Origin of the sequence: Halochromatium salexigens (assembly GCF_016653295.1) — a bacterium.
In the GTDB taxonomy this organism is placed as follows: domain Bacteria; phylum Pseudomonadota; class Gammaproteobacteria; order Chromatiales; family Chromatiaceae; genus Lamprobacter; species Lamprobacter salexigens.
In genome coordinates this window covers 1-57,671 of sequence record NZ_NHSF01000068.1, presented here as the reverse complement: position 1 = coordinate 57,671, position 57,671 = coordinate 1, and the positions used below count along the sequence as shown (strand labels likewise).

Annotated in this window: 53 protein-coding genes; 37 read left to right on the top strand and 16 right to left on the bottom strand. The window is 61.4% G+C overall.

Translation table 11 applies throughout. The annotated features are described in order from the left end of the window. The first annotated feature begins 219 nt into the window (after window positions 1-219). From CCR82_RS14605 to CCR82_RS14565, 9 genes are all read left to right on the top strand, one after another. Window positions 220-576, top strand: coding sequence for a high-potential iron-sulfur protein (locus CCR82_RS14605; RefSeq protein ID WP_201246539.1), 357 nt, complete (start codon window positions 220-222; stop codon window positions 574-576). A 307-nt stretch (window positions 577-883) separates the two neighbouring features. Further along, on the top strand, window positions 884-1,660 hold the full coding sequence (locus CCR82_RS14600; protein WP_201246538.1) for a hypothetical protein: 777 nt from the start codon (window positions 884-886) through the stop codon (window positions 1,658-1,660). A 46-nt stretch (window positions 1,661-1,706) separates the two neighbouring features. Beyond that, window positions 1,707-2,330: a 23S rRNA (uridine(2552)-2'-O)-methyltransferase RlmE gene (gene rlmE / locus CCR82_RS14595; protein WP_201246537.1), complete on the top strand. Its 624-nt coding sequence runs from the start codon at window positions 1,707-1,709 to the stop codon at window positions 2,328-2,330. Window positions 2,331-2,421: 91 nt separating this feature from the next. After that, window positions 2,422-4,344 carry an ATP-dependent zinc metalloprotease FtsH gene (ftsH, locus tag CCR82_RS14590; RefSeq protein ID WP_201246536.1) on the top strand — a complete coding sequence of 641 codons (1,923 nt, stop codon included), beginning with the start codon at window positions 2,422-2,424 and terminating at the stop codon, window positions 4,342-4,344. Window positions 4,345-4,379: 35 nt separating this feature from the next. After that, a complete protein-coding gene (folP, locus tag CCR82_RS14585) occupies window positions 4,380-5,213 on the top strand; it encodes a dihydropteroate synthase (protein ID WP_201246535.1) in 834 nt (277 codons plus the stop codon). Between the two features lie 36 nt (window positions 5,214-5,249). Then, the gene (gene glmM, locus CCR82_RS14580; RefSeq protein WP_201246534.1) at window positions 5,250-6,590 is read left to right on the top strand and encodes a phosphoglucosamine mutase; all 1,341 of its coding nucleotides are present in this window, start codon (window positions 5,250-5,252) and stop codon (window positions 6,588-6,590) included. 4 nt (window positions 6,591-6,594) lie between these two features. Further along, window positions 6,595-7,962: a sodium-dependent transporter gene (locus CCR82_RS14575; protein ID WP_201246533.1), complete on the top strand. Its 1,368-nt coding sequence runs from the start codon at window positions 6,595-6,597 to the stop codon at window positions 7,960-7,962. Window position 7,963: 1 nt separating this feature from the next. Continuing rightward, a complete protein-coding gene (locus CCR82_RS14570; protein ID WP_201246532.1) occupies window positions 7,964-8,398 on the top strand; it encodes an SRPBCC family protein in 435 nt (144 codons plus the stop codon). Then, window positions 8,388-8,720 (top strand): RnfH family protein, encoded by a 333-nt coding sequence (locus tag CCR82_RS14565; protein WP_201246531.1) that lies wholly within the window; start codon window positions 8,388-8,390, stop codon window positions 8,718-8,720. Before CCR82_RS14570 ends, CCR82_RS14565 begins: the two co-directional genes overlap by 11 nt. A gap of 13 nt (window positions 8,721-8,733) precedes the next feature. Here CCR82_RS14565 and CCR82_RS14560 read toward each other — a convergent pair whose 3' ends face one another. Continuing rightward, on the bottom strand, window positions 8,734-9,210 hold the full coding sequence (locus CCR82_RS14560) for an outer membrane protein assembly factor BamE (protein ID WP_242513509.1): 477 nt from the start codon (window positions 9,208-9,210) through the stop codon (window positions 8,734-8,736). A 138-nt stretch (window positions 9,211-9,348) separates the two neighbouring features. On the opposite strand from CCR82_RS14560, the gene fur reads away from it, so the two are divergent. From fur to CCR82_RS14525, 7 genes are all read left to right on the top strand, one after another. Further along, window positions 9,349-9,795, top strand: coding sequence for a ferric iron uptake transcriptional regulator (gene fur / locus CCR82_RS14555; RefSeq protein WP_201246529.1), 447 nt, complete (start codon window positions 9,349-9,351; stop codon window positions 9,793-9,795). A gap of 25 nt (window positions 9,796-9,820) precedes the next feature. Then, window positions 9,821-10,318 carry a L,D-transpeptidase family protein gene (locus CCR82_RS14550; protein ID WP_420827338.1) on the top strand — a complete coding sequence of 166 codons (498 nt, stop codon included), beginning with the start codon at window positions 9,821-9,823 and terminating at the stop codon, window positions 10,316-10,318. A gap of 75 nt (window positions 10,319-10,393) precedes the next feature. Next, the gene (nagZ, locus tag CCR82_RS14545; protein WP_201246553.1) at window positions 10,394-11,446 is read left to right on the top strand and encodes a beta-N-acetylhexosaminidase; all 1,053 of its coding nucleotides are present in this window, start codon (window positions 10,394-10,396) and stop codon (window positions 11,444-11,446) included. A gap of 86 nt (window positions 11,447-11,532) precedes the next feature. After that, window positions 11,533-12,093 (top strand): hypoxanthine-guanine phosphoribosyltransferase, encoded by a 561-nt coding sequence (locus CCR82_RS14540; RefSeq protein WP_201246527.1) that lies wholly within the window; start codon window positions 11,533-11,535, stop codon window positions 12,091-12,093. Window positions 12,094-12,334: 241 nt separating this feature from the next. Continuing rightward, window positions 12,335-12,796 (top strand): hemerythrin domain-containing protein, encoded by a 462-nt coding sequence (locus CCR82_RS14535; protein WP_201246526.1) that lies wholly within the window; start codon window positions 12,335-12,337, stop codon window positions 12,794-12,796. 93 nt (window positions 12,797-12,889) lie between these two features. Next, window positions 12,890-13,639: an S-methyl-5'-thioinosine phosphorylase gene (locus tag CCR82_RS14530; RefSeq protein ID WP_201246525.1), complete on the top strand. Its 750-nt coding sequence runs from the start codon at window positions 12,890-12,892 to the stop codon at window positions 13,637-13,639. Between the two features lie 40 nt (window positions 13,640-13,679). Continuing rightward, a complete protein-coding gene (locus CCR82_RS14525) occupies window positions 13,680-14,531 on the top strand; it encodes a hypothetical protein (RefSeq protein WP_201246524.1) in 852 nt (283 codons plus the stop codon). 50 nt (window positions 14,532-14,581) lie between these two features. Here CCR82_RS14525 and CCR82_RS14520 read toward each other — a convergent pair whose 3' ends face one another. The 3 genes from CCR82_RS14520 to CCR82_RS14510 form a co-directional block, all read right to left on the bottom strand. After that, window positions 14,582-15,640 (bottom strand): ABC transporter permease, encoded by a 1,059-nt coding sequence (locus CCR82_RS14520; RefSeq protein ID WP_201246523.1) that lies wholly within the window; start codon window positions 15,638-15,640, stop codon window positions 14,582-14,584. 21 nt (window positions 15,641-15,661) lie between these two features. Next, the gene (locus tag CCR82_RS14515) at window positions 15,662-16,552 is read right to left on the bottom strand and encodes an ABC transporter ATP-binding protein (protein ID WP_201246522.1); all 891 of its coding nucleotides are present in this window, start codon (window positions 16,550-16,552) and stop codon (window positions 15,662-15,664) included. 64 nt (window positions 16,553-16,616) lie between these two features. Continuing rightward, window positions 16,617-16,817 carry a YgaP family membrane protein gene (locus CCR82_RS14510; RefSeq protein ID WP_201246521.1) on the bottom strand — a complete coding sequence of 67 codons (201 nt, stop codon included), beginning with the start codon at window positions 16,815-16,817 and terminating at the stop codon, window positions 16,617-16,619. Between the two features lie 334 nt (window positions 16,818-17,151). Here CCR82_RS14510 and CCR82_RS14505 point away from each other — a divergent pair, with 334 nt between their 5' ends. Then, entirely contained in the window at window positions 17,152-18,279 is a 1,128-nt protein-coding gene (locus tag CCR82_RS14505; protein WP_201246520.1) for a S1C family serine protease, read from the top strand. 42 nt (window positions 18,280-18,321) lie between these two features. On the opposite strand, the gene CCR82_RS14500 is transcribed toward CCR82_RS14505, so the two are convergent. Together CCR82_RS14500 and cysG are read right to left on the bottom strand one after the other, a co-directional pair. Then, entirely contained in the window at window positions 18,322-18,585 is a 264-nt protein-coding gene (locus CCR82_RS14500) for an FmdB family zinc ribbon protein (RefSeq protein WP_201246519.1), read from the bottom strand. A 65-nt stretch (window positions 18,586-18,650) separates the two neighbouring features. Then, entirely contained in the window at window positions 18,651-20,078 is a 1,428-nt protein-coding gene (gene cysG, locus CCR82_RS14495; RefSeq protein ID WP_201246518.1) for a siroheme synthase CysG, read from the bottom strand. Window positions 20,079-20,324: 246 nt separating this feature from the next. Between cysG and CCR82_RS14490 the strand changes: the two genes are divergently transcribed. From CCR82_RS14490 to dsrE2, 3 genes are all read left to right on the top strand, one after another. Then, window positions 20,325-20,651 (top strand): rhodanese-like domain-containing protein, encoded by a 327-nt coding sequence (locus tag CCR82_RS14490; protein WP_201246517.1) that lies wholly within the window; start codon window positions 20,325-20,327, stop codon window positions 20,649-20,651. Window positions 20,652-20,816: 165 nt separating this feature from the next. After that, the gene (locus CCR82_RS14485) at window positions 20,817-21,047 is read left to right on the top strand and encodes a sulfurtransferase TusA family protein (RefSeq protein WP_201246516.1); all 231 of its coding nucleotides are present in this window, start codon (window positions 20,817-20,819) and stop codon (window positions 21,045-21,047) included. A 63-nt stretch (window positions 21,048-21,110) separates the two neighbouring features. After that, window positions 21,111-21,590 carry a sulfur carrier protein DsrE2 gene (gene dsrE2, locus CCR82_RS14480; RefSeq protein ID WP_201246515.1) on the top strand — a complete coding sequence of 160 codons (480 nt, stop codon included), beginning with the start codon at window positions 21,111-21,113 and terminating at the stop codon, window positions 21,588-21,590. 94 nt (window positions 21,591-21,684) lie between these two features. On the opposite strand, the gene CCR82_RS14475 is transcribed toward dsrE2, so the two are convergent. After that, window positions 21,685-23,001 (bottom strand): OmpP1/FadL family transporter, encoded by a 1,317-nt coding sequence (locus CCR82_RS14475; protein WP_201246514.1) that lies wholly within the window; start codon window positions 22,999-23,001, stop codon window positions 21,685-21,687. Window positions 23,002-23,211: 210 nt separating this feature from the next. Between CCR82_RS14475 and CCR82_RS14470 the strand changes: the two genes are divergently transcribed. The 3 genes from CCR82_RS14470 (at window position 23,212) to CCR82_RS14460 (ending at window position 25,705) form a co-directional block, all read left to right on the top strand. Beyond that, the gene (locus tag CCR82_RS14470) at window positions 23,212-24,117 is read left to right on the top strand and encodes a LysR family transcriptional regulator (RefSeq protein ID WP_201246552.1); all 906 of its coding nucleotides are present in this window, start codon (window positions 23,212-23,214) and stop codon (window positions 24,115-24,117) included. Window positions 24,118-24,189: 72 nt separating this feature from the next. Then, the gene (locus CCR82_RS14465) at window positions 24,190-24,588 is read left to right on the top strand and encodes a hypothetical protein (RefSeq protein ID WP_242513508.1); all 399 of its coding nucleotides are present in this window, start codon (window positions 24,190-24,192) and stop codon (window positions 24,586-24,588) included. Window positions 24,589-24,610: 22 nt separating this feature from the next. After that, a complete protein-coding gene (locus CCR82_RS14460; RefSeq protein WP_420827339.1) occupies window positions 24,611-25,705 on the top strand; it encodes an AI-2E family transporter in 1,095 nt (364 codons plus the stop codon). Window positions 25,706-25,760: 55 nt separating this feature from the next. On the opposite strand, the gene CCR82_RS14455 is transcribed toward CCR82_RS14460, so the two are convergent. From CCR82_RS14455 to trxA, 4 genes are all read right to left on the bottom strand, one after another. Beyond that, window positions 25,761-27,212 (bottom strand): glutamate-cysteine ligase family protein, encoded by a 1,452-nt coding sequence (locus tag CCR82_RS14455; RefSeq protein ID WP_201246511.1) that lies wholly within the window; start codon window positions 27,210-27,212, stop codon window positions 25,761-25,763. A 34-nt stretch (window positions 27,213-27,246) separates the two neighbouring features. Further along, window positions 27,247-27,933 carry an N-acetylmuramate alpha-1-phosphate uridylyltransferase MurU gene (murU, locus tag CCR82_RS14450; RefSeq protein ID WP_201246510.1) on the bottom strand — a complete coding sequence of 229 codons (687 nt, stop codon included), beginning with the start codon at window positions 27,931-27,933 and terminating at the stop codon, window positions 27,247-27,249. 34 nt (window positions 27,934-27,967) lie between these two features. After that, a complete protein-coding gene (gene rho / locus CCR82_RS14445; RefSeq protein WP_201246509.1) occupies window positions 27,968-29,224 on the bottom strand; it encodes a transcription termination factor Rho in 1,257 nt (418 codons plus the stop codon). A gap of 191 nt (window positions 29,225-29,415) precedes the next feature. After that, complete coding sequence (gene trxA, locus CCR82_RS14440) at window positions 29,416-29,742, bottom strand: thioredoxin TrxA (protein WP_201246508.1); 327 nt, start codon at window positions 29,740-29,742, stop codon at window positions 29,416-29,418. A 439-nt stretch (window positions 29,743-30,181) separates the two neighbouring features. Between trxA and CCR82_RS14435 the strand changes: the two genes are divergently transcribed. The 7 genes from CCR82_RS14435 to CCR82_RS14405 all read left to right on the top strand — a co-directional run bounded on the left by CCR82_RS14435 (window position 30,182) and on the right by CCR82_RS14405 (window position 39,311). Continuing rightward, window positions 30,182-31,786, top strand: a complete 1,605-nt coding sequence (locus CCR82_RS14435) for a DEAD/DEAH box helicase (RefSeq protein ID WP_201246507.1) — start codon at window positions 30,182-30,184, stop codon at window positions 31,784-31,786. A 130-nt stretch (window positions 31,787-31,916) separates the two neighbouring features. Further along, a complete protein-coding gene (locus CCR82_RS14430; protein WP_338073181.1) occupies window positions 31,917-32,921 on the top strand; it encodes a thioredoxin family protein in 1,005 nt (334 codons plus the stop codon). A 135-nt stretch (window positions 32,922-33,056) separates the two neighbouring features. Further along, complete coding sequence (pta, locus tag CCR82_RS14425; RefSeq protein ID WP_201246505.1) at window positions 33,057-35,153, top strand: phosphate acetyltransferase; 2,097 nt, start codon at window positions 33,057-33,059, stop codon at window positions 35,151-35,153. Further along, on the top strand, window positions 35,150-36,349 hold the full coding sequence (locus CCR82_RS14420) for an acetate/propionate family kinase (RefSeq protein WP_201246504.1): 1,200 nt from the start codon (window positions 35,150-35,152) through the stop codon (window positions 36,347-36,349). The genes pta and CCR82_RS14420 overlap by 4 nt, the downstream gene beginning before the upstream one ends. A gap of 100 nt (window positions 36,350-36,449) precedes the next feature. Then, on the top strand, window positions 36,450-38,213 hold the full coding sequence (gene ilvB, locus CCR82_RS14415) for a biosynthetic-type acetolactate synthase large subunit (protein ID WP_201246503.1): 1,764 nt from the start codon (window positions 36,450-36,452) through the stop codon (window positions 38,211-38,213). Window positions 38,214-38,375: 162 nt separating this feature from the next. Beyond that, complete coding sequence (locus CCR82_RS14410; protein ID WP_201246502.1) at window positions 38,376-38,822, top strand: hypothetical protein; 447 nt, start codon at window positions 38,376-38,378, stop codon at window positions 38,820-38,822. A gap of 168 nt (window positions 38,823-38,990) precedes the next feature. After that, window positions 38,991-39,311: a 4a-hydroxytetrahydrobiopterin dehydratase gene (locus CCR82_RS14405; protein WP_201246501.1), complete on the top strand. Its 321-nt coding sequence runs from the start codon at window positions 38,991-38,993 to the stop codon at window positions 39,309-39,311. 363 nt (window positions 39,312-39,674) lie between these two features. Here the strand turns inward: CCR82_RS14405 and sodB are convergent, their stop codons facing one another. Then, window positions 39,675-40,256: a superoxide dismutase [Fe] gene (gene sodB / locus CCR82_RS14400; protein WP_201246500.1), complete on the bottom strand. Its 582-nt coding sequence runs from the start codon at window positions 40,254-40,256 to the stop codon at window positions 39,675-39,677. Between the two features lie 126 nt (window positions 40,257-40,382). Here sodB and CCR82_RS14395 point away from each other — a divergent pair, with 126 nt between their 5' ends. Together CCR82_RS14395 and CCR82_RS14390 are read left to right on the top strand one after the other, a co-directional pair. Further along, window positions 40,383-42,176: an N-acetylglutaminylglutamine amidotransferase gene (locus CCR82_RS14395; protein ID WP_201246499.1), complete on the top strand. Its 1,794-nt coding sequence runs from the start codon at window positions 40,383-40,385 to the stop codon at window positions 42,174-42,176. A gap of 152 nt (window positions 42,177-42,328) precedes the next feature. Next, entirely contained in the window at window positions 42,329-42,871 is a 543-nt protein-coding gene (locus tag CCR82_RS14390) for a YMGG-like glycine zipper-containing protein (protein WP_201246498.1), read from the top strand. A 37-nt stretch (window positions 42,872-42,908) separates the two neighbouring features. Here the strand turns inward: CCR82_RS14390 and CCR82_RS14385 are convergent, their stop codons facing one another. The 4 genes from CCR82_RS14385 to CCR82_RS14370 form a co-directional block, all read right to left on the bottom strand. Beyond that, the gene (locus CCR82_RS14385; RefSeq protein WP_201246497.1) at window positions 42,909-44,345 is read right to left on the bottom strand and encodes a hypothetical protein; all 1,437 of its coding nucleotides are present in this window, start codon (window positions 44,343-44,345) and stop codon (window positions 42,909-42,911) included. 96 nt (window positions 44,346-44,441) lie between these two features. After that, window positions 44,442-45,311, bottom strand: coding sequence for a hypothetical protein (locus CCR82_RS14380; RefSeq protein ID WP_201246496.1), 870 nt, complete (start codon window positions 45,309-45,311; stop codon window positions 44,442-44,444). 602 nt (window positions 45,312-45,913) lie between these two features. Next, a complete protein-coding gene (locus CCR82_RS14375; RefSeq protein ID WP_201246495.1) occupies window positions 45,914-46,570 on the bottom strand; it encodes a tetratricopeptide repeat protein in 657 nt (218 codons plus the stop codon). A 25-nt stretch (window positions 46,571-46,595) separates the two neighbouring features. After that, window positions 46,596-49,922 carry a caspase family protein gene (locus CCR82_RS14370; protein ID WP_201246494.1) on the bottom strand — a complete coding sequence of 1,109 codons (3,327 nt, stop codon included), beginning with the start codon at window positions 49,920-49,922 and terminating at the stop codon, window positions 46,596-46,598. 408 nt (window positions 49,923-50,330) lie between these two features. Here CCR82_RS14370 and CCR82_RS14365 point away from each other — a divergent pair, with 408 nt between their 5' ends. The 5 genes from CCR82_RS14365 (at window position 50,331) to CCR82_RS14345 (ending at window position 57,439) form a co-directional block, all read left to right on the top strand. Beyond that, on the top strand, window positions 50,331-51,254 hold the full coding sequence (locus tag CCR82_RS14365) for an OmpA family protein (RefSeq protein WP_201246493.1): 924 nt from the start codon (window positions 50,331-50,333) through the stop codon (window positions 51,252-51,254). Next, window positions 51,254-52,834, top strand: a complete 1,581-nt coding sequence (locus CCR82_RS14360; protein WP_201246492.1) for a caspase family protein — start codon at window positions 51,254-51,256, stop codon at window positions 52,832-52,834. The genes CCR82_RS14365 and CCR82_RS14360 overlap by 1 nt, the downstream gene beginning before the upstream one ends. Window positions 52,835-52,932: 98 nt before the next feature. Next, window positions 52,933-54,087 (top strand): DUF4384 domain-containing protein, encoded by a 1,155-nt coding sequence (locus CCR82_RS14355; protein WP_201246491.1) that lies wholly within the window; start codon window positions 52,933-52,935, stop codon window positions 54,085-54,087. A gap of 81 nt (window positions 54,088-54,168) precedes the next feature. Then, window positions 54,169-54,873 (top strand): DUF928 domain-containing protein, encoded by a 705-nt coding sequence (locus tag CCR82_RS14350; protein ID WP_201246490.1) that lies wholly within the window; start codon window positions 54,169-54,171, stop codon window positions 54,871-54,873. Between the two features lie 109 nt (window positions 54,874-54,982). Beyond that, complete coding sequence (locus CCR82_RS14345) at window positions 54,983-57,439, top strand: EAL domain-containing protein (RefSeq protein ID WP_201246489.1); 2,457 nt, start codon at window positions 54,983-54,985, stop codon at window positions 57,437-57,439. Window positions 57,440-57,671 lie beyond the last annotated feature (232 nt).

Genomic DNA, 57,671 nt, shown 5'->3' with positions numbered 1-57,671 from the left:
AACACGAGAGCGCTGCTCGCAGGCGCCTCATCGGGCAGGGCAGGAACGTAACCGGGAGTCCACTGTCTACGAGTGGTGAAAACGGTGCTGTGGCCTCCAGTTCAAGGCTGCACTCGCGTTTTTAGGGCCATTGATGCACAATGGCCGGCGGTCCGGCCTTGCGTGGTGACACCGGGCCGTTCGAGCAATCTCAGTCCACGCTCTGAAGGAGACGTCAGAATGTCCGATAAGCCAATGAACAAGAGCCGTCGTGACGCCGTCAAGATGATGCTTGGTGGTCTCGCCTCGGTGCCGCTGGTTAACCTGGTTGGCATTGCCGCCGCCCAGGCTCAGGATCTACCGCATGTTGATCCGGCAACCGATCCGACCGCGCAAGCGCTCAAGTACTCCGAAGACGCGGCCAACGCTGATCGCGCTGCCGCGGCTCGTCCAGGCAAGCCACCCGAAGAGCAGTTCTGCCACAATTGCCAGTTCGTGCTGGCCGACTCGGGTGAGTGGCGCCCCTGCAGCCTGTTCCCCGGCAAGGCCGTGCATGAAACGGGCTGGTGCGCATCCTGGACGCTGAAGGCCGGCTAAGACCGCGTCTCCGTCCGCGGCTTCTAGCCGCTTAGCGGGGCATGTTTGCCCCGCTCATCACGCTTCCTTATCCCTACCCTTATCCGTTGTGTGCCCTGTCGATATCCACGCTCGATTTCGGCGCGCCATTGCTTGCTGACCAGGCGCCAGTTAAGCGTGCAGTGCTGCGATGGCCAAGGCGCATGCCACGGTCGCTGCTGTTGATCCCCTTGCCTCGAATCCCTAATCTGGCCCTTACGGATCGGTGCTGTACGCGCGCGTGCGACTCCGATTGCTCCCTGTTGTTCGGTTGTGTTGGATTTGAGTCATGAGTCTCGCGCTACTGCCGGTCACCCGGCAACTGCTGATCCGGGCACTGCTCTGGGCGCTCATTGGCGCCATTTATGCACCCTTATTCGTGATCCTCGAGGCGCTATTCGCTCCTATGCTCGGGGTATTCGCGCTTGCCGCTGCCGCCGCTTGTGCTGGCGCGATCGGCGCCGCTTACTACAGCGCGCGGCAGGCGGCGTTGGCCGCGAGTCTGATCGGCGTGCTCGCGACCCTGTTCGTGCTCATTGTGTTCTCCGACCACGCCGCCTTTTGGCATGCCGCGTTGCTTTGCGGTGTGCTCGGGCTGTCGACGGGCCTGCTGATCGACTTTCCCAGCCGTTGTACGGCCAATGTGCCGGCGAAAGCATTAGTCGGCGCCGTGACGGGGGCTGCGTCTGGGGCGGCGCTCTCGGCGTTGGCCTCTTTCGGTCTTGGGTTATCGTCAGTGGTAGCAGTCGCGTTCCTGGTGTCGGTTAATGGTGTGATCTACGTTGCATCCGTGCGTTGGGTCGTGAGCGCCACCGGTGGCTTGCCGCGGCGTTGGTGTCCATTCGCTGAAGGCGCGATCATCGGCCTGGTGGCGGTGATTGTTGGCGGCAGCATTTGGGCCTTTGCGAGCGCCCTGTCCGGGTATGATCGGCCAGGGCTGTTCCTGCAGGTCGTCGAGAGTACCTCCTCGGGTTTACCGTTTGCGGTCGCGGCTGGGTTGGCTGCTGGTAGTGTGACCGGGATCTTGCTGGAATTGTTCGATTTTGCTTGGGTTGACGATCTGTGAACACTCGTAGAAGGGCGCATCCAGTATCAGGCAATGGGGTCTGTTGATGGCGGCGCGCAAGGGTGATCGTCGCTGGATACAGCGGCATCTCAAGGATCCGTATGTGCAGCGGGCACAGCGCGAAGGTTACCGCTCGCGGGCGGCGTACAAACTGATCGAACTCGATCAGCGCGATCGCTTTCTGCGGCCCGGCCAGTGCGTGGTCGATCTTGGTGCGGCACCAGGCGGTTGGTCTCAAGTTGTGGCCAAGCGCAACGGGCCCAAGGGACAGGTGTTTGCCATCGATTTACTGGAGATGGAACCGATCGCCGGGGTCGATGCCGTGCGCGGTGATTTCCGCGAGGCCGAGGATCTATCGCCACTGAGCGCGCGGATCGGTGATGCGGGGGTCGATCTTGTGCTTTCGGATATGGCCCCAAACGTGTCGGGAATGCCGGCCGTGGACCAGCCACGCATGATGTACCTGGTTGAGCTGGCCATCGATTTCGCGGCGCAGTACGCGAAACCCGGTAGTTCACTGGTGGTCAAAGCGTTTCAGGGCGAGGGGTTCGACCAAACGCTCAAGGATCTGCGACAAGTGTACAAGCAGGTCCATATTCGCAAACCAGCGGCATCCCGGTCCGCAAGCCGCGAGGTTTACCTGGTAGCGAAAGTGCGTCAAGTCCGGTAACGTCTAGCTTAACGATACTCCATTTTCGCGGTCCTCCGAGCCAGCCGGCTCGAGCACCGCCGTTCTTCAAGAGGCCGATGCCGTGAGCGACATGGCGAAAAATTTGATCCTTTGGGTGGTCATCGCGATCGTGCTGATGTCCGTGTTCAATAACTTCACGGCCACGCAGTCGAGCCCGCAAACCCTGGCCTATTCCGATTTCATCAGGCAGGTCCAGCAGGGCCAGGTGAAAGAGGTGACGGTGCAAGGGCGCACGATCGATGGCGTCAACCAGAACGGGCAGCATTTCACGACCTACAGCCCCGACGATGATGGGCTGGTGGGCGATCTGCTCAACAACAATGTCGAGATCAAGGCCGCGCCTCCCGAGAAACCCTCGGTGCTGATGCAGATCCTGATCAACTGGTTCCCGCTGTTCATCCTGATCGGCCTGTGGATCTTCTTCATGCGCCAGATGCAGGGCGGCGGCGGTGGCCGTGGCGCCATGTCCTTCGGCAAGAGCAAGGCACGCATGCTCAGCGAGGATCAGGTCAAGGTCACCTTCGCCGACATGGCGGGTGCCGATGAGGCCAAGGACGAGGTGGTCGAGGTGGTCGACTTCCTCAAGGACCCTTCCAAGTTCCAGAAGCTCGGCGGCAAGATCCCCAAGGGCGTGCTCATGGTCGGCCCGCCCGGCACCGGTAAGACGCTGCTCGCCCGCGCCATCGCCGGTGAGGCCAAGGTGCCGTTCTTCACCATCTCCGGATCGGACTTCGTCGAGATGTTCGTCGGCGTCGGCGCCTCGCGGGTGCGCGATATGTTCGAGCAGGCGAAGAAGCACGCGCCCTGCATCATCTTCATCGATGAGATCGACGCGGTTGGCCGTCATCGCGGCGCGGGCCTCGGCGGGGGGCACGACGAGCGCGAGCAAACCCTGAACCAGTTGCTGGTCGAGATGGATGGCTTCGAGGGCAATGAGGGCGTGATCGTGATCGCCGCCACCAACCGCCCCGACGTGCTCGATCCGGCCTTGCTGCGTCCAGGTCGTTTCGATCGCCAGGTGGTGGTGCCGCTGCCCGATGTACGGGGTCGCGAGCAGGTGCTGAAGGTGCACATGCGCAAGATCCCGACCGCCGAGGATGTCACCCCATCGCTGATCGCGCGCGGCACGCCGGGCTTCTCCGGCGCCGATCTGGCCAATCTGGTCAATGAGGCGGCCTTGTTCGCAGCACGCGCTAATAAGCGTCTGGTCGACATGGAGGATCTCGAGAAGGCCAAGGACAAGATCATGATGGGCGCCGAGCGCCGGTCGATGGTTATGTCGGAGGACGAGAAGAAGTTGACGGCCTATCACGAGTCTGGCCACGCGATCGTCGGCCGACTGGTGCCGCAGCATGATCCCGTGCACAAGGTGAGCATCATCCCGCGCGGTCGGGCATTAGGCGTCACCTTGTTCCTGCCCGAAGACGATCGGTTCAGCTACAGCAAACAACGCCTGGAGAGCCAGCTCTCTAGCTTGTTCGGCGGGCGGTTAGCGGAAGAGCTGATCTTTGGCGCGGAGATGGTCACCACCGGTGCCTCGAATGACATTCAACGCGCGACCGATATTGCGCACAACATGGTCACTAAGTGGGGCCTCTCCGACAAGCTAGGTCCATTGACCTACAGCGAGGATGAGCAAGAGGTGTTCCTAGGCCATTCGGTGACCCAGCACAAGTCGGTGTCGGACGAGACCACGCATCTGATCGACAAGGAGGTCCGCAGCTTCATCGATCGCAATTATGAGCGGGCCAAGAATATCTTGATCGAGCATATGGAACAGCTCCACGCCATGGCTGCTGCCTTGATGAAGTACGAAACCATCGATGCCGATCAGATCAAAGACATTATGGAAGGGCGCACGCCACGTCCGCCGAAGGATTGGGGCGATGACGAGCCGAAGCGTCCAGGCGGTGGTGCGGATGCGCCGGTCACCCCATCCACCGATGGCCGACCCACCTCGGGTCCGATCGGTGGGCCTGCTGGCGAGCATTAGATGCGCGCGGGCAGCGACCGCTGTAGCGCAGACGGATGACGGCACTGCAATGCGGGGACCGGTCACTGGATCTGACCGTTCCCCGCGTCATGGGCATCCTCAACGTCACCCCCGATTCCTTCTCGGACGGGGGTGATTTTGTGTGTGTCGCGCGGGCGCTCGCGCACGCCGAGCAGCTCGTGGCCGAGGGCGCGGCGATCATCGATGTCGGCGGCGAGTCGACGCGTCCCGGTGCCGAGCCGGTGCCGGAAGCGCAGGAGATCGACCGCGTGGTGCCGGTGATCGAAGCGCTCAGTCGGCGCCTCGAGGTGCCGATCTCGATCGATACCTCCAAGCCCGAGGTCATGCGTACCGCCGCACGAGCGGGCGCCGGAATGATCAACGATGTCTTTGCCTTGCAGGCGCCCGGTGCCTTGCGCGTGGCGGCCGAGACCGGTTTGCCCGTGTGCCTGATGCATATGCAAGGGCTGCCGCGTACCATGCAGCATGAGCCGCGTTACGCGGATGTGGTGGCCGAGGTCATCGACTTCCTGCGCGCGCGAATTCATGCCTGTGAGCAGGCTGGTATTGCGCGGCATCGGCTGGTGCTCGATCCGGGCTTTGGCTTTGGCAAGCGCCTCGCGCATAATCTGACGCTGCTCGCGCGACTGGATCGGCTCGCGGAGCTTGGGTGTCCGCTGTTGGTGGGTCTGTCGCGCAAGTCCATGCTCGGCGCATTGACGGGACGGGATGTGCGTGGCAGGACTCCGGCCGGGGTTGCCGCTGCGGTGCTGGCGCTGGCGCGCGGTGCGGCGATCATCCGCACCCATGACGTCGCGGCGACGCAGGATGCGATCCGCGTGTTCGCTGCGGTTGGCGCTGCCGCTTGAGGGCCGATGGTCGCTCGATGAGACAAAGGTGAAACGTTGAAACGCAAGTATTTCGGCACCGATGGGATTCGTGGGCGCGTCGGCGATCCGAGCGTCAGCCCGGACTTCGTCCTCAAGCTCGGCTGGGCCGCCGGCCGGGTGCTCGGTCGCGGTGATGGCAGCACGGTCCTGATCGGCAAGGACACCCGCATCTCGGGATATATGTTCGAGTCCGCGCTCGAAGCCGGGCTAGTCGCTGCTGGCGTCGATATCCGTCTGCTGGGGCCGATGCCCACACCTGGAGTTGCCTATCTGACCCGCACCTTTCGCGCCGCCGCCGGAATCGTGATCACGGCGTCCCATAATCCGTATGACGATAACGGCATCAAATTCTTCTCGGGCGATGGCGATAAGCTGCCCGATGCGATCGAGCAGGAGATCGAAGAGGCCATCGATCAGCCGCTGCGCACCGTGCCCTCGGCCGACCTCGGCAAGGTGCGGCGGGTCGAGGATGCCGCGGGACGCTACATTGAGTTCTGTAAGAGCAGCATACCTGCGTCGACCTCATTCAAGGGCCTCAAATTGGTCCTAGACTGCGCCAATGGCGCTACCTACAACGTTGCCCCCTATGTCTTCGAGGAACTCGGCGCCGAAGTCGTGACCATTGGCGCGCGTCCCGATGGCTTCAATATCAATCGCGAAGTCGGCTCGACCAAACCGGGTGCGCTAGCCGAGGCGGTTGTCGCCGAGGGCGCCGAACTTGGCATCGCATTCGATGGTGATGGTGATCGGTTGATGATGGTGGATGCCGAGGGGCAGATCGTCGATGGCGATGCGCTCATTTACATCATCGCGAAATCGCGATTGGTCAACGATGCGCTGTGCGGCGCCGTCGTGGGTACCCTGATGAGCAACCTCGGTTTCGAGCTTGCGCTGCGGCGATTGGGGATCGACTTCGTCCGCACCCAGGTGGGCGATCGTTACATCATGGAACGGCTCAAGCTGGACGGCGGCCTACTGGGCGGTGAGCCCTCGGGACACATCATCTGCCGCGATCGGACGACCACTGGCGATGGCATCATCGCTGCGCTGCAGGTCCTGCAGGCGCTGATCGAGGCGGATGTCAAGCTCGCCGAGGCGGTGCGGCCCGTCGAGTCCTACCCACAGGTGCTGATCAATGTGCGCCTCGAGCAGCGCATCGACGTGATGTCACGGCCGCGCATTCAGGACGCAGTGCGTGAGGCCGAGGCGCATCTCGGCGAGCAGGGGCGCATCCTGCTGCGTCTGTCCGGGACCGAGCCACTGGTGCGCGTAATGGTCGAGGGCCCCGATCCCGGCGGGGTGCAGACGCTTGCCGAGCAACTTGCGGCCCTAGTGCGCGACGAGTTGGGAGCCTGAGCCGATGTCAACGACCTCGATGCATGGCATGTGGTCATCGCGCCTCGCCTTCATCTTTGCGGCGACGGGCTCTGCGGTTGGCCTCGGCAATATCTGGCGTTTCCCCTATACGGCGGGGGAGTATGGCGGTGGCGCCTTCGTCCTCATCTATCTGCTCTGCGTGGCCGCGATCGGCATTCCGATCATGGTCGCCGAGGTCATGCTCGGGCGGCGCGGCCGGCAGAGTCCGATCAATACCATGCGGGCGCTCGCGGCGCGCCAGGGCGCACATCCGGCCTGGCAACTGCTCGGCTGGATCGGCATCCTGGCTGGATTCTTGATCCTGTCGTTCTATAGCGTCATCGCCGGTTGGACGCTGGCCTATGTCTTGCGCGCCGGCAGCGGGCAGTTCCTCGGCATCGATGGACCGGGTTCCGAGGCCATCTTCGCGGCACTGAAGGCGGCCCCCGGGCAACTGTTCGCCTGGCATACCCTCTTCATGGTGCTGGTGGTGCTGATCGTCGCCCGCGGTGTGGCCAGTGGCTTGGAACGTGCCGTGCGCATCCTGATGCCGGCGTTGTTCGTCTTGCTGGTCATCATGGTGCTCTATGCCGCCCAGGCGGGAGACTTCGGGGCTGGATTCGCATACCTGTTCACGCCAGATTTTTCCGCGCTCAGCGCCAATCCCGGGGAGGCGATCCTGAACGCGATGGGGCAGGCCTTCTTCAGCCTGAGCCTGGGCATGGGCGCGATCATGATCTATGGCTCTTATCTCAGCAGCCAGGCCTCGATCGGTACCAATGTGGCGATCATCGCCGGCATGGACACCTTGGTCGCGGTCCTAGCGGGGTTGGCGATCTTCCCGATCGTCTTTGCCAACGGCCTCGCGCCGAGCAAAGGCCCCGGTCTGATCTTCGTGACCCTGCCCGTGGCCTTCGGACAGATGCCATTTGGTGCCTTGTTCGGGGCGGCGTTCTTCCTGTTGCTCGCGTTTGCCGCCTGGACCTCGGCGATCTCGCTGCTCGAACCGATGGTCGCCTACCTGGTCGAGAACAAGGGCTTCGGTCGCGTGCGCGCCTCGCTGTTGGCCGGCGGCGCGGTCTGGCTGCTCGGCATCGCCTGTCTGCTGTCGTTGAACGCCTGGTCTGGTTTCACGCTGTTCGGTAAGGGCATCCTGGATCTCTTCGATTATCTGACCGCGAACGTGCTGCTCCCGCTTGGTGGGTTGCTGATCGCGATCTTTGCCGGCTGGATCCTCGACGAGCAGGTTTCACGCAGCGAACTCGGCGCCAGCCACGGCGCCTGGCTGTATCGGCTGTGGCGCGTGCTGATCCGTTGGGTCGCGCCGCTCTGTGTCATCCTTGTGTTTTTGAATAAGAGTGGACTGATTTGACGTGCCACAGGTAAAGAAAAGCGCGCTGGTGCGGCATTCGACGCAACAGATGTTCGACCTGGTGGCGGACGTGGAGGGCTATCCGCGATTTCTGCCCTGGTGTCAATCGGCGACCTTGCTGTCGCACAACGACGATGAACTGTGCGGTCGCATCGAGGTCGCCCGCCTTGGGGTGCGGCAGGTGTTCGCGACCTGCAACAAGCTCGAACCCCCAGAGCGTATGTACTTGGCCCTCAAAGAGGGGCCCTTCCGAAAACTCCACGGCGTCTGGACCTTCACCGCGCTGCGTGAGGATGCCTGCAAGGTGGAACTGGAACTGGAGTTCGAGTTTTCCGGGCGTCTCATCGACAAGGCCTTCGGCAGTGTCTTCGGGCAGATCGCAAATTCACTGGTGGACGCCTTTTGCAAACGAGCGGATGAGATCTATGGAGACTGAGAAGACCGTCGACGTTGAAGTAGCCTACGCGCGCGAGCAGGCGCAGGCGCTCATACCGGTGAAGGGGGAATCGGGGATGACCCTGGCCGATGCCATCAAGCGTTCCGGCATCCTGGCGCGGTTCCCCGAGATCGATCTCGAGGTCAACAAGGTGGGTATTTTCGGCAAGGTGGCCAAGCTCGATCAGGTGCTGGCAAGCGGTGATCGGGTCGAGATTTATCCACCACTGATCGCCGACCCAAAACAGGCTCGCAAGCAGCGAGCAACTGGTTCCAACGCCGAGGGCGCCGAGAAAAACAGGGCCTCGGCCGCAAACGTCTGAGCGATATCGCGGTTTAGTCGGCGGTCTCGAGGCCGACTGCATTCAGCGTGCGGTTGATGATTCCGCGATCGTCTTGCCAGTCCGGTACTTCGACAATCACGGTCTCATCCTCGAGCGCGGCGAGCGCTTCGGTCGGGTTCGGCCGCGCAAACCCTTCGACGCTCACGAGCTGGTCGTCTTCAAACCAGAGCGTGAGCCGCTTGGTCTCCATCGGCGCATGACCGCGACGAATGGTGTAGATGTAATCCCAACGGTCGGTGTGGAACATATCGCTGAGCAATGGCGTACCGAGGACAAAACGCACTTGTTCACGATTCATGCCGAGCTGGATCTGGTTGACCATGCGCTCGGTAATGACATTGCCTTGCTGCACGGTCATCTTGTAGACGAAGGGCAGATTCGACAGCATCGAGCCGCTTGGTGGCGCATTGGGTTTCTTGCCACGCGCGCAGCCGGTGCTCGCTAACGCGGCCGCAAGGATTAGGGTCAAGCTAAGAATGACAAGCCTTCGCATCAATCTGCTATAAAGAGGGTATGGAACAAACACTGATGGTACCGCACATGAGCGAACGGCATCACTTTCTCAAACAGGCACCGCGTATTGTCTGGGCCGATGAATAAGCAGCCGATGGAGAATCAGCACCAGATCAAGCAGGCGGGACTCAAGGTGACTGTCCCGCGACTGAAGATCCTCCATATCCTGGAGACCAGCGAACAGCGACACTTGAGCGCCGAAGAGGTCTATAAGGAGCTCTTGGCCGCCGATGAGGAGATCGGCCTGGCGACCGTCTACCGGGTGTTGACCCAGTTCGAGAGCGCCGGCTTGGTCATCCGTCACCATTTTGAAGGCGGGCAATCGGTGTTCGAGCTGAACCGAGGCGGGCACCATGACCACCTCGTTTGCGTCAAATGCGGCGCCGTGGTCGAGTTTTTTGACGAGGTGATCGAGGAGCGACAGCGCGCCGTCGCCGAACAGAAGGGGTTTAAGATCGTTGAACATGCGCTGGTTATCTATGGCGACTGCCTCCAGGGGGAGGATTGTCCACGGCGCGCGGCGATCAAACGGGGTTCGTGATTCGCGCTCCGTCGCGGGTTCGACATTGCCGCCGGGGTCGCCTAGCCTGCTCCGCATCGAGATCGATCTGGAGCTGCAGCGGCTTTCGCTCTATCGCGGAGAAACTCTAGTAGAGGCGGTTTCCGTGTCGACGGCGGCGCGTGGTCCTGGCGAGTTGAACGGCAGCGGCTGTACACCGCGCGGTCTGCATCGCATTCGCCTCAAGGTGGGGCAGGGCTGTCCGAGCGGTGCCGTGTTTCGCGCGCGCCGCTGGACCGGTGAGATTTATTCCGACGCGCTGGCGGCCGCAACACCGCAGCGCGATTGGATACTGAGCCGCATCCTCTGGCTCACCGGCTGCGAGCCCGGGCGCAATCGGGGTGGCGCGGTGGATACGCTGCGTCGCTTCGTCTACATCCACGGCTGCCCGGAGACCGAGCCGATGGGGGTGCCGCGTTCGCGGGGCTGCATTCGCATGCGCAATGCCGATGTGATCCGGCTCTGCGACCTGGTGCCGGTCGGTTGTCCGGTGCTGATCGGTTGATCCGCCGCCGAGATACCGACTCTTACGAACCGCCGATCAGGACACAGGGTTGCCGAGATGGCCAGCAGCTTCATGATGAGGGCACACGCCGATCGACGCCCCGGCCAGCGGCCGCTGGGACCGGTGATGCTGGATCTCGGCGGGACCGAACTCGACGCCGAGGAGCGCGAACTCTTGCGTCATCCGGCGGTGAGTGGTGTCATCCTGTTCCAACGCAATTTCACCGCGCCCGCTCAACTCACCGCGCTGACCCAGTCCATCCGCGCCCTCGATGAGCGGCGCCTGTTGATCGCGGTCGACCAGGAGGGTGGGCGCGTCCAGCGCTTCCGCGAGGGCCTCACGCGGTTGCCGGCGGCGGCGCGCTGCGGCAAGCTCTACGAGCACGATGCACGCGCGGGCCTCGATGCCGCCCGCGCCGTCGGTTGGCTGATGGCGATTGAGCTGCGTCAGCTCGGGGTCGATTTCAGCTTCGCGCCCGTGCTCGATGTCGAGCAAGGACTGAGTCGCGTCATCGGTGACCGTGCCTTTGCCACCACGCCGGAGGCGGTGGCCACGCTGGCGACGGCCTGGCTGGACGGGGTGCATGCCGCAGGCATGGCCGGCTGTGGCAAGCACTTTCCCGGCCATGGCGGTGTGGTCGCCGATTCGCATCTGGAATTGCCCGAGGATCAGCGCCCGCTCAGTGCGCTGGAGCCCTGCGATCTGCTGCCGTTCCGCCGCTTGATGGCACAGGGGCTGGAGGCGGTGATGCCGGCGCATGTGCGCTATCCTGCCATCGCCCCCGAGCCGGCTGGTTTTTCAACCTTTTGGTTGCGTGAGCTGCTGCGAGACCGCTTGCGCTTCGAGGGCGCCATCATCAGCGATGATCTCAACATGGCCGCCGCTGATGCCGCCGGCTCACCGGCCGCGCGAGCGCTGGCCGCCCTGCAGGCCGGTTGTGACCTGGTGCTGATCTGCAACAATCGCGAGGCAGCGGTCGCGGTGCTGGATGCCGTGGCGGATTGGCGCCTGCCGGCGTCAGCGGCCCGCTTGGAACGACTGCGCGGGCGCTCGCTGATCGATCCGACGCGTCATGATCGCCGGCAAGCCGCTTTGGAGGCGATCGCTCGCTTGCAAGCCCTCGACTGAGGCGCGGCAAGCGCGGCGACCGCCGTCTCCCATCATCAAGGGCCGTGGCGATCCGGCCGCGTCCAGGAGCAAAAACAGAAACAGCCATGAACAAGATGAATCAGGAGCAATACCAGGCCATCGCCGCGCGCACCGAGTGTCTGGTATCCAACGCCGAGGTCGAGGCCGCACTGGAGCGGATGCGCGAGGCGATCCGTGCGCGACTCGGCGTTCACGACCCGGTCGTGCTCTGTGTGATGACCGGGGGCATCGTCGCCACGGGGCTGTTGTTGCCACGTCTCGATTTTGCCTTGCGGCTCGACTATGTGCATGCCACGCGCTATCGCGGCGAGACCCGCGGCGGCGAGATCGAGTGGCGCCATCGGCCCTCGGCGGCGGTGCGCGGCGAGCATGTGCTGGTGATCGACGATATCTTTGACGAAGGGTTGACGATGGAGGCCATCGTCAAGGCCTGCCACGAGGATGGTGCGGCCTCCGTGGTCAGCGCGGTGCTGGTCGAGAAGGAGCGCGAGCGCCCATGCGACTATCGCCCGGACATCGTTGGGCTGCAGGTGCCGGACCGTTATGTGATGGGCTATGGGCTCGACTATAAGAGCTATTTCCGCAACGCCGATCGCATCCTCGCGGCCAGTGAGGCGGACATTTGATCGTGGCCAGGGTCGACCTCGGTGAATTCTGTAAAAAGCTAATATAATGAATGGCTTTTTGACAATCTGGTGGTGATGGGCTACACCATATAAGGAGCAGAGTTAGGTCATATTCGACGGACGCTATGCCGGAACGGGCTTCTTCATGCAGTGTGCTCGTCATGCTCGCTATCAACAACGATGCGTAAAGACATCGGCGAACCGGTTGCTAGCGTTCCTACCAATTACGAGGAGGATGGTGATGCAGACACTCGAGAACTACCGCAATAGTCATGCTGAGTTGCGCCAGATGATCGGCGATCTGAGGTCGCTCATGGCGCCCGAGCAGCTTAAAATCAGACCCAATGCCAAGACCGCCTATCAGTTGCTTTGCGACCTTGCGAAGAAGGTTAAGCTTCATCTTTCGGAGGAGGACAAGCAGCTCTATCCGAATCTGCTGATTCACGAAGATCCGAAGGTCAAATCGATCGCTTGGGGATTTATCAGTGGGGAGAAGCCGCTCCGTCGGTCCTTCGATGAGTATTATAAGCGCTGGCTGAAGAACTGTGATTTCAACTTTACCGATGAGTTCATGGAGGAGACGCACGAGATCTTCGATATGCTCTCGTACCGGATCGACCGCGAAGAGCAGGTGCTCTTTCCGAAACTCCTTGAAATCGGGATCTTTGCCGAGCAGCGAGAGCAACCAGAGCAGCGCGTTTGACGTCGGGTCGCTGAGCCAAACTGCACTCATGTAAGTTTCAAGGGACGCTCGGGTCCAGTACAATGTCACGCCTACGGTCTAGGAGTGACATACATGTCTGCGTTGGCGATCATTGGCGGTTCCGGTTTTGGCTCGTTCCCAGGCCTTGAGGCCCAGGAACGCAAGCAGGTTGACACTCGGTACGGCACAACCTCGGCACCACTGGTGTACGGTCTCCTGAATGGGCGGCCGCTCTGGTTCCTGGCCCGCCATGGACCAGAACACCAACTCCCCCCTCATCGGATCAACTACCGGGCTAATATCCAGGCGCTGGCTGACGCTGGTTGTACGGCCATCGTCGCCCTCGGTGCCGTTGGCGGTATCCATCCTAGCTGCGCACCCGGAGTGCTTTGCGTTCCCGATCAGCTCATCGACTATACCTACGAGCGGGCCCATAGCGTCTTCGATGACGAGGGCGCGGGTGTTGAGCATGTTGAATTCACCCAGCCCTACGACGATGCCCTGCGACGGGCGCTTCTCGCGGCGGCAGCTGATGCTGGCATTGCGTTGCGGGATGGTGGAACCTATGGCGTGAGCCAAGGGCCGCGTCTTGAAACAGCCGCAGAGATCCGCCGCATGGCCCAGGATGGCTGTGATCTCGTCGGCATGACAGCGATGCCGGAGGCCGCTTTGGCGCGCGAGCTCGGTCTCGGCTACGCCACGCTTGCGTTTGTTGTCAACTGGGGCGCCGGCCTCAGTGACGAGGCGATTACCATGGCAGCGATTAACGCCCAGATCGAGCGCTGCGCGGATGAAATCGGGCGCCTGCTGGCGGTACTTGTCGAACGGCGTCCAGGGACCTAACCCCAAACCCCAACCAAAAACGACTTGCGGAGAAACGATCATGGCTGACGACCAGGAGAACACCCCAGAGCAGGGCGCGGAGCAAACCGCGGCGGATGATGCGAAGCGGCCGAAGCAACGCATGGGATTCTTGCCGAAGCTTGTCCTCTGGAGCCTTGTGCTGTTGTTCGGATTCCTCTATCTAGGTTCGCTGGAACGCCAACCGGGAGAGCCCTTCGTGCCCTTCACCAAGGGAGACAGCGAGCGCCAAGCGCCGGAAGTTGCGGCGCCACAGGTCAGTGAGGCAAAGACGGCGCCTCAATCCGAGCCTCAATCCAGCCAGAAACAGTCCCAGCAGCCAGCAGCTGAATCGGCGTCAATGTCGGCACCGGAGTCGGTTGCCAAGTCGAAGGCTCCAGCGAGCACGCCGGCTACCGAGACACCAGCAGCGGCTAAATCCGATGTCAGCAAGCAGGAGGCCGAGGCTTTCGCTCAGGCGCTCATGAGCAAAAAGTCTGAGTCTGAGCCAGCCAGTCCGACCACGGCCAAGGCGGGCGAGCAAACCGCATCAACCGAGTCAGGTGCGGACGAGCGCTCTAGCCCGGACAAGCCGGCTTCTGTGGATGCCAAGCAGAGTCAGGCAACGAATAACGCCGAGACGGCGTCGAATGCACCAGCGGCAAGGGGTGATTGGGCCGCGCAGCGTCGTGCCCAAATCGAAGCCTACTATGCCGAGCAAAGGCGTCAGGCCGAGGCCTTCGCGCGTCAGCGTTGGGAAGCGATGCAGCGTATGCAGCCCGCGGGACGGCCAGGGATGCCGCCAGCAGGACCTTATGGCCCCTATGGTCGTTGGCCAGCACCCGCCGCGCCTGGCTATTATCCCAACGCGCCTACGGCTCCTCAGTCAAACTGATCCAGGCCATTGCCGAGATGCGAGCGGGTCCGCGTGGCCTGCTCGCGCGTTCACTCCCAGCGAAAAAGACGTGTGGCAACAGCGATCAGGAGGGTCGCCATCGCCAGCAACAAGGCAAGCTGTAGCGCAACGTCCAGCAGCCCCGCACCGTCGATCATGATGGCGCGCGCGCCCTCGACGAGGTACCTCAGCGGCATCAGCGTCGAGAGGGCCTGAGCCGCAGGACTGGTCCCCTCCATCGAAAACCAGACTCCCGAGAGCAGCAGCATCGGCCAGGACAGCAGGTTGAGCAGTCCGTCGGCCAATTCCTCGGTGCGCAGCCGCGCGGCCACGATCAGGCCCAGGCTGATCATGCACAGGGCGCCGGCGATATAGATCAGGATCAGCGCCAGATACGAGCCGCGCATCGGCGCGTCGAGCAACAGCAGCGCGCCGCCATAGACCACCAGACTCGAGACGAGCACGACCAGCAGCCGCGAGAGGATCTGTGCCAGCAGGAATTCGAGCGGTGTCAGCGGTGTGGCCTTGAGCCGCCGCAGGACGCCGTTCTTGCGATAGCGCACGACGACCCAGCCAACGCCCCAGAGACTCGAGAACATCAGGTTCATCGCGAGCACGCCGGGGAGCGCCCAGTCGGCATAGCTCAGGGCCTCGCCCGTGGCGGTCTCGCGCTGCGGGGTTGGTGTGTTCTCGGCTTGATCGGCGCTCGCGCCCAAGAGCAGGCGCTCGACGATGGCACCGTTCGGGGACTCGGGGTTGATCCAATACCGGGACGGAGTGTTGGGGGCGAGCAGCAGATCCAGTTGGTGTCTGGCAACCTTGGCGATGCCCGCCGCTTGGTCCGTGACGGGAATGAATTGAATCGCATCGATGGCGAGGAAGGCGTCGAGTTCGCCGGTGATCGTCGGCGCGTTGGGGGCGGCGGCGTCGTCGCTGAGCAGGCCAACCTTGAACAGGATCTGGCTGCCAGCGCCGAAGATGAACGCGAAGGCAACGATCATCAGCACCGGCATCAGCATATTCCACACCAGCCCAGCGGTGTCGCGATAGAACTCGCGGTTGCGGGCGATGAAGATGGCCAGGATGCGTTTCCAACTCGCTCTAGCCATGGCCGCAGATCTCATCATGGGTCAGGCTCTGAGGCTGTGGCCGGTCAATTTGAGGAAGAGATCCTCGAGGCTCGGGCGGTCGATGCGCAGGTCGATCAGTGAGGCGCCATGCCGCTCCAGTTGCTCGAGGGCTGCGGGCACCTCGTCGACGTAGAGTTCGATACGGGTGTCGCGCCGCTCGGCGTTCGCCGGCAGGGACTCATCGGCGGGCCAGGCGCTGCTCGGCAGCCGCAGGATGGCGGCGGGGAAATGCGCATCAATGAGCGCGCTCGGTCGGCCTTGGATCAGGATGCGTCCGTGATCGACGATCGCGATCTCGTCGCAGAGGCGCTCGGCCTCTTCCATGTAATGGGTCGTGATCAGCAGGGTGGTGCCGCGTGCGCGCACGCGATCGATCAGCGCCCAGAAGTTGCGTCGCGCTTGGGGGTCGAGGCCGGTGGTGGGCTCGTCGAGGAAGACCAGCGCCGGGTCGTTCACCAGCGCGATGGCGAGCAGCAGGCGTTGGCGCTGGCCGCCGGAGAGTTTGCGGGTGTCGCGCTCGAGGATCTCGCCGAGATGGCAGAGCTGGATCAGTTCGTCGAGGTCGGCATGGTGCTGATAGAGGGCCGCGAACATGGCCAGGGATTCGCGCACACGCTGGAAGTCCTGCAACGCGGTGGCTTGGAATTGGATGCCAATCCGCTCGCGGAAATCACGATCGAGGGGTCGGCCTTGGAACAGCACACGCCCGGCGGTCGGGGTCTGGATGCCCTCGAGCATCTCGAGCGTGGTCGTCTTACCAGCACCGTTCGGCCCGAGCAGGCCGAAGCACTGACCGGCGCGGACCCCCAGGCTGATACCATCAACGGCGCGGACGCCCGGGTAGTGTTTTTCCAGGCCTTCCGCCGCGATGAGGAAGGCGGAGTTGGTCATCGGTGCGCATGGATAAAGGTGAGGTGGCACTTCCTTGTGCCGAGACGAGCGATTGCCGCTCAGATCATTGCTCGTCGTTCTTTTTGGTACTGATGCCGAGCGGGATGTAAGCGCCGCAGGTGCCGAGATAAGCGGTTGCGAGCACGATCAAGCCGAGCACGCTCAACAGCCATGAGGCGCTGATGACGCCGAGGAGAACCAGGACGCCGGCGACGGCGTAACGGATGTTGCGATCGGTTTGTCCGACATTCTTAACGAGGTTCATAGGAGAACTCCTGAGGGTCGATGGATGATGGGTTCATCGCGCTGGCCGCTGCGACTGTTTGGAGAATCAAGACGCGGCTGCCGAGGCATGTTTGGGAAGATGGGGGCGATGGTTTGGGATTTCCCGCATCTGGACCGATGCCGAGGACCATGCCCATGAGTGCGCAGCGGAATCGCGTGTGGATCCGCTACGTGATACCCGATTATACGGCCAAACAGCCCACATGAGCGTTGCGATTGAACAATCCATGCGGCGAATTTACGGTGCTTATCCCGCAGAGTCGCTATTCTGGGCAGCCAAGTCCTCTGCTCCCGCTTGTTGAAGCCCCAGTACCATGCACGGATTCCAGTTGTCCCGCACCCTGTTTTGGGCCGTTATCGCCTTTCTTGCTCTGTTAGCGTTCCGGCCCTGGATCGAGATGTGGCTGATCGAGCGCGCGGCGGAACCAAGAGCCGTGACGGCGCGCGGAGAGCTAGCGGCTGATGAGCGTTCGACAATCGCGATCTTTGAATCCGTCAGTCCCTCCGTGGTGTATATCACCACCACGAATCAGTTGGTCAGCCCTTGGACGCGGGAGCCCGGCGAGGTTCGGCGCGGCACCGGCTCGGGCTTCGTGTGGGACGACCAGCGTCATATCGTGACGAACTGGCATGTGGTCGCCGAGGCCAGCGCGGCCTGGGTGCGACTAGCCGATCAGCGCAGTTTCCGCGCCGAGCTGGTCGGTAAAAGTCCGGCCCATGATCTGGCCGTGCTCAGGATCAGCGGTGCATGGCAGGCGCCGACGCCTGTGCCGATCGGCCGTAGTGCCGATCTCAGGGTGGGGCAGAAGGTGTTTGCGATCGGCAATCCGTTTGGTTTTGACTACAGCCTCACCACCGGCGTGGTATCGGCCTTGGAACGCACTGTCTATAACGAGCGCTCCGGCGAGATCCGTAGCCTGATCCAGACCGACGCGGCGATCAATCCAGGTCACTCAGGCGGCCCCTTGATCGACAGCGCGGGGCGGCTGATCGGTATCAATACGGCCATCTTCAGCACCTCGGGCACTTTTACCGGGATCGGCTTTGCGGTGCCGGTGGATACCATCAATCGCGTGGTGCCGCAGCTGATTGCGCGTGGCCGTTACATGCGACCGCATATCGGCATTGTGGGTGACGACGGCATGAGCCAACCGATCCTGAAACAACTTGGGGTCGAAGGGGTGTTGGTGCTCGGCGTCGGTTCGGGCTCTCCAGCTGAGAACGCTGGGCTGATCGAGACGCGGGTGAGCCCGACAGGGGAAGTCCTGCCGGGCGACATCATTCAGCGAGTAGACGGACATCCGGTCAGCGAGATGGAGGAGCTGATCCAGGTCCTGGAGCAGTATCAGGTCGGTGACCGGGTGACGCTTGCGATTCTCAGGGAGGGCCGCCGTGTCGATGTGCCCATCGACCTCGGTGGCCAAGCGCTGGATCGGGACTGAGCGTCCTCTCTTTAAGACTGTGCGGGCCGGCGTCCTCGCGTCTCAGTCGAGTCCGCACACACCGGTAGGGCAGCAGCCGCCGGCGCCACAGGCGGGCGCTGGCGCGGCACCGCTGCCGAGCGCACTGCTCGAGATCAGGTTGCCGCCAGTGGCCATGCGGCTGACCGGGGTCGAGGCCGGGGTGTCGCCACAGGGGATCTCGGCGCGTTCGCAGAGCTCGCCCCAGGTGTTGATCGTTTCGCTCATGCGATGATTGACCTCGACCACTTGGCCGTTGTTCTCACAGCGATAATCGTAGGTTGGCATGGATGGATCTCCGTGTATCCGTTGTCACTGATCACGCGCGATTATAGCAATCGGGGACGAGAAACTCAGTCGCCGGGCAGGATCGGCGTGGTCGCGCCCTGTTCGGGGTCGGGCTCGGTGCTGAACCAGGCCAGCTTGTCGCGCAATCGCACCACCTCGCCGACGATGACCAGGGTGGGCGGTTGCGGAGGATCGGCCTCGATCTCGGCCAGGATGGTCGCCAAGGTGCCGACATAGACCTTCTGCATGTGGGTGGTGCCTTGCTGCACCAGCGCCACCGGCATCTGCGGTGAGACCCCATGCTCGACCAATTTGTCGATGATCTGCGGCAGCCCCACCAGGCCCATGTAGAATACCACCGTCTGATTGGGCTGCGCCAACTGGGGCCAGTTCAGATCGATGCTGTGGTCCTTGAGGTGGCCGGTGACGAAGGTCACCGATTGCGCATAGTCGCGATGCGTCAGCGGGATGCCGCCATAGCAGGCGCAGCCGTTGGCGGCGGTGATACCGGGCACCACCTGGAAAGGCACGCCCTCGGCGGCCAGGGTGTCGATCTCCTCGCCGCCGCGGCCAAAGATGAAGGGATCACCGCCCTTGAGTCGCAGCACGCGGTGGCCGTCCTTGGCGAGGCGGGCGAGCAGTTGGTTGATCTCTTCTTGGCGCATGGTGTGCTGATTGCGCTGCTTGCCGACGTAGATATGCTCGGCATCGCGGCGCACCATGTCGATGATCGGCTTGGCGATGAGACGGTCGTAGACCACCACATCGGCCTGCTGCATCAGGCGCAGGGCGCGGAAGGTGAGCAGGTCCGGGTCGCCCGGGCCGGCGCCGACCAGATAGACCTCGCCCGTGCTGGCCTGGGTGCCGGCAGCGAGTTCTTTTTCCATTGCCACCTGGGCCTCGGCCAAGTGGCCGGAGAAAATGCGCTCGGCGACCCCGCCCTGCAGCACCCGATCCCAGAAGCGGCGGCGATCGCGCTGCTGCTCGAAGCGCGCCTTCACCTTGTCGCGATAGTCGGCGCAGAGTTCGGCGAGGCGCCCGTAACCGGCCGGCACCAGGGACTCCAGCCGCGCCCGGATCATGCGCGCGAGCACCGGCGAGGCGCTGCCGGTGGAGACGGCGACTACCACCGGCGAGCGGTCGATGATCGAGGGCATGATGAAGGTGCAGTCCTCGGGTTGATCGGCGACGTTGACCGGAATGCCGCGCGCGTTGGCGAGAGCGGAAATCTGTCGATTGACGTCACGATCATCGGTGGCTGCGATGACCAACCGCATGCCTTCGATGTCGCCCTCTTGGAAGCAACGGGCGTGATAGCGGATCTCGGTCTCATCGACGCGCGCACGGAATTCGGACGTCAAGGTCGGTGCCACGACGTGGATCTGGGCGCCGGCGCGCTTCAGGTTCTCAAGCTTGCGCAGCGCGATCGGGCCTCCGCCGACGACCAGGCAGGGCTTCGCTTTGATATCCAGGAAGATGGGGAGGTGTTCCATCGTTGAGCATGCCTCTCGGGGCGAAACTGTAAGAGTCGGAACCGCTCGCTTGCGCTGCTGGTGCAGGCCGCAGCACGCTCGGGCCGGGCTTGCGAGCTGGTGATGGGCTGGAATCAGGCGCCCATCAGACCAATGATCATACGCCGTACTCCGGCTGTCTGGGGCGGATCATCGGGGCAAGAACCGGCGACGCCTGCTTTCAGACATGTTAATATACTGAAATACTTGGTGATTGGGTAGCCTAAGGTGGTCACAGAGATTGATTCCGAAACCCTCAAGTCGCGGCTGAGCCAAGGCGACGATATCCTGCTCGTCGATGTTCGGACGCCCTCGGAGGTCGCACAAGGTGCCTTGCCGAATGCCATCCACATCCCGATGGCGGTCATCCCCGTTCGCGCGGCGGAGCTGCCTCGCGACCGAGACATGGTGGTCTACTGCCGAAGCGGTGCACGCTCGTATCACTGCTGTCAATTTCTTGCCCAGCAGGGGTTCGACAATGCCCTGAATCTACGCGGTGGCATCATTGCTTGGGCCCGCCACGGCTACGCATTCGGGCCGCTCGGCGGCGCTTAAACGTTTGGGCACCGGGCTCGATGGCATGTTCCCGATGTTGCCTTTTCGCTTGGTTTGAGCTAAAAATCAGCAGCTTCGTTTGTGCTGAAATACTAACGCACAAACGTGGGTCTTAGACTAGAAACGGGTCTCCCGTTTTCCAACACAGAGTGTGAGGTTTATTCGATGGCGGACTTCGATCAAGAACTAGACGCAAGCGGTCTCAACTGCCCCCTGCCGATCCTACGTGCGAAGAAAACCCTCAATGGTATGGAAGCGGATCAGGTGTTGCACGTGATCGCGACCGATCCCGGCTCGGTCAAGGACTTTGATGCCTTTTCAAAGCAGACCGGAAATGAGCTGGTGGAATCGAAGGAAGACGGTGGCAAGTTTCACTTCATGATCAAGAAGATCTGACCTCCGGCTTACCCCTTGAAACACAACAGGGGCTCGGCCACCGGGCTCCACTGGGAGGAAACGATGGACGATAAAAAACTGGCCATCATCGCCACCAAGGGCTCGCTCGATTGGGCCTACCCCCCCTTCATCCTGGCGTCGACTGCGGCTGCGCTCGGTTACGAGACACAGATCTTCTTTACCTTCTACGGGCTGCAATTGCTGAAGAAAAAGCTCGAGCTGCAGGTGACGCCGCTCGGCAATCCCGGTATGCCCATGCCGATGGGCATGGATAAGTGGTTCCCGATTCTCGGCATGACACTGCCCGGTATGCAGGGCATGATGACCGGGATGATGAAGAAGAAGATGAAGGATAAGGGCGTCGCTAGTGTCGATGAACTGCGCGAGCTCTGCCAAGAGGCGGACGTGAAGCTGATCGCCTGTCAAATGACGGTCGACTTGTTCGATATGGATTCTTCGGAATTTATCGACGGCATCGAGTATGCCGGCGCTGCAGCCTTCTTCGAGTTCGCGGGCGAGAGCGATATCTGTCTGTATATCTAGGCACTGGCGCAAAAGAAAGGCCGTTCTGATCGGAGCGGCCTTTAAAAAGCGCGGCGAGGTGTATGCGCTTAGGAGGCTGGCAATGGCGCTTATATTAGAAGGCGTCGAATGACCTGCTGACGGCGAGTCCGATGAGATGTGCGTTGGCTTCGTAATCGCCGTCGATGGCATCGGTACCATTGATCTCGGCATCCCCCAGATAGAGGGTGGCACTGCGGTACTTGCGTTCCTCGAACTTCACATACATGTAGCCAGCCTCGATCTGCCAGCCATCGCCTAAGCGGTGGCCGACGCCGATACCGAACAAGTGGCGGTCGTTATCTGGAACCCGGGCACTGAAGTATGCATCGCCCTGTGGTGTTTCGTCATAAGCATAGCCAAAACGCAGCTGGGTTTGTTCTTGGAGCTGATAGGTGACTCCGAGTCGATAGGCATTAGCGTCTTCCCAATCGTTTCGATCCTCGAAGAGGATGGCGCCATTGAGATCACCCGTCACCTGGATCGCTTCAAAGGTATTCCAGCCATTACGGGTCCAATCAACCTCGACCGCAAGCGCCGGGGTGAACGCGTAACGGACGCCGAGCTGAAGCCGCCACGGCAAATCCAGATCCAGTTCCGCCGTTTGACTCGGTTGCAGCGCGCCGATGAGCAGCAACGTCGGGTTCAGGACGCTGTAACTGCCCTCGACATTGATGGTGGTGCTCGAGTGGAAGTTGATCCCCGCGCTGAAAGGCCCTTTTGCGTAGAGCGCGCTGAGGTTGAATCCCAGCCCGGTGCCGTCACCCTCGAGCTGGGTGATCGATGAGTTGAGTTTGGCCGACTTTACCCAGTAGAGATCAGCGCCAACGGCAACCGCCAGTTCATCCGAGAGGGCGTAGGTGAGAGTGGGTACGACGTCGAGGATCTCGAGACTGCTTTGCGTCGGCTGGGGGCTGGCTGGCACGCTGCCGCCTGGACCATGAGGCGGAGGTGGTAACGGGATGCTACCGCTCAGCGGTGCGAAGGTGTTGGTCTTCCAGCGCGTTTCCAGGCCGAACGGCGCGTTGACACTGAAGCCTGCCGACCAGCGTTCATTGAGCTTGATGGCGCCCTGAAGCATGGGCGCGGCAAGCCAATTCGCACCAGCGCTGTCGCCGCTGCCATTGGCGGTGTCTACCGAGAACTCCGGCCCAATCAGCAGGCTGCCCACCGATAGCCAGCTCTCGTCGTGGAAAGCAAGCGCCGCCGGATTGTAAGGCACGGCACCGCGATCCACTGGATTCGCAACCAAAGCATTGGCGGTGCCGATGCCAGTCGCGGAGAGCTCTGGTACCGCAAACCCGGAAGCCTGGAGGTTTGATGAAATGCAAACGCCCATCACTGCGCAGGCAGTCGTAAGCCGTGATCCGCAAATATTGCGTTTTTCAGACATCGAGGTCGGCCTCCTCATACGGACTCTTTGGGCTGTGTAGATGAGCGCTCTTGTAGGCGCTCGCCGAATTCTCGGGGGAACCTACACCAGGTTGTTGTAAAAATCCAGATATGTTGCGAATTTGTTGTTGCGTGCAATCGCGAGCAGCGCGGGCTGAGACGCAACGCCTGTGCTATAACGTCACCGGCTGAACGCGGCATCGAGGAGACCATGGCAGACCGTCGACTGCAGGTGTTTCATACTGTGGCACGCTTGATGAGCTTCACCAAGGCGGCCGAGGCGCTCCACATGACGCAGCCGGCGGTCACCTTTCAGGTCAGACAGTTGGAGGAACAATTCAATACGCGGCTGTTCGATCGCGGTAGAAACCGCATCAGCCTGACTGATGCCGGCAGTCGCGTGTTCGAGTACGCGGATCGCATCTTCACGCTTTATGCCGAGATGGAACAGGGCGTGCGAGAACTCACCGGCGACATCAGCGGCTCGCTGACCATTGGCGCGAGCACGACGATCGCGGAATACATGCTGCCGACCCTGCTTGGCGACTTCAAAAAGCGTTACCCGGAGATCGCCATCCATCTGAAGGTCTCCAACAGCGAGGGGATCGTATCGCTGGTTGAGCGCAATGCAATCGATCTTGGCGTAGTCGAGTCCGCGGTCGCGAATCGCAACCTGGTGGTCGAACCCTGTAAGCAGGATGAGTTGGTCGCGATCGTCCCGCCGGGCCATGATCTCGCCTTGCTGGGCCCCGTGGCCTGCCGGCGTGTGCTGGATTATCCTTTCATCTGCCGCGAAGAGGGATCTGGTACGCGTGAGGTAATCAACGATTACCTCGATGGCCTCCCCGGCTGGGCTGGTGCGCTCAAGGTCGCCATGGAACTTGGCAGTCCTGAGGCGGTCAAGGGGGCGGTCGAAGCAGGCATGGGTGTCTCCATCGTCTCCAAGGCGACGGTTCAGAAAGAACTGAAGCTTGGAACCTTGGTCGCGTTACGCCTTGAACCGCCGCTGTTTCGGCCGTTTTCCTTTGTGCATCAGAAACACAAGTTTAGGCTGCGGGTGATGGAGGAACTGCTCGAGTTTGCTCGGGCATACTGCAAGGATCGGACACTTCGCTAATGGCATGAGGAATGGTATGAGTCAGGGGCTGAAATGATTCCGATGGAACGCGCCTCGGCGCACGAGCGCCGAATGCTCAAGATTCTGCGCGCACTCAATGCCCAGGACCGAGCGACCCTGATGGCATTTGGCGAGTTTCTGCTCGCGGGTGGTGCCGCCTTGCGAGCAGCGGGTGGCGAGTGCGCGTCTGTCGAGACCCCGCCCAGCACGCCACAACATGAGCCGCGCCCGCCGGATGAAAGCGTTGTCGCGGCCATCAAGCGCCTACGTCGCGTCTACCCGATGCTCGATCCCAGCGAGATGCTGCATGAAACCTCGGCCCTGATGGCTGCGCATGTGCTGCAGGGACGCGACGCGGGAGCGGTGATCGACGAACTTGAGAGATTATTTCTTGCGCGCTACGAGACCCAGGGTTCCAGGTCCGCCGAGGAGCCAGATCCGAGTACCAACCAGGATGCACAGCCCCTCTGACCAACAGTCGTCGGCCATGCCCGTGCACGCCTTGACCCGTTGGCTGAGTCGGTTTTTTTCCGACCCACAAATCCTGTCCTTGGTCTCCGTGCTGCTGGTCCTGTTCGCGATCCTGCTGTTCTTCGGTCGGATGCTGACGCCGGTGCTGGCGAGCATCGTCCTGGCCTATCTGCTCGAGGGGCTGGTCGGGATCTTGGAGCGCCTGCGCTGGCCGCGTTGGTTGGCCGTGCTGGTGGTGTTCACGCTCTTCATGCTGTTCGTGATGTCGATGCTGATTGGTGTATTGCCCTCGGTCTCGCGCCAGATTCGCGACCTGTTGCAACAACTGCCGAGCATGCTCGCCCACGGGCAGCAGGCGCTGATGCAGTTGCCCGAGCGTTACCCGGATCTCATCACCAGCGCTCAGATCGAAGAACTCATCGGCAGTATCCGTCGCGATATCGCCGGACTCGGTCAGCAGTTGCTGTCGCTGTCGCTGTCCTCCGTGGTCGGCGTGATCACGCTGTTGGTCTATGTGATCCTGATGCCCTTGCTGGTGTTCTTCTTCCTCAAGGACAAAGCCTTGATCCTGGCCTGGTTCCGGCAGTGGCTGCCGCGCCATCGCGCCATCGCGAGCGATATCTGGACCAAGGTGGATGTGCAGATTTCGAACTATGTCCGCGGCAAGGTCTGGGAGATCCTCATCGTCTGGGCCGTGAGCTTCGCCACCTTCTCGTTGTTCGGGCTCAACTATGCCCTCTTGCTCTCGGTGCTGGTCGGGCTCTCGGTGATCATCCCCTACATCGGGGCCTCGATCGTGACCATTCCAGTGGTGCTGATTGCCTGGTTTCAGTGGGGTTGGGGGCCAAGCTTTGTCTGGCTGGCCGTCTCCTACGTTGTCATCCAAGCGCTGGATGGCAATGTGCTGGTGCCGGTGCTGTTCTCCGAGGTGGTGGATCTGCACCCGGTGGCCATCATCGTCGCGATCCTCGTCTTTGGCGGCATCTGGGGCTTTTGGGGCGTGTTCTTCGCGATCCCGCTCGCAACCCTGGTGCAGGCGATCTTGAGCGCGCTGCCGCGGCACATCGATGCCGAGCGGGCAAAGGGCGTCTCTCTCGACACCGGGGTTGGCGAGTAGTCGAGCTGGGTTGATCTGGGCCGGGTTGAGCTGGTCCGATCCAAGCAGTTCGCGCTCAGTCCAGCGTCCATTCGTGCACCGGCTTGCCGCTCGCCTGCCATGCCAGGTACGCCTCGGTCAAGGCCGCCATGTCCGGGCCGTGCTTGGCCACCCAGGCGCGCTGCCAGGTCGCGCCGGTGCGACGGGTGCGGGCGCGCGCCGCGATGACGCCGAGCCAGTCATCGATCTCGCCGTGGTCGATCCCGAGCGCTTCCAGCCCAAGGTGCGCCTTGGGCAGCACCCGCTCGAGGATGAGCCGATGGATCGGCATCCGCGCTCGGTGGTCGTACCAGAGGATCTCGGCCGCCAGCCCATAGCGGGCGGCGAGATAAAAGTTGACCCTGGCCTGATTGAACGTCAGGGTCTGCTCCGGCGGCCTGGACTCGCTCGCCAGAGCATGCACGGCGCCGACGTAGAGTGCGGCATTGGCGATGTTGTCGATCGTCGAGGGCCCCGCCGCCGCGACCCGATGCTCCATCCGAAGATGGGGCTGTTGAGCGCCGGCCGCAGCGGGCTCGAAGCCGATCAACGGCCGATTCCAGCGCCAGATGGTGCCGTTGTGCAGACGCAGATGCGCCAGCTGCTCCAAGGGCTCATCCATCAGATGCGGCAACAGCACCGGATAGCGCTCGATGTTCGAGCGAAAGCACTCCATGACCGATTGATCGGCGTAGCGGATGCCGAAACCGACCCGTTCGCGTAGCGGGCTGTCGCCGACCGAGACCGCTTGCTCGAACAGCGGGATGCGGGTCTCGCACCAAAGTTCTCGGCCGAACAGAGCGGGCGAGTTGGCGCCGATCGCGACCGAGATCGCCGCCAGCAGTTTGGAGGCGTTGAAGACCCGCGCCGACTCGGCAGCACCGATCTTGAGATGGATCTGGAACGAGGTGGCCGCCGCTTCGAGCATGACATCGGGTTGCTCGATGGTCAGTGGCTGCTCGCCCTCGATCTCGAGCCGGAACGGCGCGCCATCGCGCAGGCGCAGGATCTGCTCATTGAGCGCGCGATAGCGCGGACGCGGGGTCATCTGCGCTGGCACCAGGTGCTCGGGGCGCAGCGTGGGCAGGATGCCAATGGTGCCGACCCGTGCATCGAGCGTGGCGGCCGCCGTTTGGCAATGCGCCAGGGTTCGCTCGAGTTCGGCGTGGAGTCGGCTCAGCGCATTGCCGGTGAGGGGCTCCGGGGTGCTATTCAGCTCCAGGTTGAAGCGCGCTAGCTCGGGGACGACGAGCGGATCCTGGACCTGCTCGAGGAAGGCGTCGATCACCGGTGCCGGGGCCTGATGGCGGCGATCGATCAAACAGGCTTCAAGCTCGAAGCCGACCGTGCGCTCGCCCTCGTGCTCAGTGGGGGCGAAGGCGTCCTCGGCGAACCAGCGCTCGAGCAGCGTGGTCTCGGCCTTCAAGCGGGCCTCGAAGGCGCGAAAATCGGCCTGGGTGAATGCGTGATCGCCGATGTCCTGGCCCATACGCGCTGCTGCCTCCGCTCCGGCACAAGGTCGCCTACCGCTTCATTTGACTGCTCCTTAACATGCGATCGAGTGTCTGTAAACGCTCTGGGGTGCCGATATCGAGCCAGACGCCGGCATGGTATAGACCGCCACAGCGCCCCGCCGCCATGGCCTCGCGCAGCAAGGGGGCGAGCGGGAAGGCGCCAGGGTCCCGGTCCGCGAACAGGTGCGGGTGATAGAGGCCGATGCCAGCGAAGGTCAACTGGCGATCACCGTTAGCGTCGAGTCGCGCGCGCCCAGCGCGGAGCGCGAAATCGCCTTCGGGGTGATGCGGCGGGTTATCGACCAGGACGATCTGGGCCAGGTCGTGCGCCTCGAGGCGCAGGCGACGGTAATCCAGATCGCACCAGATGTCGCCATTGACCACCAGGAAGGGCTCCGGACCCAAGAGCGCCAGCGCGCGATGGATGCCGCCGCCGGTCTCGAGCGCCTGCCCCGGCCCTTCGGGCGAGTACTGGATCCGCACATCATAGGCGCGGCCATCGCCCAGCGCCTGCTCGATCTGCTCGCCAAGATGCGCGTGATTGATCACCAGCTCGGTGATGCCGGCCTCGCGCAAGCGCCGAATCTGATGCACGATCAGCGCACGACCGCCCACCTCGAGCAGTGGCTTCGGGCTGTGGTCGGTGAGCGGGCGCATGCGGTTGCCGCGCCCGGCGGCCAGGATCATCGCCTTCATCGGTGGGACCGAGCGGGCATGGGACCGTCGGGCATCAGCCCCGCATCGAGTCGAAGAACTCGTTGTTGGTCTTGGTGGTCTTGAGCTTGTCGAGGAGGAATTCGATCGCCGCCAGCTCATCCATCGGGTGCAGGATCTTACGCAGGATCCACATCTTCTGCAGCTCGGCCGCCGGCACCAACAGTTCCTCGCGACGCGTGCCGGAGCGGTTGATGTTGATCGCAGGGAAGATGCGCTTCTCGGAGATGCGCCGGTCGAGGTGCAGTTCCATGTTGCCAGTCCCCTTGAACTCCTCGTAGATGACGTCGTCCATGCGCGAGCCAGTCTCGACTAGCGCGGTGGCGATGATCGACAACGAGCCGCCCTCCTCGACGTTGCGCGCGGCGCCAAAGAAGCGCTTCGGTCGCTGCAAGGCATTGGCGTCGACGCCGCCGGTGAGCACCTTGCCCGAGGAGGGCACCACGGTGTTGTAGGCGCGCGCCAGGCGGGTGATGCTATCGAGCAGGATGACCACATCGCGCTTGTGCTCGACCAGACGCTTGGCGCGCTCGATGACCATCTCGGCGACCTGCACATGGCGCGTCGCCGGTTCGTCGAAGGTCGAGGAGATCACCTCGCCACGCACCGAGCGATCCATCTCGGTGACCTCCTCCGGGCGCTCGTCGATGAGCAGCACGATCAGGAACACCTCGGGATGATTGTGCGCGATCGATTGGGCGATGTTCTGCAGGATCATCGTCTTGCCGGCCTTGGGCGGGGAAACGATCAGGCCGCGCTGGCCCTTGCCGATGGGCGCGATCAGGTCGATCGTGCGCGCGGTGAGATCCTCGGTGCTGCCGTTGCCGACCTCGAGCCCGAGTCGCTGCTGAGCGAACAGTGGCGTGAAGTTCTCGAACAGGATCTTGGTCTTGGCGTTCTCGGGCCGATCGAAGTTGATATCCCCGACCTTGAGCAGCGCGAAGTAACGCTCGCCATCCTTGGGCGGGCGGATCTTGCCGGAGATGTTGTCGCCGGTGCGCAACGCGAAGCGGCGGATCTGGCTCGGCGAGACGTAGATGTCATCGGGGCCGGCGAGGAAGGACGCGGCCGCCGAGCGCAGGAAGCCGAAGCCGTCCGAGAGGATCTCGAGCACGCCGTCGCCGTAGATGTCCTCGCCGCGTTTGGCCTTGGCCTTGAGGATAGCGAAGATCAGGTCCTGCTTACGGGAGCGACCGACGCCCTCGAGTTCCATCGACTGCGCCAGGTCGACCAGCGCAGGGACGGGCATCTGTTTTAGCTCGGTGAGATTCATGGATGGTCTATTCGACGACGGTCGGGGGCGCTCCCCGCGCGAGGATCGCGGCGGATCGGGCGGGGACGAGGCGGGCTCGCTGGCGGTGGGGGTTTCGGAGTCGGTCTGCTGGCCTGGCTCCGTCTCGATGTTGCCGGATCGGTTGCGCGTGTGATTCCCGGGCCGGCGCCGGGGCCGCGTGCGTGGCTGATTCAAAGGTTGCTATCGATGAAGACGGTCAGTTGAGACTTCGAGACCGCGCCGACCTTGATCGCCTCGGCCTCGCCATTCTTAAATAGGATCAGGGTGGGGATGCCGCGCACGTTGAAGCGCTCGGTCACGGCTCGGTTCTCGTCGATATCGAGCTTGGCGACCTTGATGCGTCCCTCGTACTCCTCGGCGATCTCCTCGAGCACCGGGGCGATCATCTTGCAGGGTGCGCACCAGTTGGCCCAATAGTCGACGAGCACGGGTTGATCGGACTGCAGCACCTCTTGCTCGAAGGTGTCGTCGGTCACATGGACGATTCTCTCGCTCACTTCGGTCTCTCTCCACGTTGGGGGTGTTGGATGCGTGTTTCAGCCTATGGGTTTCGGCGCCAACAGGTTGTGCCCGTCAAAGGTTGCAGTGTCGATTTCGGTGGTAAGGCCAACGTCGACATAAAGCTGGAGGGCTGCACCCTGTGCGGCGACGCAATCGCAATGCTGGCAATGACTCCGGGAGCAAGACCGCCCGCTGGCTGGTCTAGTGTGGCCGCACCGGGATGATGCTTGTTGCGATGATGCTCGTTGCCGAAATCGCTCTCGCCTGATGCTCTTGGGTGGTGCGTCGAGACGGGATGGGGCGGGTTGGTTGGCTGGCGCACAAGCCGCCGCCAGCGTTAGGATGCTATTTGAGCTAAAGATATCAAGTTTTGCAAGTCCTCGCGCATCCTGATCCATCGATGCGCCCGCCACGTCTTCACCCGTTCGGTCCTCTATGCCCCAGACTCACCTCACCGATACCCGCTTTGATCAGTTTGATCTTCATCCCCGGATTCTCGCTGGCCTCGAGGCCGCTGGGTTTCACTATTGCACGCCGATTCAGGCCGAGACCCTGCCGCTCGCGCTCGCCGGCCAGGACATTGCCGGGCAAGCGCAGACGGGCACCGGTAAGACGGCGGCCTTCCTCGTAGTGGCGTTGCAACGCTTGCTGCAGTTTGAAATGGCCGCGGGGATGGCGCCGAGCGTGGATCAGGCGTCTGGGGATGATCAACCCGAGCCCAGTGCCGCGTCGAATGATGAGCAAGATAATGCGCCGCGCAAGCCCGTGCAGCCACCGCGTCAGCCGCGCGTGTTGATCTTGGCGCCGACCCGCGAGCTTGCGGTGCAGATCCACAAGGACGCCCAGCTGCTCGCGGCGAAAACGCGATTCCGGCTCGGCCTCGTCTATGGCGGGACCGGGTATCAGGCCCAGCGCGATAAGATTGCCGCCGGTGTCGATATCCTCATCGGCACGCCGGGCCGGCTGATCGATTATTTGAAGCAACGAGTGTTCGACCTGCGGCATGTCGAGGTGGTGGTGCTCGATGAGGCCGATCGGATGTTCGATCTCGGCTTCATCAAGGATATTCGCTTCGTGCTGCGGCGTTTGCCGGCGCCAAGTGAGCGTCTCGGCATGCTGTTCTCGGCCACCTTGTCGTATCGGGTCATGGAGCTTGCCTATGAGCACATGAATGATCCGAAGAGGGTCGAGATTACGCCGGAGCGGGTGACCGCCGAGCGCGTGACCCAACGCGGCTACATGGTCGCCAACGATGAAAAGGTGCCTTTGCTGATTGGGTTACTGCGTCAGTTCGAGGATGCGCGCAGCATGGTTTTTGTCAACACCAAGCGCGAAGGCGAGCGGGTCTGGGGCTATCTGGAGGGTAATGGGCTCAAGGCTGCGATGCTCTCTGGTGATGTGCCGCAGAAGAAACGCCTCAGCCTGCTGCGGCAATTCCAGGAGGGCGAACTCGCGACCATGGTGGCCACCGATGTCGCCGCGCGCGGTCTGCATATCCCGGGCGTGACCCATGTCATCAACTACGACCTGCCGGATGATGCTGAGGACTATGTGCATCGCATCGGCCGCACCGCGCGCGCCGGCGCGGCCGGTGAAGCGATCAGCTTTGTCTGCGAGAGTTATGCGATGGGCTGGCCCGATATCGAGGCCTTCGTCGGGGCGCGTATCCCGATCAGCACTGTTGAGCCCGACTTGCTCGCCGAGGTTGACTCCAAAAGCCGGGTCCGGGTCGAACGGCGTCCGCGTGATGGTGGGCGCCAGAGTGGCCGTGATGGCGGACGCGGGTCGGGCGCGGGCGCGCGCGGAGGCCCACGACGCGAACGGCAAGGAGCAGCCAAGCCGGGGCCTAAGCCCAGGTCGAGCGCGACCTCTACCGGTGATACCGCCGATGCAACCGCCGGCGCTAGAGCGCCCGCGCCAAACGGGACTGCCGCGCCGGCTGGGCCGAACGCCTCCGCGAGCGGTACGCCCAAGAAGCGCCGCCGTCGGCGCCCGCGCCGACCGTCCGCGGGCCAGCCTGAACCGACGCCACAAACCTGAGTCTCAACAGCGAGTGCTACGCCTGATTGCGCGCGCCTCTCGCGTCCTACCCTTGGAGTCGATCGCGTCGATGTCTGGTTCGAATCTTTTCCGCCCGCTTCTCCGTCAGTCGCTAGCCGTTTTTCTGCAGGTGGCGTTCCTCTTCGCCTGGGGCTTCTCGGCCCCCGGCTTTGCCAACGATGAGGCCGATGCTGATGCCTATGCGTTCGATGATAGCCCGCGCGATGCGTTGTTGAGCTATCCGCCCTGGTTCAATGATCCATTCTTGGACCTGCGCGCCGATCTCGAGGCGGCGCGCGACGCCGGGAAAGGCCTGATCCTGTACTTCGGCCAAAAGCGCTGCGCCTACTGCCACCAACTCATGGATGTGAACTTCGGCTCCGAGACGGACATCGTCGAGTACACTAAGCGCCATTTCGATGTCACGCCGATCGATATCTGGGGCGTTGCCGAGGTCACCGATCTGAGCGGTCGCACCCTGACCGAACGCGATTTTGCAGTGCGCGAGGAGGCCGAATTTACGCCGACGCTGATTTTCTACAACGCGCAAGGCCGTGAGGTCTTGCGTCTGCGCGGGTACTATCCGCCCTATCAGTTCCGCGCCGCGCTCGAGTACGTCGCCGATGAGCACTACCTCGAAGAGCGGTTCCGGGACTATCTCGCGCGCGGCGACAATCGTATGGTCTTCGATGCCGCCGATCTGCACGATCAGCCCTTCTTTCAGTCGCCGCCGTTCAATCTCGATCGCAGCCGGGTCCCGGCCGAGCGGCCTCTCGCCGTGTTCTTCGAGCAGGGGGATTGCCATCCTTGCGATGTCCTGCATGGTCAGTCCCTGCAGGATCAGGCGATTGCCGAGGGCTTTGCCAGCCTGGACAATGTCCAGCTCGACCTGTGGGCGCCAACGCCGCTCATCACGCCCGCGGGCGTGCGCACCACGGCACGCGATTGGGCCTCGGATCTGGGCCTTTTCTATGCGCCAGCGGTGATTTTCTTCGACGAGCAGGGCCGTGAGATCCTGCGTGTGGATTCGGTGGTCGGTTTCTATCGGCTCGGCAACGTGCTCGACTATGTGACCAGCAAGGCCTATCGGCAGGAGCCCAGCTATCAGCGCTGGCGCCTGCGTCAGATGCGCTAAGCGCGCGCGCCTTTGAAGGGCGCGCGGACGGCTGTCAAAGTGCCGTAACCTATCCTGTCCGCGCTTGCGGCATGATCATTGGATGCTAACCCGGTCACAGGCGCTCGCCGCCTGGACCCATGGAGATTGTCGTTTATGCAGAGTATTTACATCGCCGGCGCCGGATCGGGCAGCGGCAAATCGGTGGTCGTGTTGGGCTTCATGGAGATGTTGTCGGCGGTCAATCGGCGCGTCGGCTTTTTCCGGCCGGTAGTCAGTGGTCCGGTTGAGGAGGACAGCCTGACGAGCTTGATCCGCGATCGTTACGATCTGCCGTTCCAGGCCGAAATGCTCTACGGTTGCACCGCACAAATGGCTAGTGAGCTGGCTGCCGCCGGGCATTACGATGAGCTGCTAAAGCTGATCCTGAACAAGTTCATGTTGCTCGACGAGCAGTGCGACCTGGTACTCTGCGCCGGCACTGACTACGACGGCCTGGTGCCCTCGCTAGAATTCGACTTCAACGCCGATCTGGCCAACAATTTCGGCTGCAGCATCGTGGTCGTGGTCAAAGGCTTCCAGCGCAGCTCCGAGGAGGCGCTGCACGCGGTACACATGGCCCACGAATCGATGATCAACCGTGGCGGTGACCTGTTGGCGACCGTGGTCAATGGGGTGCATCCGGACTATGTCGACATCGTTAAACGCCGCGCGCAAGCGGTGTTGCCGCAAACCGAGACCCTGCATGTACTGCCCGAGAGCGAGGCGCTGTCGAAGCCAACCATCGGCGAAATCCATAAGATGCTCGGTACCGAGCTGGTCTGCGGTGAGACCGATGCGCTGAACCAAGTGGTCAGCCACTATAAGGTCGCGGCCATGGAGGTGCCGGATTTCCTGAATTATGTCGAGGATGGCTGCCTGATCATCACCGCGGGTGATCGCAGTGACATCATCCTCGCCAGCCTGGCGGCCGATGTTGCCGATTCCTTCCCGCGCGTTGCGGGGTTGCTGCTCACCGGTGGGCTGAAGCCAGCCGAGAACGTCCAGCGCCTGTTGTCCGGACTGCGGCGCAGCAAGGTCGCGGTGCTCTGCACTCATCGCGATACCTTCCAGACGGCGCTGGCGGTAAACAAGGTCGAGTCGGTCATCCTGCCCGGCGATGAGCGCAAGATCGCCGCTGCGCTGGGCGTGTTCGAGAGCGCGGTCGATATCAAGGGGCTGCAGCAGAGTATTGCCTTACATGAGTCCTCGCGCATCACGCCATTGATGTTCGAATATGAGCTGATCCAACGCGCCAAGTCCGAACGCAAGCGGATTGTGCTGCCCGAGGGGCAGGACGAACGCATCCTGCGCGCCGCCGAGATTCTCAGCCTGCGCGGTGTCGCCGAGCTGATCCTGCTGGGCAATCCGGAGAAGATTCGACGCCGGATCGGCGAATTAGGCCTGAAGCTCGAGGCCATCCAGATCATCAACCCGGTCGAGTCGCCGAAGCGTTCCGAGTACGCGAGCGTTTATCATGGTCTGCGCGCGTACAAGGGGATCTCGGAGCAGATCGCCTTCGACGCGCTTGAAGATGTGAGCTACTTCGGCACCCTGATGGTCTATACCGGCGACGCCGACGGCATGGTCTCGGGCGCGTTGCACACCACTCAGCATACGATTCGGCCGTCGTTCGAGACCATCAAGACTAAGCCCGAGACCAAGCTGGTCTCGAGTGTGTTCTTCATGTGTATGCCGGATCGGGTGCTGGTCTATGGCGACTGTGCGGTAAACCCGAATCCGGATGCCGAGCAGCTTGCTGATATCGCCATCACCTCGGCCGGCACCGCCGCCGCCTTTGGCGTGGAGCCACGCATTGCGATGCTGTCTTATTCGACGGGTGCCTCCGGCAAGGGTGCCGATGTCGAGAAGGTCCGCGAGGCGGTCGCGATCGCGCGCCAGCGCCGTCCCGATCTCAAGCTCGAGGGGCCGATCCAGTACGATGCCGCGGTCGATGCCAGCGTCGCGCGCTCGAAGATGCCGGATAGCGAGGTCGCCGGGCAGGCGACGGTGTTCATCTTCCCCGACTTGAATACCGGCAACAACACCTACAAGGCGGTGCAGCGTAGTGCTGGGGCGGTGGCTATCGGTCCGGTGCTGCAGGGGCTGAATAAGCCGGTCAACGACCTCAGTCGCGGCTGTACCGTCACCGATATCGTCAACACGGTCGCCATCACCGCGATCCAAGCGCAGACCATCGGAGAGGCCTCATGAAGGTGCTGGTGCTCAATTCCGGCAGCTCGTCGATCAAGTTCCAGCTCTTTCGCAGTGATGATTGGAGCGTGCCGGCCGCAGGCTCGGTGACCCGCATCGGCGAGCCCGAGGCCGTCCTGCGCTACAGTTGGACCGATGCCAAGGGCAGCGCGCAGACGCTGGAGGAGCGGGCGGCGATGCCCGATCACCAGCAGGGGTTGCAGCGCATCGCCGGCGCCCTAGCGCGCAGCGGCGCCTTGGCGGACCCCGCGGAGCTGTTGGCGGTCGGGCACCGTGTCGTGCATGGGGGCGAGGCTTTTCATGCGCCAACCTGTGTCGATGACGACGTGATCGAAGCGATCCGTCAGGTCGTCCCGCTGGCACCGCTGCACAACCCGGCCAATCTCGATGGCATCCTGGTCGCGCGCGCGCTGTTCCCGAACACCCCGCAGGTGGCGGTCTTCGATACCGCTTTCCATCAGACCATGCCGCGCACCGCCTACCGTTATGCGATCTCGGATGATCTGTATCGCGAGCACGGGGTGCGCCGCTACGGGTTCCACGGTACCTCGCATCATTATGTCGGCCGGCGCGCCGCCGAGCGGCTCGGCAAGCCGTTCGAGCAGTGCAACCTGATCACCCTGCATCTGGGCAATGGCGCCAGCGCGACCGCGATCCGCGAGGGCAGCAGCATCGATACCTCGATGGGCATGACTCCGCTCGAGGGCCTGGTGATGGGCACCCGCTGCGGTGATATCGACCCGGCGGTGCCTTTCTACTTGAGCCAGCAACTTGGGCTCGACAACGACCGCTTGGAGGATCTGCTCAATCGCCAGAGCGGGCTGCTCGGTCTCTGCGGCGATAATGATCTGCGCGAGATCCAGCGCCGCGCCGAGGAGGGCGACGAGGCCGCCGAACTAGCCCTTGGCGTCACCGCCCATCGGCTGAAGAAGTACATCGGCGCCTATCTGGCCGAACTCGGCCGGACCGATGCCCTGGTCTTCACCGGCGGCATCGGCGAGAACTCAGCCGAACTGCGCGCGCGTGCCTGCGGCGGCCTCGAGCCGCTTGGCATCCAGCTCGATGCCGAGGCCAATGCCGCCGCCTCGAGCGAGGAGCGGGCGGTGTCGAGTCCGCAGAGCCCAATCCAGGTCTGGGTGATTCCGACCAATGAAGAGCTGCAGATTGCACGCGAGGCGCTCGCGGCGGTGAGCTGAGTCGCCGTGTTGGTTGGCGCCGATCAACACGCTCACCGGCTGGCCCGTTATCATAAAAAGTTACCTCTTCGATCCATCCCCTTGATCCAGTCGATTGCCGATGAACGATTCCGTTAGCCTGCATCCCACCGGCGCCGCCTTGCTCTTCGACGTCCTGCAAGATCTCGGGGTCGAGGTCATCTTCGGGCATACCGGCGGCGCGGTGATCCCGCTGCATGTGGAGCTGAACAAGCGCATGCGCCGGGGTGAGCCGGTACCGCGCTTCGTGCTCTGCCGGCAGGAGGGCGGGGCCGGCCATTCGGCCGAGGGCTATGCGCGCGCGAGCGGGCGCGTCGGGGTCGCACTCGCCACCTCCGGGCCGGGCGCGACCAATCTCGCCACGCCGATCGCCGACGCGCACAAGGATTCGGTGCCGACGGTCTTCATCACCGGCCAGGTGCCGAGCCATGCGATCGGCAGCGATGCCTTCCAGGAGGTCGATACCGTCGGTTTCACGCGGCCGCTCTCCAAGCACAATTACCTGGTGCGTGATGTCGATGATCTCGAGTGGATGCTGCGCGAGGCCTTCGCCTTGGCCCAGCACGGCCGCCCGGGGCCGGTGGTGGTGGATATCTGCAAGGATGTCCAACTCGCCGCCTGCCTGGCGCCGCACCCGGCACGGCGCCGGCATCGCCCGGCGATCCCGTTCGAGCCCGCGCGCGCCGATGCCATCCTCGAGGCGCTGAGCAGCGCCGAGCGGCCGGTGATCAAGGCCGGCGGCGGCATCATCCACGCCGGCGCCGCAGCGGCCCTGTGTCGTGTCGCCGAGCGCTTCGAGGTGCCGGTCACCACCACCTTCAACGCGCTCGGCGCGGTACCCTTCGACGCGCCCTATTATCTTGGCATGCCCGGCATGCACGGCAGCGTGCCGGCCAACTATGCGCTGCGCGATGCCGACCTGATCCTGAGCCTGGGCGGGCGCTTCGATGATCGCGTCGCGGTCAAGGACTTCGCCCTGGGCAAGCGCATCGCGCATGTCGACATCGACCCCTCCGAGATCGACAAGACGATCAAGACCGAGCTGCACCTGGTCGCCTCGCTGAGCGCGTTTTTCGACCATGCGCTGGCCAGCACGCGCCAGGCGCGCCATCCGCGCTGGCTGGAACAGGTCGGCGAGTGGCGCCGGCAGTTGCCGTTACCCTATGGCAGTGGCGATTACATCAAACCGCAAGCGGTGGTCGAGACCCTCTCGGCGCTGACCGCCGGCGATGCGACCCTGGTCACCGGCGTGGGTCAACACCAGATGTGGTCGGCCCAGTATTATCGCTTCCAGCGCCCACGCCAGTGGATCAGCTCCGGTGGCCTCGGCACCATGGGCTTTGGGCTGCCGGCGGCGATCGGCGCCTGGTATGGCCGTCCGGATCGACCGGTGGTGCTGATCGATGGCGACGGCAGCTTCCAGATGAACATCCAGGAGCTGGCGACCGTGGTCGCGAACGCGATCCCGCTGAAGATGTTCGTGCTCAACAATAGCTTCCTCGGCATGGTGCGCCAGTGGGAAGATATGATGGACGGCGGTCATCATTATGAAACCTGTCTGGCACGGCGCCACGACTGCGATCCGGATTGCATGGCACTCGACCAGACCTGCCGGCGCCAGATGCCGAACCTGCTCGGACTCAAGCAGGTCTATCCTCGCCTCGAGACTCTGCGGGTCAAGGAGCCCGAACGGTTGCACGAGGTACTTGAGCAAGCCCTGATGATGGCCGGGCCGGTGCTGGTCGACGTTTGGGTCGACAAGGCCGAAGACGTGCTGCCGATGGTGCTGCCCGGCGGTCGGTTCGATACGATGATTGAGTCCGCAGACGCCCTGACAGGGACGTGACGCCGAGCCACACCCTATTGCCATCGCCGCGTCCTTGGTTGGCGCCTGTTCGTCGCTTCCTTGTGTCTTTGCCGCTGCTATGCTAGTAGTTATAACCAAAAACGACCGAACCACCAAGACCCCCGAGGGGGCAATCTATTGCTTTTGGAGGATTACTGCCCCATGACTGCCTTTTCCCAACTGCACGCTCAGAACCACAAGATCACTGAGCTCTCCAATGTCTTTCTCTACCTGATCCAGAGTCGGGAGATGTGTGATACCGAGACCGCCTGTGATGTCTTCTTCGAGTACACCGGCAAGGTACGTGAACATATCGAACTGGTTGATCGCGAACTCTGCGGGCGATTGATCTCGTATCCGGATCAGTCGGTGAAGAACACTGCGAACCGCTTCCTCTCTGGCTCTACCGAGATCAAGCGCATTTTTAATAAGTATCTGAAGGACTGGTGCTCGGAGCCACATCGCCGGTTGCAGATCCGCGATTACGATGAATTCCTGGCTGAGACCGAGCAGATGTTCGCCTTGGTACTGGATCGCATTCAACGCGAGACCGAGCATCTGTATCCGCTGATCCGCAAGCTCGAGGAGAAAAACCGGGTGGCGGCCTGAGCGAGAGCAAGGTGCGAGTGCACGCAGGGCGCGAGACTTCGCGCCCGCGGGTCGCGCGCGGAAATGTCACAACGGTCTTGCGTTTCCGGGTGACTTGAAGAAGGCGCGCGTCTTGCTGACCTTCCTTATCCTTAGTGCCACTTCCTAAACCGCATCCTGAGGCTGACCATGCACCGAGTTAAGCTCGACGATCACGCGATCGCAACCTCGTTACAGTCGCTCAACACCGGCGCCGACGTGCCTTGGACCATCGAAGGCGGTAAGCTCCATAAGACCTTCCAGTTTCGCAACTTCAGTGAGGCCTTCGGGTTCATGACGCGTGCCGCGCTTGAGGCCGAGTCGATGGACCATCATCCAGAATGGTTCAACGTCTACAAGACCGTCCGCGTTGACCTAGCCACGCATGATGTTGGCGGTCTGACTGAGTTGGATTTTGAGCTTGCCACGCGGATGGAAGCGATCTCGAGGGATCGTATCTTTGAGCACTGAGCGTCTATAAGCCCGAGGCATTAGAGGCAAAGATCATGCCTCGCAACATTAAGAGCTGTTGCGAGAGCTTGAGGAAGCAGGTGTCCTCCATTGGGACCGGAAGGGAAGCCACGGAAATGTCGTGCACCAACTTATGGTAAAGGCACCTCCCAACAGTTGGCCGAGGTCGCTTAACACAGCGCTCCCGGTTCACCTGTATCAACCTCCAGTGAGCCCTGCAGCAAGCGTACTGTGTCGAAGGCGTGGAACCGCCATGCGGCTGGACACAGTGGTAGCAGTTTTCAACAGGCCTGCGTATGGCGACCTTCACCACCCTCTCGCCGCGCCGAGGTTCGGCGCGGCTTATGAGGTTGTAACGTTGGTCTAGCCTGCGAAGTTCTTAGCGACAAAATCCCAGTTGATCTTGTCCCAGATGGCTTCAAGGTACTTCGGCCTCGCGTTGCGGTAGTCGATATAGTAGGCATGCTCCCACACATCGACGGTCAGTAGCGCGGTCTTGCCGTGCGTCATTGGCGTGCCGGCATTCGAGGTATTCATGATCTCGACGCTGCCGTCGCTGTTCTTGACCAGCCAGGTCCAGCCGGAGCCGAAGTTGGTGGCTGCGGATTGGCTGAACTGCTTTTTAAACTCGTCGAAGCTGCCGAACGTGGCGTTGATCGCGTCGGCAACGGGACCGGTGGGCTCGCCGCCGCCGTTTGGGCTCAGGCAGTTCCAGTAGAAGGTATGGTTCCAGACCTGCGCGGCGTTGTTGAACACGCCGCCGGACGCGGATTTGATGATCTCCTCGAGCGACTTGCCGTCGAATTCGGTTCCCGGCACCAGGTTGTTGAGATTGTTGACGTAGGTCTGGTGGTGCTTGCCGTAGTGATACTCGAGGGTTTCGGCGGAGATGACCGGCTCGAGGGCGTTTTTCTCGTACGGAAGTGGGGGAAGTTCGTGTGCCATACTGACTCTCCTAGCTTGGTTGCTGGGTCGGTTGTTGGAATGGGTGAATGGAAGACTAGCGATGAAAACGTAGGCCCGAGATGTCGGATATCAAGGAAAAAATAGGTTAGCAGAGGTAACGAGCTGATGTGTGGCATTTGCGGAGAACTGCGTTTCGACGGGACGCCCGCGGATCTAGGCGCGATCGCCCGGATGATGGAGCGCCTACAGCCGCGGGGACCCGATCACGGCGGCAGCTATGGCGATGGCGCGGTCGCGCTTGGTCATCGGCGGCTGTCGATCATCGATCTCTCGGTGCGCTCCAATCAACCGATGGTCGATCAGGGGCTCGGGCTCGCGCTGGTGTTCAACGGCACCATTTATAACCACCCCGAGCTGCGCCGTGAACTGCGTGATAAGGGTTACAGTTTTTTCTCCGACGGCGACACCGAAGTCATCCTCAAGGCTTGGCATGCCTGGGGCGAAGGCTGCGTCGAGCGGCTGCACGGGATGTTCGCGTTCGCGATCTGGGATACCAACCGGCGTCAGCTCTTCCTCGCGCGGGATCGCTTCGGCATCAAGCCGCTCTATTGGAGCGAGGTCAACGGCCGGTTGCGCTTTGCTTCGACCACGCAGGCGCTAGTCGCCGCCGGCGGGGTCGGCGGTGGAATCGACCCGGTGGCGCTGCATCATCTCTTCACGCTACATGCGGTGGTGCCGGCGCCGCGTACCATCCTGAGCGATGTGCGCAAGCTTCCACCCGCGCACTGGCTGCGCATCGATGCCGATGGGCGCCGCACTGAGCAGCGCTACTGGCAGCTGGAGGCGACCCGAGGCGCGAGCGGTTCCAGGCTCCCGACGAGCGATGCCGAATGGGTCGAGGCCATCCACGATGCGCTCGAGGCGGCGGTGCGCAAGCGCCGCGAGATCGCCGATGTGTCGGTTGGCGTGCTGCTCTCGGGCGGGCTCGATTCCAGCTTGTTGGTGGCCTTGCTGGCCGAGCACGGCGTTGGCGATCTGCACACCTTTTCGGTCGGTTTCGAGGACACGCCCGAGGAGGCCGGCAGCGAGTTCGAGTACTCCGATCAGGTGGTCGACTACTTCGGCACCCGCCATCACCGCTTCCGGGTGCCGAACGATGAGGTGCTGCGGCGCCTGCCCGAAGCAGTCGACGCGATGACCGAGCCGATGTTCGCTCAGGACGCGGTGGCCTTCTATCTGCTCGCCGAGCAGGTCTCGCGCGAGATCAAGGTGGTGCAGTCGGGGCAGGGCGCCGACGAGGTCTTCGGCGGTTATTTCTGGTACCCGCGCATCGCCGCTGAGACCGAGGGGGATCCTGTCGATCGCGTGCGCCGCCACTATTTTGACCGCGATCACGACGAGTACCTGCGGATGGTCGCGCTCGCCTACGCCGGGCCAGACCATACCGGCGCCTATGTCGCCGAGCGCCTCGCCGAGCCCGGCGCCGATGAGATCATCGATGCGGTGCTGCGCCTGGATGTGACCACCCTGATCGTCGATGACCCGGTGAAGCGGGTCGACAACATGACCATGGCTTGGGGGCTGGAGGCGCGGGTGCCCTTCCTCGATCACCAGTTGGTCGAGCTGGCGGCGCGGTGCCCACCGGCGCTGCGCCTGCGCGACGGTGGCAAGTATCCGCTCAAGGCGATCGCACGCGGGCGGCTGCCGGATGCGGTGATCGATCGGCCCAAGGGCTATTTCCCGATGCCGGCGCTCAAGTACGTGCGCGGGGCCTTTCTGGACTTCATGCGCGATATCCTCAACGCCCAGGCCTGCCGCGAGCGTGGGCTGTATCGCCGCGACTACATCGAGCAGCTACTGGACGCCCCGGATCAGCATCACACCCGCATCCAGGGCAGCAAGCTCTGGCATGTCGCCCTGCTCGAGTATTGGCTGCAGCGCCACATTGATGGCCGCTAGGGTGCCACTTCGTCCTTGCCGACTCAATTGATATTCAGTGGCTGCGGCAGATGCGGCAGTCTAGTATTTTTGATCCTATTCCGATAATCTTCTGATTAGGGTTGCCAAGCCAATCCTTTTCTTTCCATCTAACCAAAGCACGGAAGGTTTCAATGCGTAAACTTGCAATCTTTGCTACAGCGATCCTGATCACGGTGAGCCTCTCGGGCTGCCTTGCAACCACTGGGGATTCCAATGAAGCTAAGGGCACGGCAATCGGAACGGCAGGCGGCGCGCTACTTGGTGGCATTATTGCCAACAACACAGGCGGCAACACTGCACTTGGCGCGCTGATCGGCGGGGCGGTTGGCGGCCTGATTGGAAACCGCATCGGTGCGGCCCTTGATGAGCGTGAGCGACAAGAGTTAGCTCGACTGACAGCACGCGCGGCACGGGCAAAATCCAATAGGACAATTACCACGACTGTGCAGCCGTCGCCGAAAAAGACGGCAAAAGCCACGTCGTCGAAATCGGGCGCTTCGGCGCCAAAGCCAAAACCGACCGAACTCAAAGTCACGCCAGGCGAGATCTACACCAAATCAGACGGTCAGCAATGCCGCAACATTTCGCAGGTTGCTGTGAAAGACGGAAAGACCTATCAAGATAGCGCAACCATGTGCAAGTCTGGTTCCGACTGGACTGCAGCTGCTGTCTAATCGCGTTTATTAGCCGGGCAAGGACGCCCCGCTAAGACTAGAAGTTACTGATCTCATTCATCACCGCTGAATCCGAACCGCCGCCATCAGTGCCGGAAATCAACGCAACGGCGGCTGGATTCACGGACTCGACCTTCTTGAGTGTGGTCTCATCCTGAGCAACCCGTGCGATTCGCGCCGGCGATGCGTCCGCTAGTGACGCTGGCGGCTTAGAATTGAATTCGGACATCAGTGAGTCCTGATTCTGATCAGATCGAAACACGAGCGTCACTACGTCCCGCGTCAATGAATCAAGTTCAAAGACGTCTTCTCCAAACTTCGCATTCAATGGCTTGATGACGGCGCTATTAATGGTTCGCGCGAAGTTATCCTGGCCGCCAGCAAAGTTCACTTCGTACAAGGACAATCCGTCGCTCGTGTAATTTCGCAAAGAGACGTCAAGGAAAGGGCGTAGCCCAATCATCTCCTTTCTCAGCAAGACGCCAATGTCGTAGCTCGGCAAACCAACCACGCGCAGCTCGAAGAAACGATTGGGTTGAACCAAGTGTGACTCAAAGAAATCCTTGGAAAATTCTTGTCCAATCAACCGTCCGACATCTTCGAGCGCTTGATCCTCGGTCGCCCAGCTATTGTGCCGGGGTATCTTGTTATTGAAGTAGATCTCTTCGCCGGTATTATTATTGACACACTTTACTGTCCAAGATGTGATCAGATGTTTCTTGAGTTCAATCCCCGAGGAACTCAAAGTCACATTCCTGACATCGAATCTGACACGACCAAGGATCGAAAAATCGGCGGCCTTGAGGTGGGAGACAGACACCGTGGTTTGGGTCTGATTCGATAGCGTCGAAGACTCCATCATCTCGGTCTTTAGGCCTTTCGTCACATCTTCCGACCAGACCCGATACCCGAACTCGGCAATGCGTTCCTTCAAGAGGTTCTCGGCAATATCGGAACGCGTCTGTCGGCTGCCGCGATCGGCATCTTGAGCGTACACCGACACCGAGATACGAGGATTCCCATACTCGCGGATGTAACTGACGCGTGTCTGCCGGGACATCGTCTTTAGGGCATCCTCGACCCCCTTGAGGTATACCTCGGCCTTGATCAGCATATGCGCGAATCCATCCTCGCCCACCCAGGGTTTGCTTTCCTTGATCACCCGTTTAATCAGCCCCTGGGTTTCACTCAAGACTCGGTCTTCGATCGTGACATAATTCTCGACCAAGGTGCTGCCCTCGACAAACACCCCGACTGCTTTCTCGACCGCTTGTCTCCTTGCATCGCGCCTCAGATCATCGACCAACAATCCTTTATCCCGAGCATAGGTATCGGCATTGGGGTCCGCTAATCCCTCAGCCGTGACCACGATGGTGTCTTGTGCCTGGACGGGGCCAACGACACCAAGCACGAGACATATCAAGCCGAGCGCCAGCCCGCGCCTTATCGCACCATCTGCCTGGTCATTCATCATTACCCCCTCTATCCAACGCGGTCACTCGGTGAATCCACTACCGCATACCCGTGCGGACCGGTCCTTGGCCCGAACATCCGTGGTCGCCTATTGCTACTAGCGCAGCAAATCGACCGCACCGCCCGCATTGTCACGATCACTCTGCCCCTGGCCGCCGAGACTTCCAGAGACAGGAACATCGATCATGCCTTCACGAATCTCCGCGCCACGGCGAACGCCGGTCGCCATCTCCATACCGTTATCGCTCGGTGCTTCACTGAAATCATCAACCTGTGCGCCCACACCTTCGACCTCGATCATCTCATCGTCGTAATTGAGCTTTTGGTTGAGCACATCCTCGACTTCACCGAAACGCAGTCGCATCTTCACATAGGCATTACCGTCTTCGTCCCAACGCTGATCGACCAATTGCGCGCCATAGATCGCCGCCATCATTCGAGCGCGCACGTCATCGGATTCCAGCAAGTAGTCTCGTACCGAGGTGTTGCTATCGATCTCGAAGCCGACAATCTGTTTTGCAAGCTGCTTATAGGCATCGAGTTCGGCAGCGCGAAGCGCTTGGAGTGGCCCTGCCATCGCAGGCGTCGAGGTCGCAAAGCCGAAACGCTTGATGGTCTGACCGCCAAAGTCGATATTCTTACCAACGATATTGCTCACCCGGCCAAGCTTGATGCTGGCCTCAACTCGCGCGATATCCTTGTCTGGATCGTAAACGATATCGGTGTACTCGATCCCCTTGATCGCCGCCGCCGTCTTTGCGTCCACCCGCACTTCCTGCGCGATCAAATCCTCGACGCTTTCGCGACTGCGCACCTTCAGGCCAACGACACTCTCGACCACGGCTCGCTCAGCAATGACCTTCGCGGCATTGATCGTCATCAGCTTCTTGTTGCCTGCCACACCCTGCACAGACACCATAACGAACGTCGCAGCCAATGCCACTAACAAGACCCATTTCTTCTTCATAGCAACCCCTGACACCTTGTCTTCATCAAAAATGAACCAGCAAACCCAGCCTGTCGTTGTACAACATGGCAGCGATCAGGCAGCTCACTGGCTCGTTCGCTCACCACGATTTCAGCGCCTCTCCGCCCCCAGGCGTCAAGGTTGGTAGACCAATTTCTTGTTCGTACACCTTGTTTGCCTTTGCCGCCCCCCGGAGAGGGGACGTGCTCGCCCAAGACCGGTCTCCGGGCGCCAGACCGATGATGGGTGCGGGAATTGATCTGATTCTGATCAAACTCTGGTAGCGACGGCCGGTTGTGAATGTCGATGGCGCAAAGACAACGGGTTGGGGATGCGCGCTTGCTTGCGCAGGGCTCGGTTCCGCCCAACGCATCGCATCGATGCTCACCCTGCGCCTCGGCCCTTGCCCAACCACCCGCGCCGAGAACTCATAGTGCCCCTCGGCATGCCGCGGCACCATCGTTTCGGCAATCGCATCGCTGAGACGAACCAGCTGCGCTGCGTTCTCCGCCATCAACTCACGATTGCCGCTCCAACAGGTAACGGCATACACAGCGACACCAATGCCGATCAAAGGCTTCCAGAGCATTGTCATTGCGAAGCTACCATTCGTCCGCCTTCAACGCGCGTCCGCCACCGGTAAACACATCAGTCTTTTGATAGGTCGGGCGACTTGCCGGGCGTGTCGACGTTGTGCTTGATCCAGCGGGACGAGACTTACAGACCTCGCGCTGGGTGCGCCTCAGCCCATCCTTGGCATTGAGCAGATCAGAATCAATCGCGAGTGCCTTCTTGAACATATCGACGCTCGCTTTGCATTTCCCGTCCATTCGGTAGATCTCGCCAAGGTAGTAATAGGGATTAGGGTCCGCTGGAACCAGTGTTGTTGCCCGTTTCAGATAGTCCTCAGCAGGACTGTATTCCTTGCGCTCGAAATACAGCTTGCCGGCAGCGGCCTGCGCTTTACCAAGGCTTGGCTGCACACCGATGGCATCGAGATAGGCATCCAACGCCAGGCGATCACGCCCGGTCGACTCATAGGCTTGTCCAAGCCCATAAAATGCCTCTCCATATCTTGGGTCCAGACGCACGGCCTCATTGAAATGCCCAATTGCTTCGCTGTAATTCTCCACCGCCAATGCTGCCTGGCCACGTTGGTAGTAATCCGATGCCACCCCAGGGCCCTGCGGCATGGTGGTCTGGCAAGCCGCCAGGGTGAAGAAGATCAGAGGGAGAAAGAGGAGGCGTTTTCGCATCATTGATGTCTCTGTGGTTGCTCAACACTCATAAAACCCCCGGCTGGTCTTGTACAACGAGCCGCTGGTTAGGGAATCGTTCCGCTAGCGGATGGATGTTCTCGCTAACGCGCGCGCTGATCGACTCGCGATCACTCACGGCAATCGTGAAATCCGGAATCGCCGGTGGTGTCGTTGTAACCGGGGTCTGGCGATCCTCGGTCAGATCTTTTACCCGGTGACTGAGATAGGCATCGAGTTGTTTGACTGTGATCTCATCGCCGTAGGAGGCTGCTTCACCTTCCAGGCCATCGACTAAGGCCTTAGTGAACGCCCCGTTCCCCCAGATCGGATTTTCCAGCGACACCTGATTACCGCTCGAGCTGCTATAGACCACAACTCCGTTCTCGGCCGCGGTCAGGTCATTGACGACGCCGTTGATATCGGCGATCCCGCCCATGACATTACCGGAATGGCAGGTATCGAAGAATGCAATGACTTTGCCAGGTAACGAAGACAGCGATTCGCGAATTTCATCATGGGGAACCGCAGTATGCGCGATCTGGTCGGGGTTGGCATCGCTGGCAAGGAAAAAGTAATCGCCATTTTCATCGTTAACGCCATGCCCGGCCACGAACAACATGGCGACATCGTCTCCGGAAGTCTTTTCACCAAGCCATGCCAAGCCGTCACGAAATTGCTCATGCTCGGGATCGCGCAGGACTTTAACGGTCACCTCGCGATAGAAGCCATCTTGTTGCTGCTTGATAATATTGGCGAAATCCTCGGCGTCTTTCGATGCAAACTTGAGATCCGATAGACTCTCATTGCTATAGTCGGAAATACCGACCGCTAGCGCATAGAGCCTTGGCTTCGGGGGCGGTTCGGCCGATGATTCCCCCGCCCACTGGAGCTGGATCGTGCTCGGTGGCGATGTTCCGAAGGCGTTTTCGGCAATCACCGTCAGCGAGACATTGCGCTCCGGCAGTGGGATCGTCATCGACTGGGGCGGATTGGCGTGATCCGTATCGCCGGCGTTCGCTTGCACATCCTGCTCCGCTCGAATCCGCTTCAGTCCACGCGCCGAATCGAGCGGGCGGCCATCGACAAGGATCTGCACCTTGTTCGCCGCTTCTCCGCCTGGATTGCGGACGAGATAATGGATGGTCACATTCTCATCAGTGAACGTATCGCCATCGGTTGGCTGCAGGATATCGACAATCGGCGGCAATGTTTCCGTGACCTTGACCTCGGCAACCGAACGCGAGCCGCGCACGTTCGCTGACGCGATGGCCTCGGACTCATCGAGCGTTTGCAAGACGGTTTCGACCACCTTGGGCCGATAAAAGCGTTCTCGAAACACGTTCACAGGGAAAAAGTCCGATGCTTCAACGCGACTCAGCGCCTTGCCAACGATCGTGCCAAGCCGCGGCGGTCCACCAGGTTGCGCCGAGGCGAGCAGCACATCCACATCTTTTGAAGCCCCCTCGCGCAAGATCAGGAATCTCAGCGAATCACCCACCGCAGCCGTGCGCAGTACAGCCACCAGCGCCTCCCGCGAGTCGATCGGCTGATTATCGATCGCCTGAATGACATCTCCGACGAGCAATCCAGACAGGGCCCCCGAAGAGCCTGGGACCACATACTGAATGGCAAGCCCCGGCAGCGCTTCGAAACGATTGAGCTGCCAGCCGATCAAGCGGTCCCCTCCGGGACTGGCGTCATAGTAGCCCTTGGGTGTCCACGCAACCCAGTCGCGGCTGCGCGTGTGGATGTAGACGGCAAGCAGTTCCTCGCCATCGGCATAGCGATACCAGCGCAGGGTTCCGTCACCCAATGCCGCCACCAAGACCTTGCCGTCGGCACTGATGTTTACGCCCCAGGCGGCGTCGGGAATCGGTCGTGACCATCGCAGTGCGCCCGACGCCTCAAAGGCACGCAGAGACCAGCTCGTTCCGAGCACGAAGCTATCGCCATCCGGCGCGATCGCGAATGCACGCGATGTCTCGTAAGCATCGAGTGGCAAGGGCTGGCCGTTCAGTGTCGTACCGCTCGCATTCTTCCAGTGTTTGACATCGATGCCGGCCGCATTGGTGCGGGCGGGTGTCAAAGGACTGATCCCGAGGCGCCCTCTGACCGCGTCGTCTAATCCGCTACCGCCGAGCCCCGCCTCCTTGCGCCAGGCGTTCAGCGCGCGGGCGGTCGAGGGTCCATACTGACCATCGATCGGACCAGGATCATAGCCAAGCGCTTGCAGTTCCCGTTGGAGCAGCCAGGTTTCATTGGCCGCGCCCTCGAACAAACGCCGCTCGGCGAGATCGAGCAGCACCATATCCTTGGCGCCATACCCCAAACCAACGGCCACCCGCCGACCATCGGCCGAGACCTTCAACGCATTGCCGAGCTTGTCGCGAAAATCCGGGACCACACCGCGGCGCAGATCGACCTGATGGCCACTCGCGCTCAGTTTCACCCAGGCTGGATAGTCGGTGCTCACCAGTAATCCACCATCGGGCAGCGCCTTCAGATCGGTCACGATATTAGCGGTCCCCTCCCAAAGGCTTCGCGCCCCTGAGCCCCCATCGGCCCAGACCAGGATCGGGAACTGCCCCTTCGTCTGATAGCGTCCAGCGGCGAACAGACGCCTCCCATCCTCGGACCAGGCGACCTTGCTCAGCCCGCCTTTGCTCAACCCGCGCGTGGTCGGTGCCGCCAGCTCGCTCAGGTCTTTCGCGGACAGCAACGAGACCTTGGGCGTGTCGGCGTAGCCGATCGCGATACGATTACCAGCGGGCGCAAAGGCCGCCCCGAACGGCTCATCACCGATCGACATACGCGCCCTTGCCAGCAAACCAAAGGAGGCGCCGTCATAGAGGCGCACATGACCATCGAGCGAGGTCGTCACCAGTTGCCCGTTCGGCGAGAACGCACAGCCGTGACTGGCCGCCTCGTAGGCCTCATCGCTGGCCACGAGTTGCCAGTCACCGACTGACCAGACGCGCATCCCACCACTGCCCAGGGAGGCGGCGAGGAACGCGCCATCCTGCGAGAAGCAAAGATGATTGACGACATCGGGCAGGCTCGCGATGAAGGTGCTGAGTTCCTTGCTGTCGCGATCGAAGAGATAGATGTGATAGTTACCGCGCCCCTCGGTCACGGCTTTGGTCGCGCCACCAGTGGCCAGCCAGCGCCCCTGCGGCGAGACCGCGAGCGCATAGAGCCGTCCTTCATCGCCGCTCCCAGCTGGAACCCGAAAGGTGTCGACCAAGCGGCCATCGGATAACGCCCAAGCGCGGATGGTCTTATCGTCGGACGCGGTAAAAAAGAATCCGGCGGACCGATCCACCTCCAGCGCCCTGACCGACGCGGTGTGCATTCCGGTCTCAACGCGTAGCAGAGGATCAGCGGAAAGCATCGCAAGCGCGGGCTGGCTCAGGACCGTCAAGACGAGCGCCAACACCCCACAAGCATGCAATCCAAGGCTAAGAAGGCGATTCATCACTCCATTCCTCATTCAACGCGGTCACCGATCGGAAATCTTGGCTGACAGCCGAAGTTACAATTTTGTAAGCTCCGGCTACACTCATCGAAGTCTAGTCACTGAAACTTGACACGACATTGCGCACGATCAGTTTAATTGACAGGATCGTCTCGCGCAGCGAGGCAACCGGGCGCGATTCTGGCAGACTAGCAGACTAGATGTTGACCTCGCGGCCATCTGGCGGGCTTTTCATCGACATCTTGCCCGTCAACCGTTGGATCAGACCTAGCAGGAGCAGCATTAATGATTGACTCAACGCGTCTTCTTCTACTACCGATCGCCCTCGCCGTTGCATCACCGGCCCTTGGGGATTGCGAGTCACTCTCGACAACGATTCAGCAAGCCGCGCGGACCGGCGATCTCGCCACCATTGCCGAGCAACGGGAGCGTATCGCCACCGAGCCAACCTGCCCAGACGCCTTTCGACCCAAGCTCTCGCGGATGGCTGCCTATGGGTATCTGCGCGTCGCGAACACGCGCATAGAAGCCGGGGCCAGTCTGCAACAGCAAAAAGACCTGCTGCTGCAATCCTTGGAGTTTGCCCGCACCTGGCAGGCGCTTGCCATGCTTGGTGATATTGCGCACGCACAGAAAGGTTACGAGCAATCCTCGCTCTATTATCAGCAGGCACTCTCGCTGATCAACGACCCGGTGGTGACCGAGGCCGAGCCGCCGGAACCGGTCATCGCCAAGCTGCATCAAAAGGCGAGCGAAGCGCGCATGCTCGCGGATCGTTATGTCGCCACACCGGTCAATCACCGCTCTGGCTCCGCCGAAGGACTCGCGCTGACAACGGTCCGCAGCTTCTCGGTCAAGCGTGTTCCGCTACCGGTCACCTTTGAAAGTGGTTCGGACCACTTCACGCCCAAGGGGTCCGAAGCGGCTGAAGAGCTGGCAAATCTGCTCCTGAAACGCGCGCCACACTCCATCTCCATCGTCGGTCACACCGACGAGCGTGGTCCCGCCACCCAAAACCAGTCGCTCTCCCAACGCCGAGCCGAGGCATTGGCCGATTTCTTGCGCACCCGAGGCTACCGCGGACAGATCCACACCGAGGGCAAAGGCGAGGCACAACCTGCGGTCCTCAGTGATCCGAGCCTCTACAGCCAAGAAGAGATCTGGCAGCTCAACCGTCGCGTCGAGCTGATTTGGCCGGAGAATTCCTGATGGGCTCAGTGGTTAGGCCGCGTCCTCGCAATCCGCTGTGGGGCCTGGTGTTGCTGCTCGCGCTCGCTGCAACCAGCGTTCAGGCCGAGACCCGGGCATTGGTGATCGGCATCGATGAGTATGAGCATATGCCGCTCCATGGCGCGGTCTCCGATGCCAGCGACATCGAACAGTCCCTGCGCATGATTGGCGTCCGGGATCTGGTGAAACGCCTCGACACCGAGGCAACGCGTGAGCGCCTCAGCGCGGACTGGCAAGCGTTGATCGAACGCTCAAAGCCGGGTGACATGATCGTCCTGACCTTTGCCGGGCACGGCTCACAGGAACCTGAACGCATTGAAGGCTCGGAAGCCGATGGGCTCGACGAGGTGTTGCTCATGTTCAATTTCGACGAGAAAGAGCAGCGCCCAGCGGGACGGCTCTACGACGATGAGCTGCACGGTTGGTTTACCAAAGCGAATGAACGCGACATCAGCGTGCTCTTTATCGCCGATTCCTGTCATTCAGGCACCCTGACCCGAAGTGTCGACCCGCGAGCCAGCGGACTGACCTACCGCAACTATGCCTATACAATCCCTGACGAACAGCTCTCGCTCGAACCGCCGTCCGACCTCACGACGGGGGCACCCGAAGAGCTGGAGAACGTCACCTTCTTCGCGGCCGCACAGGATCATGAACAAGTCCCCGAGGTGCTGATCTACGACAAGCAGACCGGGGAACCGGCTATCCGCGGTGCGCTGAGCTGGGCCTTTTCTCGCGCACTGGAAGGCCCGGCGGACAAGGATGGTGACGGCATGCTGAGCCTCGATGAACTCAAGCATTACCTGAGGTCCAATGTGCGCGCAAAAGCCCAATCGCGCCAAACACCCAACCTGTTACCCGAGGGCAAGGGGCAGACAGTGGTGCTACCGATCGCCAGCCTGCGCTCACCTCAACGCCCGACAACCTGGCCGAAGCCCCATATCAAGCTTCTTGGCGACCCGTTTGCGAGCGAACGGCTCAGCCAAGACCTCGACGGCGTGATCAACCGCGGCGTGAGCGAAACACCGGACATCATCTTCGACCTGAATGCCAGAGAAGCGGTCTCGCATTACGGCGACGTCATCGCCCGCGATCTCGAGGAACGCGACATCCGTGCCGTGATCGAGAAATGGCAGGCGATCGAGCGACTCAATCACGAACGCTCCGGTGACCGGCTCAGCACCCGCATCCTGCCCGATGACGGGACACACCGGCGCGGCGAGCAGGTGAGCTTTTATTTTGGCAAGATCGAATTGCCGTACTTCGCCCTGTTCAGCCTGTCCGGCAACGGAACCGTGCATTTCCATTATCCGCTCGACGGCGACCCGCAGACCATCCCCCTAGCGCAACCGCTGCAACTGTCCTTTGAGGTCATGCCGCCCTACGGCGCCGATCAGATGATCGCCGTGACTAGTAGCGAGCCCCTCCCCCGGCTCATCGAACGCCTGCGTGAACTCGATGGAACCCAGAATGCACTCGCCGCCGCAGAGGCGACACTCAATGCCCTGCGCAGCGGAGGACGACAACTCGGACTGCAAGGCTTGTATACCGCGCCATGATGAGGCGACACATATCCCCACACAGGCCTGCCCCTCGCGCAACCTGCGGCATAACAGGCCGCTGGGGGGCGCTGGTCGTCGCAGGAGTCCTCTGTGCGTTGTTCGGAACCACCGCGCTCGCCGATGACGCTCAGGCTGAAGATGGCACCCAGGCTGAAGGGATCACGGGTGGCGCATTCATTGACAATCCGGCATCGGCCATGGATGACTTCTGGCTGGACGATGACGACAGCCCCAGCCCACTGCCACTCGGCGAGGCAAAACCAGCCGAGGCCTTGCTCGACGCACAGGCAGAGCAGGAGCAAGAGCAAGAAGCGGCGCCACCCGACGCTGACGAGCCCGAGGTCTCGGCGGTAGCGAACCCGAAACCACGCATTGCCGTGCTCGAGTTCGATGTCCTTGGCAATCTTGGCATTGCCGATGCCGGCTCCATCATTGCCGAGTGGATGATCCGCGCACTCCAAAAAACCGGGCAATTTAGACTGATGGAGCGGGTTCTGCTCAACAAGGTATTAGAAGAGCAGGAGTTGCAATCAAGCTACCTGGTCGATCAATCCAGCATGGCGGCGCGTGCTGGCGAAATGTATGGCGTCGACGCCATCGTCAGCGGTAGCGTCAGCGACTGGGCTGGCACCATCTCGATCAGTGCCCGTCTTGTCGATACCAACACGAGCGAGATCATCGAAACCGCAGATGTCAAGACAAGGAGGCGAGACCAGATTCCCGATAAAATCAGCCTCCTCGCGCGTCAACTCGCGGGGCCTAGCGCGCCCAAAACTGTCAGCTCCGCCGTTCCTGAACCTGTCGACGAACCCATGCATCTCTCGGGAAATCCAGCGCGGCTCCACGTCGAACTCTTACCCGGTCCACGCATTCGGCTTGGCGAGAACATGCGCTTTCGCGTCAGTACCGCGCAACCTGGACATCTGCTGGTTTTCAATATCGATGTCACGGGTGAACTGTCGAAACTCTATCCCTTCCCGTGCTTTCAACAAGGCTGCGACGATGTCTGGCTCGCGCCGAATCGCCCGCTCACTGTTCCGGGAACCTACGATGGCATACAATTGACCGCAAGTGAACCATCCGGGCGGGGCCACCTCATCGCCGTCTTGTCGAGCCGACCTGTGTCCGCCGATGACGTCGTGCTGACGTCAACACAACAGCACGTCGATGCAAAATTACGGTGGACCGACTCGGCTCAACCCCCAGACGACTATTCGATCGCAACGGCCTCATACGTCATCGTGCCCTGACAACTCCTCCATGGTCGGAACCTGTGGCCGCCCTAGTCAACCATCCACCCCATGCATTGGTTTTAGAGAGAATCATGAGCGATGAATAAGACTCGTTTTCTACAGTTAGCCACGTTGCTGTCCGTTCTGGCTTGCGGGCTTCCGCCGGTGCTGGCCGAGAACTTGGCCGGGGAAAGGCCCCTCTATGTGCCGCCAGACGTTGACGGCAAACCAGATCGTCTGGTCGGGGGTGCCTCGCGTTCGAGTTCCGCCATCCCTCAGCTCAGCGTGCTGTCGCCGCCAACCATGGGATTGACCAGTCGTTCACAACCCGTGCTCTATTGGTCGGTGCCTCAGGCTATCGAAACGCCCGTCAAGATTATCATTGTCGGTTTTATGGACCGAGTCAATAATCGGCCTCCGCTCTTGGAGATCGAATTGCCACGAGTCCGTGCCGGCACTCACCGGCTCGCGCTGGAAGATCACCAGGTCGCCTTGCAGCCTGGCACAAAATACGACTGGACTCTTCGATTCGACTGGATTCCACCAGAAGACCGCAATGCCCAAGGCAGCGCACAGCCACATCCGGTGATGAGTCGGGCGACGCTCTTTTACAAACCAGCCCCGCCTGATTTAGCCGAACAGGTCAGGCAGGCCGAGCCCGAGGCACTGCCTGCGATCTATGCGCAAGCGTCTTACTGGTACGATAGCCTTGCCGCACTGGAAACACTGCTGGAGCAACATCCCGAGGATCCGCGCTATCTTGAATGGCGATCGGCGTTATTGAAGCAAGTCGCATTGGAATAATCGAAGCTCCATGCGTCACTCCCGACCAGTGCAAACGCGGCCTGGTGCGCGATGTTGGTGGTGCCGCTATGTGGCACCCCACGGGCCCGCGATTCTCGCGGCCTTGAGCTTGTTCGCGATCCTGTTCGCGGTCCAGCAGTCGGGGTGGTTGCAGCCGTTGGAGCTGGCCACCTTCGACTATCTGCTTGCCGAGCAAGAACCGGCACCTCCACACCCAAAGATCCTGGTGGTCGGCATCGAGGAAGCCGATATCCAAGCCCTGCGCCAATGGCCTCTCAAAGACGTGCTCCTAGCGCGCGCCATTAAGCATCTGCTCGAGCACGATGCCGCCATGGTCGGGCTGGATATCTATCGCGATTTCCCACAGGAACCAGGACACGCGGAACTCCTTGCGGTACTCGATGATCCGCGAGTAATCGCCGTGTCCAAGCTAGGTGTGGATGAGTCCAACAATCAAATCCCGGCCACGCCGGGTGTGCCGCAGGCTCGTTTGGGATTTATTGACTTAGTGCTGGATCCCGATGGAGTCGTGCGACGTGGGCTGCTATTTGCAAAGCAACACCAACAGGTCGAAACCGCCCTATCCATGCAGTTGGCCTTGCACTTTCTTTATCAGCAGGGCGTGACCCCCTACGATCCCGAGGATAAACCCGGTTTCGTGCTGGGGAAAAGTCATTTTCGACCACTGCAAAGGCACAGCGGAGGATACCGCGACATCAACACCAACGGCTTTCAAATCTTACTGAACTACCGTCGACATCCACTGCCAGCGGAGCTGGTCAGTTTTACGGATCTCTTGGAGGGGCGGGTCGATTCCGAGAAGATTCGTGGGCGCATTGTGCTTATTGGCACCACCGCTGAAAGCATTAAAGACTCGCATTTGATCCCCTTTAGTCGCTTAGCCAAGACGTATGTACAAACGCCTGGGGTGTTGATCCATGCGCATATTCTTGGTCAGATTCTTGATGCCGCCGAGACCAGGCACGAATGGCAATTCATGCCGCAATGGGGAGAAACACTCTGGGCGGCTGTTTGGTGCTTGGTCGGTGCGCTCGCGGCATGGGGCATTCGGCGCCCGCTATTGTTGCAGGTGATGGCCTTGGGTGCTTTAGGAGCACTCATCGGCGTGCATTTTTATGTGTTTCATCATCATAGCTTCTGGATTCCATTGTGGAGCGCCGTACTGGCGTTACTGGGCGGCGGTCTGAGCGTACTTGGGGGCCGTTTCGCTTACCAAACCCTGCACGACCCTCTCACCGGTCTGTCTAACCGCGTTAATCTGGCTCAACGACTGCGCGCTTTGCGTCGGCGCCCGTCTCGCCGGCATGTCGCCCTGATCCTGGTCGAACTCAAGCGTTATAATTTGATCAACGCCGTGCTTGGTCCCCAATGCGGCGACACCTTACTGGTGGAAACCGCACGTCGATTGCGCGGCATCGCCGATGAATACGGACGCGTTCGTTGGAACCACTGGTGTGGGGATCTGCTCCCCGTTCGCACGGATGGGGCTCAGTTCGCTCTGCTCATCTCGCGCGATACAGTTCGTGACTCCGTTGAAGAGATCGCCCAAGTCCTTCAGAAACGGTGCTCCGAACCGTTAATGCTTGCTGGCGAAGAGGGTTTCCCGACCGCGAGTGTAGGCGTCGCGTTAAGCAATGAGTCCTCTCAACGGAACCTATTGCAAGACGCCCATGCCGCTCTCAGTCACGCCAGCGCCCTGGGAAAACTCGTGGAGATTGTGGATGGCAAAATCGAGGCGGAGGAAATTGAATCGTTTCAAACTGAACGCGAGCTTCACTCCGTTGTTCGTAGAAGCAACGGCGACTTGCCTCATCTGCCCGAATTTAAGGTGTACTATCAGCCCATCGTAACACTCAAGACGGGTCGCATCAGCGGATTTGAGGCGCTAGTCCGTTGGCAGCATCCAAAAAAAGGGTTGGTGTTACCGGTCGAATTCGTACCCGTCGCCGAAAGCAGTGGCATGATTGTCACCATCGGCAACTGGGTCTTGCTCGAAGCTTGTCGCCAAATGCAAGCCTGGCGGACTGAGTTCTCCGACCTGCTCATCAGCGTCAATCTGGCAGCGCCCCAACTTATCCATCCGCAGACGTTGAATTATCTCGAAACGGTTTTACAGGTCACCAATCTTCCACCCACTGCCTTAAAGCTAGAAATCACCGAAAGCGCCACGATTAACCATCTCGAGACCGCGCTGAATGTGCTCAGTGTCAGTCGTTCGTTGGGGGTTAATGTGGCGATTGACGATTTTGGCACAGGTTATTCTTCATTGGCATATCTGTCGAAATTTCCTGTCGATATCCTGAAGATTGATATGGCCTTTGTTCGTAACATGGACGCGAGTATCCTTGACTCTAGCATTCTGCGTTCAATTGCGAGTCTAGCGAAGGAGCTAGGCCTGAAAATAATTGCCGAGGGCATCGAGACACATCGGCATCTGGAGATACTGCGTGAATTACAGTGCGACTATGGCCAGGGCTATTTATTTGGCAAGCCACAAACCGCTCCCGAGGCAGAGGCGCTCTTACGGTCCCAACCAGTTTGGTAGATGAATAGAAGGGAGCCATCTCTGAACCCCGCGCTCGGCAGGTTGGTTGCCAGCAATTCCCGACGAAAAATAATCTCTTAAGAAACTGATGCTTACCTGTTGCGTCCAAGCAACAATCGCCAGGTTTTGGCACGTTTGTTAGCCTACATGATCAGCGAGATATGAAGGTCATCTTCGAGTAATCATTAAAGCATGTGATGATGATGTTTCAACACCCACAGCCACTGTCGAC

Coding starts and splice junctions, on each gene's coding strand:
- CCR82_RS14605 (WP_201246539.1), top strand. CDS start 220: ATGTCCGATAAGCCAATGAACAAGAGCCGTCGTGACGCCGTCAAGATG.
- CCR82_RS14600 (WP_201246538.1), top strand. CDS start 884: ATGAGTCTCGCGCTACTGCCGGTCACCCGGCAACTGCTGATCCGGGCA.
- rlmE (WP_201246537.1), top strand. CDS start 1,707: ATGGCGGCGCGCAAGGGTGATCGTCGCTGGATACAGCGGCATCTCAAG.
- ftsH (WP_201246536.1), top strand. CDS start 2,422: ATGGCGAAAAATTTGATCCTTTGGGTGGTCATCGCGATCGTGCTGATG.
- folP (WP_201246535.1), top strand. CDS start 4,380: ATGACGGCACTGCAATGCGGGGACCGGTCACTGGATCTGACCGTTCCC.
- CCR82_RS14575 (WP_201246533.1), top strand. CDS start 6,595: ATGTCAACGACCTCGATGCATGGCATGTGGTCATCGCGCCTCGCCTTC.
- CCR82_RS14565 (WP_201246531.1), top strand. CDS start 8,388: ATGGAGACTGAGAAGACCGTCGACGTTGAAGTAGCCTACGCGCGCGAG.
- fur (WP_201246529.1), top strand. CDS start 9,349: ATGGAGAATCAGCACCAGATCAAGCAGGCGGGACTCAAGGTGACTGTC.
- nagZ (WP_201246553.1), top strand. CDS start 10,394: ATGAGGGCACACGCCGATCGACGCCCCGGCCAGCGGCCGCTGGGACCG.
- CCR82_RS14540 (WP_201246527.1), top strand. CDS start 11,533: ATGAACAAGATGAATCAGGAGCAATACCAGGCCATCGCCGCGCGCACC.
- CCR82_RS14535 (WP_201246526.1), top strand. CDS start 12,335: ATGCAGACACTCGAGAACTACCGCAATAGTCATGCTGAGTTGCGCCAG.
- CCR82_RS14530 (WP_201246525.1), top strand. CDS start 12,890: ATGTCTGCGTTGGCGATCATTGGCGGTTCCGGTTTTGGCTCGTTCCCA.
- CCR82_RS14525 (WP_201246524.1), top strand. CDS start 13,680: ATGGCTGACGACCAGGAGAACACCCCAGAGCAGGGCGCGGAGCAAACC.
- CCR82_RS14520 (WP_201246523.1), bottom strand. CDS start 15,640: ATGGCTAGAGCGAGTTGGAAACGCATCCTGGCCATCTTCATCGCCCGC.
- CCR82_RS14515 (WP_201246522.1), bottom strand. CDS start 16,552: ATGACCAACTCCGCCTTCCTCATCGCGGCGGAAGGCCTGGAAAAACAC.
- CCR82_RS14510 (WP_201246521.1), bottom strand. CDS start 16,817: ATGAACCTCGTTAAGAATGTCGGACAAACCGATCGCAACATCCGTTAC.
- CCR82_RS14505 (WP_201246520.1), top strand. CDS start 17,152: ATGCACGGATTCCAGTTGTCCCGCACCCTGTTTTGGGCCGTTATCGCC.
- CCR82_RS14500 (WP_201246519.1), bottom strand. CDS start 18,585: ATGCCAACCTACGATTATCGCTGTGAGAACAACGGCCAAGTGGTCGAG.
- cysG (WP_201246518.1), bottom strand. CDS start 20,078: ATGGAACACCTCCCCATCTTCCTGGATATCAAAGCGAAGCCCTGCCTG.
- CCR82_RS14485 (WP_201246516.1), top strand. CDS start 20,817: ATGGCGGACTTCGATCAAGAACTAGACGCAAGCGGTCTCAACTGCCCC.
- dsrE2 (WP_201246515.1), top strand. CDS start 21,111: ATGGACGATAAAAAACTGGCCATCATCGCCACCAAGGGCTCGCTCGAT.
- CCR82_RS14475 (WP_201246514.1), bottom strand. CDS start 23,001: ATGTCTGAAAAACGCAATATTTGCGGATCACGGCTTACGACTGCCTGC.
- CCR82_RS14470 (WP_201246552.1), top strand. CDS start 23,212: ATGGCAGACCGTCGACTGCAGGTGTTTCATACTGTGGCACGCTTGATG.
- CCR82_RS14465 (WP_242513508.1), top strand. CDS start 24,190: ATGCTCAAGATTCTGCGCGCACTCAATGCCCAGGACCGAGCGACCCTG.
- CCR82_RS14455 (WP_201246511.1), bottom strand. CDS start 27,212: ATGGGCCAGGACATCGGCGATCACGCATTCACCCAGGCCGATTTTCGC.
- murU (WP_201246510.1), bottom strand. CDS start 27,933: ATGAAGGCGATGATCCTGGCCGCCGGGCGCGGCAACCGCATGCGCCCG.
- rho (WP_201246509.1), bottom strand. CDS start 29,224: ATGAATCTCACCGAGCTAAAACAGATGCCCGTCCCTGCGCTGGTCGAC.
- CCR82_RS14435 (WP_201246507.1), top strand. CDS start 30,182: ATGCCCCAGACTCACCTCACCGATACCCGCTTTGATCAGTTTGATCTT.
- pta (WP_201246505.1), top strand. CDS start 33,057: ATGCAGAGTATTTACATCGCCGGCGCCGGATCGGGCAGCGGCAAATCG.
- CCR82_RS14420 (WP_201246504.1), top strand. CDS start 35,150: ATGAAGGTGCTGGTGCTCAATTCCGGCAGCTCGTCGATCAAGTTCCAG.
- ilvB (WP_201246503.1), top strand. CDS start 36,450: ATGAACGATTCCGTTAGCCTGCATCCCACCGGCGCCGCCTTGCTCTTC.
- CCR82_RS14410 (WP_201246502.1), top strand. CDS start 38,376: ATGACTGCCTTTTCCCAACTGCACGCTCAGAACCACAAGATCACTGAG.
- CCR82_RS14405 (WP_201246501.1), top strand. CDS start 38,991: ATGCACCGAGTTAAGCTCGACGATCACGCGATCGCAACCTCGTTACAG.
- sodB (WP_201246500.1), bottom strand. CDS start 40,256: ATGGCACACGAACTTCCCCCACTTCCGTACGAGAAAAACGCCCTCGAG.
- CCR82_RS14395 (WP_201246499.1), top strand. CDS start 40,383: ATGTGTGGCATTTGCGGAGAACTGCGTTTCGACGGGACGCCCGCGGAT.
- CCR82_RS14390 (WP_201246498.1), top strand. CDS start 42,329: ATGCGTAAACTTGCAATCTTTGCTACAGCGATCCTGATCACGGTGAGC.
- CCR82_RS14385 (WP_201246497.1), bottom strand. CDS start 44,345: ATGATGAATGACCAGGCAGATGGTGCGATAAGGCGCGGGCTGGCGCTC.
- CCR82_RS14380 (WP_201246496.1), bottom strand. CDS start 45,311: ATGAAGAAGAAATGGGTCTTGTTAGTGGCATTGGCTGCGACGTTCGTT.
- CCR82_RS14375 (WP_201246495.1), bottom strand. CDS start 46,570: ATGATGCGAAAACGCCTCCTCTTTCTCCCTCTGATCTTCTTCACCCTG.
- CCR82_RS14370 (WP_201246494.1), bottom strand. CDS start 49,922: ATGCACACCGCGTCGGTCAGGGCGCTGGAGGTGGATCGGTCCGCCGGA.
- CCR82_RS14365 (WP_201246493.1), top strand. CDS start 50,331: ATGATTGACTCAACGCGTCTTCTTCTACTACCGATCGCCCTCGCCGTT.
- CCR82_RS14360 (WP_201246492.1), top strand. CDS start 51,254: ATGGGCTCAGTGGTTAGGCCGCGTCCTCGCAATCCGCTGTGGGGCCTG.
- CCR82_RS14350 (WP_201246490.1), top strand. CDS start 54,169: ATGAATAAGACTCGTTTTCTACAGTTAGCCACGTTGCTGTCCGTTCTG.